At 59.4% G+C, this 49,706-nt stretch carries 46 protein-coding genes; 15 read left to right on the top strand and 31 right to left on the bottom strand.

Annotation, left to right across the window (positions count from 1 at the left end; genetic code table 11):
- Positions 1-82: 82 nt before the first annotated feature.
- The 7 genes from NW814_RS08360 to csx2 all read right to left on the bottom strand — a co-directional run bounded on the left by NW814_RS08360 (position 83) and on the right by csx2 (position 9,440).
- Complete coding sequence (locus NW814_RS08360; RefSeq protein ID WP_414405932.1) at positions 83-1,897, bottom strand: RAMP superfamily CRISPR-associated protein; 1,815 nt, start codon at positions 1,895-1,897, stop codon at positions 83-85.
- A 30-nt stretch (positions 1,898-1,927) separates the two neighbouring features.
- Positions 1,928-2,569, bottom strand: coding sequence for a Uma2 family endonuclease (locus NW814_RS08355; RefSeq protein WP_414405931.1), 642 nt, complete (start codon positions 2,567-2,569; stop codon positions 1,928-1,930).
- A complete protein-coding gene (locus NW814_RS08350; protein WP_099812778.1) occupies positions 2,569-2,961 on the bottom strand; it encodes a hypothetical protein in 393 nt (130 codons plus the stop codon). Before NW814_RS08350 ends, NW814_RS08355 begins: the two co-directional genes overlap by 1 nt.
- 13 nt (positions 2,962-2,974) lie before the next feature.
- A complete protein-coding gene (gene cmr4 / locus NW814_RS08345) occupies positions 2,975-3,745 on the bottom strand; it encodes a type III-B CRISPR module RAMP protein Cmr4 (protein ID WP_414405930.1) in 771 nt (256 codons plus the stop codon).
- Between the two features lie 45 nt (positions 3,746-3,790).
- Positions 3,791-4,924, bottom strand: coding sequence for a type III-B CRISPR module-associated protein Cmr3 (locus NW814_RS08340; protein ID WP_414405929.1), 1,134 nt, complete (start codon positions 4,922-4,924; stop codon positions 3,791-3,793).
- Entirely contained in the window at positions 4,921-7,908 is a 2,988-nt protein-coding gene (gene cas10, locus NW814_RS08335; protein WP_414405928.1) for a type III-B CRISPR-associated protein Cas10/Cmr2, read from the bottom strand. Before cas10 ends, NW814_RS08340 begins: the two co-directional genes overlap by 4 nt.
- A gap of 224 nt (positions 7,909-8,132) precedes the next feature.
- On the bottom strand, positions 8,133-9,440 hold the full coding sequence (gene csx2 / locus NW814_RS08330; RefSeq protein ID WP_414405927.1) for a TIGR02221 family CRISPR-associated protein: 1,308 nt from the start codon (positions 9,438-9,440) through the stop codon (positions 8,133-8,135).
- 171 nt (positions 9,441-9,611) lie between these two features.
- Here csx2 and NW814_RS08325 point away from each other — a divergent pair, with 171 nt between their 5' ends.
- From NW814_RS08325 to NW814_RS08295, 7 genes are all read left to right on the top strand, one after another.
- Complete coding sequence (locus NW814_RS08325) at positions 9,612-10,181, top strand: Uma2 family endonuclease (RefSeq protein ID WP_414405926.1); 570 nt, start codon at positions 9,612-9,614, stop codon at positions 10,179-10,181.
- A gap of 43 nt (positions 10,182-10,224) precedes the next feature.
- Entirely contained in the window at positions 10,225-10,809 is a 585-nt protein-coding gene (locus NW814_RS08320; protein ID WP_414395677.1) for a Uma2 family endonuclease, read from the top strand.
- Between the two features lie 27 nt (positions 10,810-10,836).
- A complete protein-coding gene (locus tag NW814_RS08315; protein ID WP_414405925.1) occupies positions 10,837-11,445 on the top strand; it encodes a Uma2 family endonuclease in 609 nt (202 codons plus the stop codon).
- A gap of 48 nt (positions 11,446-11,493) precedes the next feature.
- Positions 11,494-12,069, top strand: coding sequence for a hypothetical protein (locus NW814_RS08310; RefSeq protein ID WP_414405924.1), 576 nt, complete (start codon positions 11,494-11,496; stop codon positions 12,067-12,069).
- A 105-nt stretch (positions 12,070-12,174) separates the two neighbouring features.
- A complete protein-coding gene (locus NW814_RS08305) occupies positions 12,175-15,897 on the top strand; it encodes a PAS domain S-box protein (RefSeq protein ID WP_414405923.1) in 3,723 nt (1,240 codons plus the stop codon).
- Between the two features lie 216 nt (positions 15,898-16,113).
- Positions 16,114-17,160 carry a Fe(3+) ABC transporter substrate-binding protein gene (locus tag NW814_RS08300; protein ID WP_414405922.1) on the top strand — a complete coding sequence of 349 codons (1,047 nt, stop codon included), beginning with the start codon at positions 16,114-16,116 and terminating at the stop codon, positions 17,158-17,160.
- Between the two features lie 169 nt (positions 17,161-17,329).
- On the top strand, positions 17,330-18,955 hold the full coding sequence (locus NW814_RS08295; protein WP_414405921.1) for an ABC transporter permease: 1,626 nt from the start codon (positions 17,330-17,332) through the stop codon (positions 18,953-18,955).
- On the opposite strand, the gene NW814_RS08290 is transcribed toward NW814_RS08295, so the two are convergent.
- The 8 genes from NW814_RS08290 to NW814_RS08255 form a co-directional block, all read right to left on the bottom strand.
- Positions 18,952-19,896, bottom strand: a complete 945-nt coding sequence (locus NW814_RS08290) for a F0F1 ATP synthase subunit gamma (RefSeq protein WP_414395691.1) — start codon at positions 19,894-19,896, stop codon at positions 18,952-18,954. The two genes, NW814_RS08295 and NW814_RS08290, sit on opposite strands and share 4 nt — an antisense overlap.
- Positions 19,897-19,922: 26 nt before the next feature.
- Positions 19,923-21,443 (bottom strand): F0F1 ATP synthase subunit alpha, encoded by a 1,521-nt coding sequence (gene atpA, locus NW814_RS08285; RefSeq protein ID WP_414405920.1) that lies wholly within the window; start codon positions 21,441-21,443, stop codon positions 19,923-19,925.
- 33 nt (positions 21,444-21,476) lie between these two features.
- The gene (atpH, locus tag NW814_RS08280) at positions 21,477-22,025 is read right to left on the bottom strand and encodes an ATP synthase F1 subunit delta (protein WP_414395695.1); all 549 of its coding nucleotides are present in this window, start codon (positions 22,023-22,025) and stop codon (positions 21,477-21,479) included.
- Between the two features lie 25 nt (positions 22,026-22,050).
- Complete coding sequence (locus NW814_RS08275; protein WP_414405919.1) at positions 22,051-22,578, bottom strand: F0F1 ATP synthase subunit B; 528 nt, start codon at positions 22,576-22,578, stop codon at positions 22,051-22,053.
- 36 nt (positions 22,579-22,614) lie between these two features.
- A complete protein-coding gene (locus tag NW814_RS08270) occupies positions 22,615-23,088 on the bottom strand; it encodes a F0F1 ATP synthase subunit B' (RefSeq protein WP_414405918.1) in 474 nt (157 codons plus the stop codon).
- 93 nt (positions 23,089-23,181) lie between these two features.
- On the bottom strand, positions 23,182-23,430 hold the full coding sequence (gene atpE, locus NW814_RS08265) for an ATP synthase F0 subunit C (RefSeq protein WP_414405917.1): 249 nt from the start codon (positions 23,428-23,430) through the stop codon (positions 23,182-23,184).
- Positions 23,431-23,657: 227 nt separating this feature from the next.
- The gene (gene atpB, locus NW814_RS08260; RefSeq protein WP_414395700.1) at positions 23,658-24,404 is read right to left on the bottom strand and encodes a F0F1 ATP synthase subunit A; all 747 of its coding nucleotides are present in this window, start codon (positions 24,402-24,404) and stop codon (positions 23,658-23,660) included.
- Positions 24,405-24,409: 5 nt separating this feature from the next.
- Positions 24,410-24,940: a hypothetical protein gene (locus NW814_RS08255; RefSeq protein WP_414405916.1), complete on the bottom strand. Its 531-nt coding sequence runs from the start codon at positions 24,938-24,940 to the stop codon at positions 24,410-24,412.
- A gap of 319 nt (positions 24,941-25,259) precedes the next feature.
- Between NW814_RS08255 and NW814_RS08250 the strand changes: the two genes are divergently transcribed.
- Positions 25,260-25,847 carry a DUF3177 family protein gene (locus NW814_RS08250; RefSeq protein ID WP_414405915.1) on the top strand — a complete coding sequence of 196 codons (588 nt, stop codon included), beginning with the start codon at positions 25,260-25,262 and terminating at the stop codon, positions 25,845-25,847.
- Positions 25,844-26,158 carry a hypothetical protein gene (locus tag NW814_RS08245; protein ID WP_414395706.1) on the top strand — a complete coding sequence of 105 codons (315 nt, stop codon included), beginning with the start codon at positions 25,844-25,846 and terminating at the stop codon, positions 26,156-26,158. The genes NW814_RS08250 and NW814_RS08245 overlap by 4 nt, the downstream gene beginning before the upstream one ends.
- Before the next feature lie 13 nt (positions 26,159-26,171).
- Here the strand turns inward: NW814_RS08245 and gpmI are convergent, their stop codons facing one another.
- From gpmI to mnmE, 4 genes are all read right to left on the bottom strand, one after another.
- Complete coding sequence (gpmI, locus tag NW814_RS08240; RefSeq protein WP_414405914.1) at positions 26,172-27,764, bottom strand: 2,3-bisphosphoglycerate-independent phosphoglycerate mutase; 1,593 nt, start codon at positions 27,762-27,764, stop codon at positions 26,172-26,174.
- A gap of 94 nt (positions 27,765-27,858) precedes the next feature.
- Positions 27,859-28,383 carry a tetratricopeptide repeat protein gene (locus tag NW814_RS08235; RefSeq protein ID WP_414395710.1) on the bottom strand — a complete coding sequence of 175 codons (525 nt, stop codon included), beginning with the start codon at positions 28,381-28,383 and terminating at the stop codon, positions 27,859-27,861.
- 23 nt (positions 28,384-28,406) lie between these two features.
- Positions 28,407-28,907 carry a DNA starvation/stationary phase protection protein Dps gene (gene dps, locus NW814_RS08230; RefSeq protein WP_414395712.1) on the bottom strand — a complete coding sequence of 167 codons (501 nt, stop codon included), beginning with the start codon at positions 28,905-28,907 and terminating at the stop codon, positions 28,407-28,409.
- Between the two features lie 106 nt (positions 28,908-29,013).
- Positions 29,014-30,393 (bottom strand): tRNA uridine-5-carboxymethylaminomethyl(34) synthesis GTPase MnmE, encoded by a 1,380-nt coding sequence (gene mnmE, locus NW814_RS08225; protein WP_414405913.1) that lies wholly within the window; start codon positions 30,391-30,393, stop codon positions 29,014-29,016.
- 135 nt (positions 30,394-30,528) lie between these two features.
- Between mnmE and glgP the strand changes: the two genes are divergently transcribed.
- Positions 30,529-33,135, top strand: coding sequence for an alpha-glucan family phosphorylase (gene glgP, locus NW814_RS08220; protein ID WP_414405912.1), 2,607 nt, complete (start codon positions 30,529-30,531; stop codon positions 33,133-33,135).
- A gap of 38 nt (positions 33,136-33,173) precedes the next feature.
- Here the strand turns inward: glgP and NW814_RS08215 are convergent, their stop codons facing one another.
- The 7 genes from NW814_RS08215 to NW814_RS08185 form a co-directional block, all read right to left on the bottom strand.
- Positions 33,174-34,214: an anthranilate phosphoribosyltransferase family protein gene (locus tag NW814_RS08215; RefSeq protein WP_414405911.1), complete on the bottom strand. Its 1,041-nt coding sequence runs from the start codon at positions 34,212-34,214 to the stop codon at positions 33,174-33,176.
- On the bottom strand, positions 34,211-35,182 hold the full coding sequence (locus NW814_RS08210) for a LysR family transcriptional regulator (protein ID WP_414405910.1): 972 nt from the start codon (positions 35,180-35,182) through the stop codon (positions 34,211-34,213). The genes NW814_RS08215 and NW814_RS08210 overlap by 4 nt, the downstream gene beginning before the upstream one ends.
- Positions 35,183-35,280: 98 nt before the next feature.
- Complete coding sequence (locus tag NW814_RS08205) at positions 35,281-36,480, bottom strand: class I SAM-dependent methyltransferase (RefSeq protein ID WP_414405909.1); 1,200 nt, start codon at positions 36,478-36,480, stop codon at positions 35,281-35,283.
- Positions 36,481-36,724: 244 nt separating this feature from the next.
- Complete coding sequence (locus NW814_RS08200; RefSeq protein ID WP_414395724.1) at positions 36,725-37,270, bottom strand: NAD(P)H-quinone oxidoreductase subunit J; 546 nt, start codon at positions 37,268-37,270, stop codon at positions 36,725-36,727.
- A 1-nt stretch (position 37,271) separates the two neighbouring features.
- On the bottom strand, positions 37,272-38,012 hold the full coding sequence (locus tag NW814_RS08195) for an NADH dehydrogenase subunit K (RefSeq protein WP_414395725.1): 741 nt from the start codon (positions 38,010-38,012) through the stop codon (positions 37,272-37,274).
- The gene (ndhC, locus tag NW814_RS08190) at positions 38,003-38,365 is read right to left on the bottom strand and encodes a photosynthetic/respiratory NAD(P)H-quinone oxidoreductase subunit C (protein WP_414405908.1); all 363 of its coding nucleotides are present in this window, start codon (positions 38,363-38,365) and stop codon (positions 38,003-38,005) included. Before ndhC ends, NW814_RS08195 begins: the two co-directional genes overlap by 10 nt.
- 85 nt (positions 38,366-38,450) lie before the next feature.
- Positions 38,451-38,726, bottom strand: coding sequence for a hypothetical protein (locus NW814_RS08185; protein ID WP_414405907.1), 276 nt, complete (start codon positions 38,724-38,726; stop codon positions 38,451-38,453).
- Between the two features lie 148 nt (positions 38,727-38,874).
- Here NW814_RS08185 and NW814_RS08180 point away from each other — a divergent pair, with 148 nt between their 5' ends.
- Positions 38,875-39,402: an ATP-binding protein gene (locus NW814_RS08180; protein ID WP_414405906.1), complete on the top strand. Its 528-nt coding sequence runs from the start codon at positions 38,875-38,877 to the stop codon at positions 39,400-39,402.
- On the opposite strand, the gene NW814_RS08175 is transcribed toward NW814_RS08180, so the two are convergent.
- Together NW814_RS08175 and murA are read right to left on the bottom strand one after the other, a co-directional pair.
- On the bottom strand, positions 39,399-40,529 hold the full coding sequence (locus tag NW814_RS08175) for a geranylgeranyl reductase family protein (protein ID WP_414405905.1): 1,131 nt from the start codon (positions 40,527-40,529) through the stop codon (positions 39,399-39,401). The two genes, NW814_RS08180 and NW814_RS08175, sit on opposite strands and share 4 nt — an antisense overlap.
- A gap of 59 nt (positions 40,530-40,588) precedes the next feature.
- On the bottom strand, positions 40,589-41,908 hold the full coding sequence (gene murA, locus NW814_RS08170; RefSeq protein ID WP_414395920.1) for a UDP-N-acetylglucosamine 1-carboxyvinyltransferase: 1,320 nt from the start codon (positions 41,906-41,908) through the stop codon (positions 40,589-40,591).
- A gap of 359 nt (positions 41,909-42,267) precedes the next feature.
- On the opposite strand from murA, the gene NW814_RS08165 reads away from it, so the two are divergent.
- From NW814_RS08165 to NW814_RS08150, 4 genes are all read left to right on the top strand, one after another.
- On the top strand, positions 42,268-42,921 hold the full coding sequence (locus NW814_RS08165) for a DUF3386 domain-containing protein (protein WP_414395733.1): 654 nt from the start codon (positions 42,268-42,270) through the stop codon (positions 42,919-42,921).
- Positions 42,922-43,023: 102 nt separating this feature from the next.
- Complete coding sequence (locus tag NW814_RS08160; RefSeq protein ID WP_414405904.1) at positions 43,024-44,241, top strand: GNAT family N-acetyltransferase; 1,218 nt, start codon at positions 43,024-43,026, stop codon at positions 44,239-44,241.
- Between the two features lie 49 nt (positions 44,242-44,290).
- Positions 44,291-44,908: an Npun_F5749 family FMN-dependent PPOX-type flavoprotein gene (locus tag NW814_RS08155; protein ID WP_414405903.1), complete on the top strand. Its 618-nt coding sequence runs from the start codon at positions 44,291-44,293 to the stop codon at positions 44,906-44,908.
- 143 nt (positions 44,909-45,051) lie between these two features.
- Positions 45,052-45,567, top strand: a complete 516-nt coding sequence (locus NW814_RS08150) for a hypothetical protein (protein WP_414405902.1) — start codon at positions 45,052-45,054, stop codon at positions 45,565-45,567.
- A 6-nt stretch (positions 45,568-45,573) separates the two neighbouring features.
- On the opposite strand, the gene mraY is transcribed toward NW814_RS08150, so the two are convergent.
- The 3 genes from mraY to NW814_RS08135 form a co-directional block, all read right to left on the bottom strand.
- Complete coding sequence (mraY, locus tag NW814_RS08145; RefSeq protein ID WP_414405934.1) at positions 45,574-46,650, bottom strand: phospho-N-acetylmuramoyl-pentapeptide-transferase; 1,077 nt, start codon at positions 46,648-46,650, stop codon at positions 45,574-45,576.
- Between the two features lie 102 nt (positions 46,651-46,752).
- A complete protein-coding gene (locus NW814_RS08140; RefSeq protein WP_414405901.1) occupies positions 46,753-49,128 on the bottom strand; it encodes a phosphoketolase in 2,376 nt (791 codons plus the stop codon).
- Positions 49,129-49,227: 99 nt separating this feature from the next.
- Entirely contained in the window at positions 49,228-49,611 is a 384-nt protein-coding gene (locus tag NW814_RS08135) for a pentapeptide repeat-containing protein (RefSeq protein ID WP_414405933.1), read from the bottom strand.
- Between the last annotated feature and the right edge of the window lie 95 nt (positions 49,612-49,706).

Raw genomic sequence — 49,706 nt, 5'->3', positions numbered from 1 at the left:
TTGATTAAAGCTGTGATTAGACTTGTTAGAGCTTTGACGTTGATTTTCCTTCTGGACATGTTGAGCCTCTTCTAACGTTCTACTACCGGAATGGCCAGATTTGAGCAAAGCCAACTGCTCCTCTCTCAAGGTTTTCAAGATATCTTTTCCTAGGATTCACAGTTGCCCCAAAAACGGTAACTACCTGATAGTCATCCAAATCTGCATCTGCAATCCAAACAGGGGACGGCGTGCCTGTGTCGCCGCAGAGAAACTTGTCGTATTTTCCTGGCGCTATCTTGCCTACCTTGTGCAAAACAGCCAAAGCATAGGGCTTATTAAACTCTTCTGGGCCGCTGCAGACTACAATCCTGCAATGGGCATCCACAGCTTCAGGCCACTTTTCTTTGCTGACCTGACCAAAGCTCCTGGGGTTGCTGGGATCAATGGCCTGCCCAGTCAAAACCTGGAGTGCTTCAAAAAAGCCCCGCAGCCGCTTCTGAAAGAGTTTCTGGAATTCCTCTACCGACTCTGGCAGATTCCAAAATGAATCTTCGGAGTTGGGAATGAGGGTGGATCCCCGCCACCAAGGAGCTCTACCGCGGTCTTGGCGAGAGTAGCAGGGCCTTCTTGCCCCCTGGCCAATACCTCCCAGGTGAAACAGCATCCAGGTTAGATTCCGAAAGAGCTTTTGCACTGCTTCCTGCTTCTCCTTTGAAGCATGGTTGTGGCACTCCTCAGAAAGGCTGAGAATGAGGATCCCTTCTTGCCGTCCAGCAGGCTTCCCCTTTCCCGCTTGGTTGGGTTCCGGCTCTGGTTGAGTTACTTGCCCATTTAAAAGATCCACATGGATCCAGCCGTGTTTTTGCTCAGGGGTGATGGAGCCAAAAAGTTGGCCCTCCCATTCCTGCACCTGCTTCACGGGCAAAACACCCAGGGCAAAGGTTCGAAACCAGTAGCGCAGCATGTTCTTAAAGGCTACCGGTCGGACTTCGGCAATTGATTTGTTGTCATACCGGTTCTTATCAGGTCTCCAGTTGACCACTTGCCGCCCGTGGATCAACTGACCCTTCAGCTTAAAAGGCAGCCGCAAGAATTCTCCCTTGTATTGAGATAGAGTTTTGCCAGTTTGAATCAGCCGACCGTAGCCGGTATTGACTTGGGATCCCACTCCTTGCTCCAGCCCGCGGATGAGCCATTCTTTCACTTGGGCCAACATCTCGTCGGTGCAGCCTGGGCCTTTGCGGATCCCGATTAAAAACGTGGCCTGTTTGAGAGAGAAAAAGACATTGGGATTTGCTTTATATTCCAAGCTGTTGCCATTCCATCTCCAAACGTTATTGGCAATATCAACAGCCAAGCCTCCCGACCTGGAGTTATCAGGATCCCCTTGTCTTTGGGGACGGGTTGGCACGGGGTAGGCATCTAAAAAGATCACCTTGCCAGCACTAGCTTTGTCCTCAGCTTCTAGATGCCCAAGCCAGGGTGCCACTGCTTTATCTGCCTCCTCCCAAGACAGATTGTGCTTCTGCATCAACTCTCGAATAGCCTGGGCGCGGGCTACCCCCCGCAAGGTGGAGCTGGGAAGGTAAGGGATCCCCAAGTGATCAAAAGCGGGCAGCAGCATGCTCTCCGGGCCTTTGGCTCCGCCTACCCGAATTCGCCAGGGACAGGTGACCCGAAAAGTGTTTTTTTCTCCGGCAATGCGTTTGATGCGAGCATTCAGAACTTGAAGACGCGCTCCGTAGTTTGCCTTTGCTTCTGCCTGGTGCACCAGATCGACTTTGGCTCCGTCTTTGAAAGGAGTTGCTGGAGCCCTCATCCAACGCAGATATTCAATAAAGCTCGCTGTGGGATCTGGGCTGGGGTTGGGATCCAAGGGATGTCCTAACCAGGGAGCAGGACGATTGCTAGGCATTTGATCTTCTCCTAAAGCTGGAAAGCAGTATTAGGAATTGCGAAGCGTTTCCCGAAATTTGCGCAACATAGCGCTGGTGCCAATTTCTAGGGCGCGTCGAATGAGTTGAGGTACAAGATTGGGGATGTCGAAGTCTGGAAAAAGCCAGCTGCAGCTTGATTCTACGTAGTCTTCTCCCTGCAGAATAAAGATCCGCAAACTTCGCTCACCCAAGATCCAAACTTCCGGCACGCCGATGGCTCTATAGGCCTCGATAAAAGTTCGGGAAGTAACGTCGGACTCGATGGCCAGATCAGGTGGGGGCAACTGATCGACATCGATCCTGCCCTCGCAACCTCGCACCAACTCCAGGTGATTGACATAGAAGCAGGTGTCGGGCTCCACGCCAGCTCTGCCTGGCTTTTTGAGGGTTGTTGAGCCAAAGTCTTCCCAATCTCTCCCCTGAGCATCTAAGAGAGCCTTTACAATGTCACTGGCAATGCGATGAAGGCGCTCGTGTTTGGATAAAGGAGACATGATCTCAAAAGTGCCATCGTAGTAGGCAATGCGAGTGTGGCGATCTTCGCCCAGCTCCTCCAGAATGCTCTCGCAGTCTTGCCAGGTAAGAGAATGAATAACCACTCGGCTGCCTTCTTGCAGGGAAATCGCTTGCAGGGGGATCGCGACGCCCATTACTCTCCTCCTTTAATGTCGTGGTAGATGGCCATAGCCCAAAAGCCGAATTCCTGAGCCAAAGCCAGACCTAGCCCTGTTAAACCTAGATACTCTTCAACTCCCAATTGCATAAGACGATCCAGGCCGTTGGAGTTAGCAATTCCCTTTTGGCCAGAGATCTCTTCTAGGCAATCAAAAAACTCCTTGACTACTTGTTTTTTCCCTTCCTGGTTGAGGGCATCTTCTTCTGCCTTAAGGCGCAGCAGGCCCCAGGTGGAAAGGTAGGTGTAGAGCTCCACAGCCTGGTTTTTCTGCTCCTTAAGCTTTTCTTGGTCTCTGGTTTGAGCCCTTAACTGGCGAAGGGATTCGTAAACGGGCTTGGCCAACGTGCGGGGATCAAAAGTTTCCATAAAGCCTCCTCAACTAGTTCCAAGACAACTCGACAAAGCCACGGCCTAGGCTCTCCTGGCCGCCAATTTGCAGGAGCTGGTTACCCTGCAGGAGCTTCCGAAATTGCTCCACTGCTTTCTGGGAATTGCCGTTGGATTGGGCTGTTACCCCCCAGGTAAAGTACATCAAGCTATCGGGGGGAATGGCCTCTTCGTAGCGAAAGCCGCCTTCTACAACTTTGTGCTCGCTGAGCTTAACTTTCACCTGCCGCCACAGGCTCATTTGAATAAGGGTGGCACAGTGCTGATCCGGCAAGACAATGACGCGGGTGATGCTGGAAGATTTGACAAAGTTTTGCCAGTTTTCCCACTTCTTTAGACCGTTCTTTAGGATGGCATCCTTGAGATAGATGGGTCGGTTGGCCTCCAAGTTGGTGCTATAGGGCTCCGGCACCTGCAACTTCTGGCCACTTAGCCGCAGCCAGCGCTTGAGCAAGAGCGGGCAGCTTATCCAGATCACGCCGTGGCTGAGGGAAGCCACCGGCACCCACAAGAGGGATCCATCTCCAATCCAAATGGAGCCTTGGGTAAGCTGATCCCCCTCCCCAATTTCGTTGCCAAAAAGCTCAAACTTTAACTCTTTCTCGGCCACGCTGGCCCGCAATTTGCCGCGGATGGTGCTGGAAGGGATGTAGGGCAAGTTGGTGTGGGCCTCGCGGGCAATGCCCAAGAGGTTGCCTTCTTGGGTGGTGCCGCCGGTGTGCAGGGGAGTCAGCAAGGTGAGATAGACCAGGTGAAAGGCCATAGAAAAACACTCCTTATCCGTTAAAACAGGACTTCAAAAGCAAGCTCAATGGGCCCAAGGCAGCCAGAGCAACTCGCTGTAGCCTAGAAGCCGCCAGCGGTGGAAGACGTTGAGCCGGCCATCTTCCAGCTCCGGCTCGTCCTGGGCAAGGGGAGCTGGATGCTCCAGGTAGTAGATGCTGCCAGGCGGGGCGGCAAACACTTGCGGAGCTGGCAGGCTGGTCTTGCGCGGCTCTGTCAGGGACTCCACCCGCAGGCGGCCACTAATGGGAACCGGTTTGCCGGTGGCCACGCTCACCAGAGGGCCAGTGAGGGAGTGGGCAGGATGAGGGGTGGCCAAGCGCCACTCCCAGGGCCAGGCGCGGCAGAGGGAGCGCCCATCCACCTTTTTGATGAACACCCCAGGCGTGACGAGGTAGGCCAGGGATCGCTGGCCTTGCCGGAAGGTCTGCCGGGAGAGCTCCTGCAGCGCTTGCCATTGCTCGCCCAGCTTTGGACAAGGGCTTAAGAGGGCGCCGTGGCCTTCTCCTCCCAGCCGCACCACTACTTCTTGCGCTAGGGGCAAGGGATCCCAGCTTTCGCGCTCTGGATCCCAGCACTCGATGGAAAGAGCCAGGCTCCAGCCGGGCTGCAGGCGGATGCAGGTTTCCACAAAGTAGCCATCGGTCTCCCGCACCTGGCGTTTGCCTGCCTGCAGGGTGTTGTGGGGCCGCACTTCCTCTACCCAGGGGGACTTTACTGCCTGCTCCAGATCCCAGCCCTTGCCTTGCAGGGCTTTTTGCACCGCCTGCCAGGGTAGGTAGCCAGCAGCCTTTTGCTTGGGGCTTTGCGGGCTTTTTTCTTCCTCGAGCTGAGCCGCTGTCACCAGAGGGGCTGGCCGGGTGGGATCCCAGCGGTAGCTGCCGTAGGCATGGCCCTCTTCCAGCCAGGGGATGGGCACCAGGGGGGATCCCTGGTAAAGGTGCAAGGGGCTGGGGAAGTAAAGCTGCTCCTCGCAGCAGAGAAAGGGGCCGCAGAGGCGCAGGGTTGCCGGCTGGCCCAGGTGAGCTAGGATAGCGCCGGCAAGGGTGTGCCCGCTGGGCGGAAAGCCGCTGGTGGCCCAGGCCCGCTCCCCCGGCGCAAAGGGCTTGGCATCGCGAAACATCCACACATCCAAAGGCGAGAGCACAAACCAACTCATCGCGCATTTCTCCCCAATTCCACGGTGCGGTTGCGCAGCACAAAGGCCGCCAGCTTGAACCAGTTTTTGATGGCCAGATCCCACGCCGCCGGCTGGGCGGGCAGGCTGTGCTGCCAGAAGTGCTGAATAAACTCGACCAGCTTGGCCTGGAAGCGATCCTTCTGCTCACTTTCGCCGCGAAAGAGATCCCGGCGGCTGCAGAACAAGCGGGCCCAATCGGGCACTGCTTCCAAGGTGGGGGCTGGGTGCTGCTCCCAAAGCTGGGCGGCCTGCTCAAACAGAGAGCTCTGATCCTGCTTCTGGCCCAACAGCTTCCAGTCGAAGTCCAGCAGATCCTTCCACTTGTCGAAGGTGTCGAACTTGCAGGTGCTCACCAGTTGGTTGCCGTTGGCAAACAGCACCCGCACCTGGACGCTGTCCTTGGGGCTGCTAGAGGCATAGGCCTGCCCCTTGGCCCCTTGTTCGGCCTCCCAGAGGTTTTCCAGGGCAATGGCCAGGGGCACCGAGTGGTGGGCAATCACCACCCCAAAGCTAATGCTGGCCAGGGATCCCAGGGTAAAAAGAGGGCGACGGCTTAGGCCAGCCGGCAACTGCGCCTTTTGCCACTGCCAGTAGTCCCCTTCGTTGGCAAACTCGCGCCAGTCGTCTTCGCCGCCGCGGAAACACTGGCGGATGTCCCAGAGCCAACTATCCCACTCCCAGAGGTTGGTGTAGGCCAGAACGTCGTCCCCCCCGGCGTAGATGAGCCTGCCGGCATAGCGCTGTTCAGTAAGGTAGGGCACCAACTGGCCAGAAAAATCCAACAGAGCCCGGCTGAGGGCGCTGTGGGTGGCTGGGCCCATGCGCTTGCGGCTGGCTTTAACAAACTCGCTGAAGGCGTCCTTGACTTGCTTGAGCTCTTCAGAGTCGAGGACGCGGCCAATAGCGTCCCTCTGGCCATCCGCTAGGCGCTGCAGCGGCTGGGGCAGGTAGTCGTAGTAGGGCTTCATCTTCCCCCCGCTCAGCCACTGGCCCATGTCGTCGCCATCGCCCGCGGCCAGCACGTACCAACTGGCGGGGTTGATGCTGGGGTAGTAGCGGCTGAGGGTGGCTTCTATCTCCTGGCGGCAGCGCTTCTGGGTTGCCTCGTCCGCTTCCAGGTCTTCCACCAGCCAGCCGGCGTTGAGCAGCCGCGGGTGGTAGCGCAGGTTTTGCTGGTCAGCCCACGGGATCCCCCACTTGCCGCGCATTTCTCGGATGACCTCCCGAATGGCGGGGTGGATGGCCTCAACGGCGCGGCAGGCCTGCTCGAAGTGCTCCAGCTCGCGTCGCCCGTGGGTTTTCAGGTAACCGGCCACGCCAGCAGTGAGATCTGGGTAGGAAGCGGCGACCTCGTCTTCGTCGAGGGTGGGGAAGAGCTCCGGCAACACCTTGTCTAGGGCCCGCTTAACCGTTTCGGTGGCGTTGAGCTGCTCGCGGCCATCGAAAAGCCCTGCCTGGCGCTGCCAAAGCCGCCGGCTCTCCCCTTCGCTAATCCAGCGATTCCTGGGGGAAGGGTGAACCACCGGCCCTAGGCCAGAGACGGTGCTGCGCGGCCCAAAGGCCACCGGCAACTGCCAATCGCGGGCCTGTTTGCAGGCAGCCTGCAGCCGGCGCGTCGCCTCCACTGCCGCTGCCCACCAGGAGCCTACGTTTAGCCCTGGCTTGTGCTGGCGGTGCTGCTGCCTTTCGGGATCCCAGAAGCTGATCCGCAGGAACTTCAGCTCCGGGTCGGCAAAAAGCTGCCGCTTTCCTTTGAGATGGTAGGTGCGGTTTTGGGCGCTGACCCAGGGATCCCGCTCGATGGACTCCTGGGACTTGAGGATGGCGGTGTCTTTAAGCCTTTGGTGGGGGGATCCCAGGGGCGCCGCCGCCCAGTAGATCTGCCACTGGTGCTCCAGCCATCCCTTCCAGGTGGGATCCTCCGGGCGCAACTGCACCAGCCAGCGGCGCTCCAGTTGCAGGTGCTCCAGCGCCTTTTGCGCTAGCTGCCGCCATTCGTCTTTGAGGGTCTGCTGGGCAAACTGCATGGCCGCCTGCAGCCGCTCTTCGGGCAACAGCAAGAGGATCACGTTGGGGAAGCCGGCGGTGAGCAGAGTGTTGGCAGAAGGCTGCGGGATCCACTCGGCAAAGGGGGGGTACTTCTCCAGCAGCCAGGCGTCGATCAAGGGCTGGCCGTAGAGGCTGGGGTAGAGCAGACAGTCAGGGCCGTATTTCTCCGCCAGCTCCCAGCAAAGCCGTGCCGAGAGGTAGTGCAACAGCCAGGATCCAGCCCAGAAGTCCCGCATCTTGCGGCTGGCTTTGATCAGCTCTTGGATGGGGTTGAAGGTGAAGCTGGCCAAAAAAGGCCGCGTGAACTTGGGTTCGTCGTAGCCGGCCAAACAGCCTGCCAGGGCCGCCACAACGCTGGTGTGGCTCCACAGGGATCCATCGGGCAGCCGCGTTTCTGCTGGCAAAAGCAGAAGGTTTTCATCGCCAAATTCCCGAACCAACGCCTGGGGGAAACAGCGCCAGAACCACCAGAACACCTTCTGGATGTCCTCCTCTTGCCAGATCCAGTCGGGAACTACCCTTGCTTCCCGCCGCAGCAGGTACTCGGCGCGGGAGCTGGCCTGCCGCAGGGCCCGGTGTTCTTCTTCGGGCAGTTGCCAAAAGCGCTTGCGCCCCGAAAGGAGATGGCTCATCTCTAGGCCCGGCCCCAGGCTCTGGCTGCAATCAGCTACCTGGTAGTCGATGGCAACCGGCAGGTGGCCAATAGCAGCCCGATCGCTGGCGGAGGCGACCAGATCCGCATCGCCAACGCTTTCTAGAGGAGATCCCTCTGCCTTGGGGGAGATCCACCCCCGCATCGCCGCTAAGTTTGGCCACAGTCCTTCCTTGGCGCGGCCAGAGGCGTCGTGGAGGGCCTTGAGGGCGGGGTCGTGCAGCAGACCCCAAAGCTTCGCTTGCCAGTAGTGATAAGCCATGGTGTTCTCGCAGCAGGAAGGGGACGTTTAGAACAACAAAGACAAGAACCCGACAGCCTTCTGGTGTCGAGGTTACAGAGGCTACAAAACACCATCCGTCGATCCCCCTTGCTTCGTAGATTTCTTCAGCTTTTTTTCTGGTCGTCTGGGAGGATCAAGCTTGAGCTTGGCCAACTTTTTAACTAGGCTTGAAAAGCGGGAACGAAGCTGCCGATGTCTTGGGTTTACCAAGAAGCGGAGGGATCCTTTTCTAGCCGAGCCAATTCGGGAAACAGCGCCTCCAAGCTGGGCAGCAGCTTCTGCAGCACAAAGCTCTCCAAGGCCTCGCCGCTTAGGGGATCGGGATTCATCTGCACATGGGCTACGTCGTTGCGGTATTCGCTTAGGCAAGACCAAAGATCAGCAAGCTGCTTCACATCCGAAACGTGGGCGGCAATGGGAGGAAGGAACTGAAGCTGCTCCTCTTGCTGGACTGATTCGCCAGTTGCAGGGGGATCTCCCAAGGGCTGCTTTTTCCGCTGGATAAGGGATCCCAACTGGTGTTCAACTACTTGCCGCGCTTCTCGTTGGCGGTAGTTTTGGAGCCCCTCACAGAGGCAAAGGGCGGAGACCACCCACTCGCGGGCCAAGAGAATGGCTTGGGTGGTGAGGCGCTTTTCAACATACCAGCGCAGCAGTTGAAAGTGCTTTTGAACTTGCGCTTGGGGATCCGCCGCCTTTTCTGCCGGCAGCGCCAGTTGGCTGTAGCTATCTTGAATACTTTGCAGCAGTAGGCCAAGGGGCTTGGCAAATTGGCCCGCTTCCTTGGCCAACTCCTCGGTGGAGTGTCGTTGTAACTTGCGCAAGTCCTCCTGCAGGCTGACGGGCCTCACCAGCTCCAGGGAACGGGAGATGTCGCGGATGGCCTGTCCAAAGCTCTGCAGCCGGGTGGGCCTGGGATCCCCTTTGCCGGGCTTTTGCTGCCGGTAAAAGTCCCGTTGAACTCTGTCCAAAAGCTGGCCCAGTTCCACCGCCGAGCCGGTGCTGATGAACTTGTCACTAGCCGTCAGCCAGTCCAAAAGCCGAATGGCCGGCGTGAGATCGATGATGGGGGTTTCTGCCTGGCCATGGCGGTAGAGGCCGTAGTAGAGCCCCTGGATCTCGACGTTTTTAGCCTTGCGCAAAAGGGCGGCTCCCAAGAGCATCAGCACCGGGATGGAGCGAAAGGCGTGGGTGATATCAAAAAGCAGCTGGGTGTTAGGCTCGATGCTATCCACCAGCACGTCGAAGATCTCCCAAGTCTCTGCCTCAGTTTTCCCTTCAGGGATAGCCCTGGCAATTTTCTCCACGTGGGAGGGAAGACAGTCCTGCAGACAGTTCCAGTGCGTAGCGCGGGCTTCTTCGGTAAGCAGGAGAACAACCCTGTCAATCTCAAAAAGCTGGCAGAGGGCTTTGGCAACGTAGCAGGTTTTATCTGCCCTTTGCTCTCCAAAGAAATACACTGTCTCCGTGTATTTGGTGGTGCCCAGGGTAGTCAAAAGGGTTTTGGCCATAGGGATCCTCCAGGTGAGCCTGCAACAATCAAAGCATAGGCGCTGGCAAGCTCCTGCAACCTGAAAGCCCCCCTTCACGAAAACAAGACGCCTTTTCCCAAACAGAGAAGGTGAAAGAGCCTGAAGTTAACCTAGAAAGCAGTTGGCCTCTGGAGCGATGGGGATTCCAGCATGATCTCGACCGAAAAGCTATCGCTCACTCCCGAACAACTTCTCGCCTTGCCAGAGGAAGATGCTACCTGTGAGCTGGTCGATGGGCAAGCTGTTCCCAAACATGAACCCATGTCGCCGAAGCGCTTCCGCGCTCGTCTTCAGCCTATCTTGTGGCGAATCCTTGAGGACTGGTGCTCCGCTGCTGAGTGTCCCAAGCCGGGATCCGCTCACGCTGAATGGGCAATTGTCCTAACTCGACAAGGGGAGCCCTGGATCCCGGTTCCGGATATCACCTACATCTCCAATGAGCGATTGCCAATTGAAGCCATGGCCGATGAGCCCTGTTCTGCCATTCCTGAACTGGTGGTTGAGATCCTTTCTCCAGAGCAGAGTTTTGGGGCTGTACTTCAAAAAGCAGCGGGGATCCCCCGCGTTTGGATTGTGGATCCGCAGGCCAAGAGCATCACAGTCTTCTACCCCGATGCCCCGCCAAAGACCTTTACGGGATCCCAAGCTATTCAAGAGGATTTCTTGCCGGGCTTGAAGGTTGTTCCTCAGGATGTATTTGCCCAAGCGCGGATCCCTTAGCGAGCAGCAACCTCAAACAGCAAAAGATAAGGAGGATCTCCTGATGCTATCAACTACAGAGCCGCTGGTTTCAGGTCAAAAACTGACTCCCGAGCAGTTTCTAGCCTTGCCAGAGGGAGATGTTACCTATGAGCTGGTCGATGGACAAGCCGTCCCCAAGGATGCGCCCATGTCGCCCCAAAGGTTTCATGCCTCCCTGCAGAAACGACTGCTTTGGATCCTGGATGCGTGGTGTCAGGGCAAGGGGGATGTATACACAGAGTTGGCGATTGTTTTGCAGCGGCAAGGGAAAGAATGGTTTCCGGTTCCCGACCTACTCTATGTTTCCTTTGAGCGCTGGCCAGCACAGCATACCCAAGATGGACCTTGTCCGGTAGCTCCTGAGTGGGTGATTGAGATCCTTTCTCCTGGCCAAAGCTTTGGGGCGATGCTTCAGAAAGTAGCCGATTACTTGGATGCGGGCGTCCCCCGAGTTTGGGTGGTGGATCCCCAAGCTAAGAGCATCACAGTCTTTTATCCCGATGCCCCACCGCGGACATTTACTGGATCCCAAGTGATTCAGGATGAGTTCCTCCCAGGTCTAGCGGTCGTCCCGCAGGATGTGTTTGCCCAAGCGAGGATCCCTTAGTTGTTTTAGCGATTTGAGAGGGTTACCATGATTGAAGCTCTAGAAGGGCTAGCGCAAGAGCTTGCTGAAAACTCTGCAGCAGTTCCTCGGAAGATTTGGACGGATGAAGAGTTTATGGCCCTGCCTGATGATGGCAATCGCTATGAAGTTGTGAACGGGGAACTGGTTGCCGTGGGCTCGGCAGGTGCAAAGCATGGGTACTATGTAAGTTTGATTCACATCCTCCTGGGCGCCTATGTCCGCAGCCAAAAGCTTGGCTTTACCTTTGACTCTGATACCTCGTTTAAGATGAAGTCTGGCAATCGCCGCTCCCCAGATTGTTCTTTCTTCTCCAAAGAGCGGCTGCGATCCCTTGGCGGGATCCCCAAGGGCTATATCGAGGGAGCTCCGGACCTGGCTATAGAGGTTCTCTCTGAGGCCAACACTGTAGGAGAGATCCACGACAAAATTGTCGAGTACTTTGAGAACGGATCCCGGCTTGTTTGGGTCATTCATCCCGAAGAAAAGTATGTTTTAGTCTACCGCCAGCCTGAGCCCGCAGCATTGAAGCGGCCAGGGGACATTCTGGAAGGCGAAGAGGTGATCCCTGGTTTTGCCTTGGATTTGTCAGAGTTTTTTGCCGAGCCTGAGTTCTAGGGTTCTAAGGCACCTGGTAAACTGGCCCCAAAAACGGGATCCGCTTTCATGGCACCACTTCACCTGCAAGTCCTGGAGCGCAACCCCAGACGGCTGCGGATTGCCCTGCAAAGGTTTACCCCTGAGCAACTGGCCTGGCGAGTGGTTGTGGGCCTAGGGCTGTTGGCGCTGGGATCCCAGCTGTGGGCTCGTTCGCTGCTCTTGGGGTTGGTGCTTGTGGGGGTGGGCCTATGGACTGGGATCCCTTGGGGGTTGGGGCAAATCTTGAGCTTGGATCGCGAAAACCAACGGGTCACCTTAACCCGTCTGCGTGGCCCTTGGGGAATTTGGCGGCAGCAGGCGTTCTCCTATCCCTTGGCTCAATTGCAAGGGGTGCGGATACATCGGGTAGGCTGGGAGCTCTTAGACAACCAAGCCCAAGAGAGTTTCCAAGTCCAAAGTCAGGTGCGGCTCCAGTTTCGCGAAGACCCTTCCCAACCTGATCTGAAAGAGGAGGTCATCGCTTGCTTCAATAGCCAAGTAGGCGTCAAAGGGAGCGAGCCAGAGGCTTTCGTGCTCTCTCAGCGGCTGGTGGGCTGGATTCAGGCATATCTAGGAAATCCAAAAAAGAACCCCTTGTCCTAAAGCTCCCTTGTCAGGGGATACTGTCCTCCCCAGGGAGATAGCGGAAATGCTGGCACAATGCCTGAGTCTAGGTATGCTACCGATTAATCGGCCAGCCTAACTTCTATGAGCGTCCCTAGGGATTTGGTTAACCTGATTACCTTACTCAGCCAGAACACTTTGCCCACTTGGCTTGGGCTAGTCCTTTGGGGATCTTCTCTAGCAGTGCTGATCTACTGGCAAAGGCGGCGGCTGCAGCAAGCTCAGCTGGGCTTTGCAGACATCGTCATGCTGGCGCGGGCGGATACAACGGTTGTGGAGTGTAACGAGACTTGTCGGAAGGTTTTAGGCGATTGGCGGGGCAGGCGCTGGCTTGAGGCCCTGCCAGTAGAGGAACAAGAAGAGGTGCGGCAGAAAATAGCCCAGCTCACTCCTCAGCACCCCTTCTTTAGCCAAGTCAGTAGGTTAATAGATGGGCGGGGAGAGGTGCGCTGGTTTGAGTGGGTCAACCAGGGCATCTTTGACTGGCGGGGCCGGTTGCAGTTTATTCGTGGGCTAGGCCGAGACATTACCGAGAAGAAACAGTTGGAAGAAAACCTGCGGCTGCGGGAGGCCCAACTGCGCACCTTGTTGGATGCCCTGCCGTTGGCGGTGTGGGCCAGGGATCCCCAGGGAGTGCTAATTTTGCAAAATGCCACTGACCGCGCCTGGTTTGGCGATCTGCTGGGCACTTCTTTGGAGGCAGTGGCTCAAGAACACGGGGACTGGCAAGAGTATGTCGCCCGCGCCCTTCGAGGGGAAGTTGTCAAGTACGAGAGGAAAGAGCTCGTTCAGGGAGAAGAGCGCTATACCTATTCCGTAGTCGTGCCCCTGAGAGAGCAATCGGAAGGGCGGGGGGTTCTCGGCGTTAGCCTAGACATCACCGAGCTAAAGCGCCTGCAACAAGAGCTAGCAGAGCAGCAGGAGCGCTTTCGCGCCTTTATTAACAACAGCCATGACGTCTTGTGCCGGATCGATGCCCAAGGTTTGCTATACATCCTAAATCCCCCAGTTGTTGAGAAAATTTTGGGTCGTGTCCCCAATTCGGGAGAAGCCCTGCTTTTGGACTGGGTTCACCCTGAGGATCGGCAGAACGTTGCTAATGCTCTTGAGCAACTCAAGGCTCGACCTGGCGAGACACTCAGCTTTATTTACCGGGCCCAACACGCCGACGGCCATTGGGTGTGGCTGGAGAGCCGCTGCACCAACCTTTTGCAGGATCCTTTAGTGCAGGGGATTGTGTGCAGCAGCCGCGATATCACCCAACAAAAGCAGGTGGAACTGGCTTTGCGAGAGAGCGAGGCCCGCTTCCGAGAAATTGCAGAGGCTGTACCGGTGGTTTTCTTTGTGTATTCTGCAGACTTGAGCCAGTCTCTCTACAAAAGCCCCCAAAGCGAGAAGATCTGGGGTTACACAGCAGAAGAGTTTCGCCGCAAGCCAGATCTCTGGAAAGACAGGATCCATCCCGAAGATCTGCCAAGGGTACTGCAGGCGGCCGCCCGAGCCACTCAAGAAACCCAGCAGATCACCTACCGCATTTTCCATCGGGATGGCAGGCTGCGCTGGTTGCGTACCTCTTGTTACCCTGTCTTGAACGAGCAGCAGGAAGTCGTTCACATCGCAGGCATTACCGAAGATATTACGGAGCAGAAAGAAGCAGAGCTGGCTCTACAAGAAAGCGAAGCTCGGCTTAGGGCTATTCTGGATGGGATCCCTTTTTCCATCTTCCTCAAAGACCTGGAGGGGCGCTATCTTCACGCCAACAGGTTTTATCTACAACAGAGAGGTTCTGAGCTAGGAGAACTTATTGGCAAGCTGGATGATGAGCTTTTCACTCCCGAAGAGGCCCGCGAGTTCCGAGAGCAGGATCAGAGAGCCCTCCAATCTCCGGATCCTGTCAGCTACGAGCGGACTTTTTCCCGCAATGGCAAGCAATTGAGCCAGTGGGTTACCAAATTTGCCCTGCGAGATCGCCAGGGGGATCCCTATGCCGTCTGTGGCGTTGTTGTGGACATAACTCCTCTTAAGCAGGCTCAGGATCTGTTGATGCAAGAAGCAGAGCGGGAGCGACTACTAGGGGCTTTGCTGCGGCGGATCCGACAAGCTCTAGACCTGCCAGTTATTTTGCAAACAACCACTGCCGAGGTGCGGGAGTTTCTCCAGGTGGATCGGGTAATGATCTACCAGTTGCAAGAGGGGGCAGGGGGGTTTGTGGCCGCTGAGTCAGTGGTGGATCCCTGGCCCAGCCACTTGGGCCGCTCCGTGTGGGATGCTTGCTTTCGCCAGGATCCCTGCTATCGCAAGTACCAACAGGGCTTTGTGCAGGCCATCGACAATGTGGCGACCGCCAGTTTGGATCCTTGCTATCGGCAGCTCTTGGAATCTTTCCAGGCCCAGGCCAACTTAGTGATCCCAATCCGACGGGGTGAAGACCTTTGGGGCCTCTTGGTGGCGCAGCACTGCCAATCCAGCCGCCCGTGGCAGGAGTGGGAAATTGAGCTTTTGCAGAAGCTGACCGACCAGTTGGCCATCGCGTTGCAGCAGGCTCAGTTGTACGAGCAGGTAAAAGCTCTAAACCAAACGCTAGAAGAAAAAGTGCGGCAGCGCACTGCAGAGCTAGAGCGGGCTTTGCAATTTGAGGCTCTCCTAAGAAGCATTACCAACCGCGTGCGCGATTCTCTCGACGAAGCTGAGATCCTCAGCGCTGCCGTGCGCGAGCTGGGAGAAAGTCTAGATGCCGATGGCTGCAACATCAGCCTTTACAACGCCGATTTCACCCTTGCCACCATCCGCTACGAGTATTGCCCCCGCTCGAAGTCTTACCTAAATCTCTCTGTACCTTTGCAGGGAGGCCCTTACGGAGACGTTCATCGACAACTGCTCAGGGGGCAGTCTTGTCTATTTTGCTTTTCAGGGAAAGCCCTGGAAAACCGCCAAGTAGTGATGGCTTGTCCCTTGCTAGATAAAGGCCAAGTCCTGGGGGATCTGTGGATCTTTCGATCGGCTCGGCGTCCTTTCGACGACCCGGAGATCCGACTTATCCAGCAGGTGGCCAACCAATGTGCCATTGGGCTGCGCCAGGCGCGCTTGTTCCAAGCTGCCCAAGAGCAGGTGCAAGCTCTAGAGCGCCTCAACCAATTGAAAGACGACTTCATCAGCACCGTCAGCCACGAGCTGCGCACTCCCCTCACTAGCCTAAGGATGGCTCTCAAAATGCTGCAGATAGCTCCCTCTGAGGAGAAGCGAGCCCAATACCTGGCTATTGCCGAGCGGGAATGCCAGCGGGAAATCGATCTCATCAACGACCTGCTGGATCTGCAGCGGCTACAAGCCGGGGCCTATGCCCTGAACATCCAAGCTCTCACCTGGCGGGAGCTGCTGGGGGATCTGCTGACGGTTACCCAAGAGCGGACCCGCGCCAAGGGGCAAACTTTCCAAGCCAGCGTTCCCCTGGAGAGCTCCCTCACGACCGATCCCTTGCTCTTAGGGCGAATCCTGCGCGAGTTGCTGCACAATGCGGTGAAATACACCCCACCCCAGGGATCCATCCGCTTGCAGATCGAAACGGAAAATTGTCGAAGCCGCATCCAGGTCAGCAATAGTCAAGAGATCCCTGCCGAGGAGCTCACGCGCATCTTTGAGCGCTTTTACCGCATTCCCAGCAATGATCCCTGGAAGGAAGGGGGCACGGGTCTAGGCCTGGCCTTGGTGAAACAGATGGTGGATCAGTTGCGCGGATCCATCGAGGTCAGCAGCGCCGCCGGCTGGACAACCTTTACGCTCCACCTGCCCCATCTGCCGCAACTTTAATCTGCTTGGTGAGAATAGCTCCTAAGAGCTTGACTCAGTACTTGAGATCCCCTATCATTGCCTAGGGCGAAGCTACTGATACAGACTCTCAATAAGCTTGGTCTAGAAAAGCAGGATTTGGAAGGGTTGGTCCGCTTCTAGGGCCAGATCCGTTGCTGCTGACGAAATCAGTGCAGCAGCTTTCCCTGAGATTTTTTTTGAGTTTAGGAGTTGGGTATGCGCTTATCGCGACGGCAGTTGGTTAACGCAGCTGTTTTGGGATCGGTAGCCTTGACAGTAGGCTCGCTGGGGCGTTCGGCTCGCGGCGCCAACCGGGAGGTCAACCTCTACACCTCTCGGCACTACAGCACAGATGAAAAACTATACGAACTGTTCAGACAGAAAACGGGCATTAGGGTAAACTGGGTGCAGGGCAACGCCGACGAGATTCTCCAGCGCCTCCGCAGCGAGGGATCCAACAGCCCCGCTGACATTTTCATGACAGTGGATGCGGCCCGGCTGTGGCGGGCTCAAAACGAAGGCTTGTTTCAACCTATCCAGTCGGAGACGCTCGCTAAAAACATCCCAGAATCCCTGCGGGATCCGGAAGGCTACTGGTTCGGCCTGACCAAGCGGGCGCGAGTAATCATGTACAACAAGGACAAGGTGGATCCCAAGGAGCTGTCCACCTATGAGGATCTCGCTAACCCCAAGTGGCGGGGCAAGGTGCTCACTCGCTCCTCCAGCAATGTGTACAGCCAGTCTCTGACGGCTTCGATCATCTTGGCGCACGGGATCCCGGAGACGGAAAAGTGGGCGCGGGGCTTGGTGGCCAACTTTGCGCGCCCGCCGGAGGGGGGAGATATTGATCAAATCAAAGCCGTAGCCGCTGGCGTAGGAGACGTGGCCCTGGTCAACACCTACTATCTGGCGCGTTTGATCAAATCCGACAATCCAGAAGATCGCGCCGTAGCCGAGAAAATCGGCGTCTTCTTCCCCAACCAAGAGGATCGCGGCACCCACGTCAACATCAGCGGCGCCGGCATTCTGAAAACCGCTCCCAATAAAGAGGCTGCCATCCAGTTTCTGGAGTTTCTCTCCGGCCCAGAGGCGCAGGCCATCTTTGCCCAGAGCAACAACGAGTACCCGGTGCTGCGGGGGGCGGAGATCGACTCGGTGGTGGCCAGCTTTGGCACCTTCAAGGAAGACACGATCAACGCCGCCAGCATTGGCCGCGTTACCCCCGAGGCCCTGAAAGTCATGGATCGGGCTGGTTGGCGGTAAGGGCTAGGTTCACCCCAAATGCCGGGGTTGCCGAGAGCCTTCTTCTTGGCTCCCCGGTATGGCTAGATCAGATTTTTGCCAGCTCTCAGGAATTGCCGTTGCAGTTGATGGGAAAGCTAGCTTGGCTAAATTCAAGAGCGCTTGGAGGCGATGGTTCAGCGGCTGGACGTTGCTGACCGTAGCCTTGACGGGCTTAATTTTGATTCCCACGCTAACAGTGCTGCTCAGCCTCCTTGCCGACGAGCGGCAGGTTTGGGGGCACCTGGTTGACACGGTCTTGGGGCTATATGTGCGCAACAGCCTGCTGATAATGGCGGGGGTGGCGCTGGGAGTCATCCTGGTGGGCAGCGGCACCGCCTGGCTGGTGACGATGTGCGAGTTTTGGGGGCGGGCCTGGCTGGAGTGGATGCTGGTGTTGCCCCTGGCGGCCCCTACCTATGTGTTGGCCTATGCCTACACCGATTTTTTGCAAGTAACTGGGGGCTTCCAGATCTGGCTACGGCGGGTCACCGGCTGGGGGATCGGCGACTACTGGTTCCCCAACATTCGCTCGCTGGGGGGGGCAATCCTGCTGATGACGCTGACTCTTTACCCCTATGTGTATCTCTCGGCGCGGCTAGCTTTCCAGGAACAGTCGGTGGCCTGTTTGGAGGTGAGCCGTTCCCTAGGCTACGGGCCCTGGGCTAGCTTTTTCCGGGTGGCTTTGCCTTTGGCGCGGCCAGGGATCGTGGCTGGCTGCCTCCTAGCGTTGATGGAGACCCTGAACGATTTCGGCACCGTCAGCTACTTCGGGGTCGATACCTTTACCACCGGCATCTACCGCACTTGGACGGCCCTCGGCAATCCGGTGGCAGCAGCTCAGCTCTCGGCGCTGCTGTTGCTGTGGGTGTTGCTGCTGACGGGCTTGGAGCAATTCTTGCGCCGGCGGGCGCGCTACTATCGCCAAGGGCTTAGGCCAGCTCTAGCCCGCTACCGTCTGCAGGGGATCCGAGCGGTGGGAGCGTGGCTAGCCTGTGGGATCCCGGTTGGGCTAGGCTTTGTCGTCCCCGCCCTTATCCTGCTCCAGATGACGCTGCGCCAGGGAGCGGTGGGCCGCCACTTTTGGAGCTACGCCCGGAATAGCCTTCTACTAGCCACCATCACAGCGGTGATTGCCGTTTCGGTGTCGGTGGTGGTGCTGTATGGGCTGCGGCTGCAGCGGGGATCCACCTGGAGCCTGCGGCTGGCAGTGCGCTTGTCTTCTTTAGGCTACGCGCTGCCAGGTATGGTGATTGCCGTGGGAGTTCTGATTCCCCTGGGGCGACTGGATCAACTGCTGAGCTACTTGCGGCAGGTGCTCTTTCAGCAGCCACCCGGTTTGGTTCTTAGCGGCACCATCGCCGCCCTGGTATTTGGCTATTTGGTGCGCTTTTTGGCAGTGGCTCTAGCCACCGTCGAGGCAACCCTGCTGCGCATCCCCCCCAGCCTGGACGAGGCAGCCCGCAGCCTGGGGCAGGGATCCCTGGGCACCCTGTGGCGAGTGCACCTGCCGCTGATGGGAGGCGGGATCTTGGGGGCAATGCTGCTGGTGTTTGTGGATGTCATGAAGGAGCTGCCAGCCACGATGGTGCTGCGGCCTTTTAACTTTGATACCCTGGCCGTTTACACCTACCGCATGGCTGCCGACGAACGCCTGGCCGAGGCCGGTGCCCCTGCTTTGGCAATGGTCTTGGTGGGGCTCTTGCCTGTCATCCTGCTCAACTCCCAAATGGCCCGGCGACGTAACTTGTACTCTTCCGGACGGGAAGAGACCTAGAGGGCCTCGGCACCTGCCACCACCTCGAGGATCTCCTGGGTAATGGCCGCTTGCCGAGCTTTGTTGTAGGCAAGGGTGAGGGTACGGATAAGCTCAGTGGCGTTGTCGCTGGCATTGCTCATAGCTGTCATCCGGGCTGCCAGCTCGCTGGCTGCTGCCTCCTGCAGAGCCCGCAGCAATTGATTGTTCAGGTACAGAGGCAGGAGCGCATCCAGGATTTGCACGGGATCCTGCTCGAAGATCATGTCCGGCGGCGGGGCTGAGACCGGAGCAACGATCTTGCTGCGCTCGACGGTAAACTCTCCCCCCCGCACCAGCAGGTTAAAGATCTCGTCGTCGCGAGCAGCCAGGCGCGTAGGGTCTAGAGGCAGCAGGGATTGCACCACTGGCCGCGAGCTAATCAGCGAGACAAAGCGGGTGTAGATGAGCTCCACCTTATCCACCTTCTCGGAGAGGAAAGCGGAGAGCAGCTCATCCCCAATTGGAGCGGCTTCAGCGGCAGTGGGGATCTGCGGCAGATTCACGTAGGTCTTGGCGATAGGGGCAGAGCGCCGCTGAAAATACTGCACCGCCTTGCGGCCTACCAGGTAAAGCTGCACCTGCTGCCCTGTTTCCTGCAGCTCGCCCACTCGCTCCTCAGTACGCTTGATAACGTTGGCGTTGTAGGGGCCGCACAGACCCCGATCCCCAGCCACCACTAGCAGGCCCACTGTTGCCACAGGGCGCTGCTTTAGCAAGGGCAGCTCGACATTTTCCAGCCGCAGCCGCGTCTGCAGCCGATAGAAAACCTGGGCCAGGCGATTGGCAAAGGGACGGGTAGCCATCACCTGCTCCTGAGCCCGCCGCACCCGCGCTGCCGCCACCAGGCGCATGGCCTCCGTGATTTTACGGGTGTTCTTCACTGCCTTGATGCGATCCCGAATTGGCTTTAGCTTGGCCATAACCCTCTCTCTTGTTGGATCTGCCCCTAGGCTGCCTGAGCTACAAAGCTTTGCTTGAACTCTGCAATGGCGGCTTTTAGGATCTCTTCCGCCTCCTCGGTAAGCTGCTTGGTGGAGAGGACGATTTCGCCATATTTGGGATGGGCGGTGCTCAAGTAGGACAGCAGTCCCTGCTTGAAGCTGGAGACCTTCTCTAGCGGGATGTCGTCCAGGTAGCCCTGCGTTCCCGCATAGATAATGGCTACTTGCTGGTCCAAAGACAGGGGCGAATATTGGGGCTGCTTGAGGATCTCCTGCAGCCGTTGGCCGCGGGCCAGTTGCTTTTGGGTGGCCTCATCCAAGTCGGAGGCAAACTGGGCAAAGGCTTCCAGATCCCGATACTGCGCCAGTTCCACCTTCAGGGAGCCAGCGACCTTCTTCATAGCCTTGGTTTGCGCCGCCGAGCCAACGCGGCTAACGGAAATGCCAATGTTGATGGCTGGGCGAATGCCAGCGTTGAACAGATCCGACTCCAGGAAGATCTGGCCGTCGGTAATGGAGATAACGTTGGTGGGAATGTAGGCCGACACGTCATTGGCCTGGGTTTCCACAATTGGCAGGGCGGTCATGGATCCCTCGCCCAATTGGCTGTTGAGCTTGGCTGCCCGTTCCAGTAGCCGCGAGTGCAGATAGAACACATCGCCCGGATAGGCTTCCCGACCGGGGGGACGGCGCAACAGCAGCGACATCTGGCGGTAGGCTACTGCCTGCTTGGACAGGTCGTCGTAGACTACCAGGGTGTGCTTGCCTTGGTACATGAAGTATTCGGCAATGGTGGCCCCGCAGTAAGGAGCCAGCCACTGTAGGGGGGCCGGGCTGTCGGCGCCAGCAGCCACCACGATGCTATAGTCCATTGCCCCCCGCTCGGTTAGGATGTTCACCACCTGGGCGATGTTGCTTTGCTTCTGGCCGATGGCCACATAGATGCAAATGACGTCCTGTCCTTTTTGGTTGAGGATGGTGTCGACCGCAAGGGTGGTCTTACCCGTTTGGCGGTCGCCGATAATGAGCTCCCGCTGTCCCCGCCCAATGGGGATCAAGGCGTCGATGGCGGTGATGCCGGTCTGGAGCGGCTCATACACCGAGCGGCGGTCAATGATGCTGGGAGCTGGGGACTCAATGAGGCGAGTCTCGGTGCAGTGAATCGGCCCTTTGCCGTCGAGGGGATTGCACAAGGGATCGACCACGCGGCCCAGCAGGGCTTCCCCTACGGGAATGCTGGCAATTCTGCCTGTGGCCTTGACAGTAGATCCTTCTTGGATGTTACGGCCGTCGCCAATCAGCACGGCGCCAACGTTGTCTTCCTCGAGGTTGAGAGCAATGCCCAGCGTGCCATCCTCAAACTCCAGCAGCTCACTGGCCATCACCTTCTCCAAGCCATAGATGCGGGCAATGCCGTCTCCTACTTGCAGAACCGTGCCGACATTGGAGACCTGCATCTCCCGGTTGTACTGCTCGATCTGCTGCTTGATGATGGTGCTAATCTCATCTGGGCGAATGGTAGGCATGGCAGTCCTCTCAGGAAAGGGGATCTCAAAACCTTAAGCTAGCTGCAGCGCCAGCCGGCGCAACTGGCCGCGCAAGCTGAGGTCAATGACCTGGGAGCCAATCTTGAGGATCACTCCGCCTAGCACCGTGGGATCTTGGCTAATCTGCAGCTCCACGCTGCTGGCTTGCGTGAAGTCCTTTACCCGCTCCCGGATGGATTGCTGCTGGGCTTCGGTCAAGGGCACTGCAGCGGTTACCTCCGCAAGAACAATGTTTTGCAGTTTCCGCTGCAGCTCCAAGAAACGCTGACAGAGAGCCCCAAGGAACATGATGCGGCGGCGGTCGGTCAACAGCTGAAGGGCGTTGAGCAGCAGCGGGTGGATCTGATCGGCAAACACCTGCTGCAGAAGGTTTTTCTTGGCTTCCGTCTTCACCAGGGGGCTAGCCAGAAACTGGCCCAGCTCCGGCGTGGCCTGCAAAACAGCGGCAATAAAGCGCACATCGGCGGTAAAGGTGTCCAGCAACCCCTGTCCAGAAGCCAGAGAAACCAAGGCCTCGGCGTAGGGATCCACTACCCTAAGAGCCATTTTCCGGTTCAGCATGGGTTTCCGTTTCTCCTTAACTCACCTAGCGGGCAAGCATCTGGATCCCTTGCTCAATGAGGCGATGGTGAATCTGCTCATTGAGGTGTTGCGGAAGCTCCTGTTCCACCTTGCGCAGCGCTTGGCGAACAATTTGGCGGCGCAGCTCTTGGAGAATTTGCTCCTGCTCGGCGGCGAGATCCCTTGCCGCTTTGGCGCGCAGCCGTTCGATCTCCTGCTCCACCTGCCGCAACAGCTCCTGACGGCGGGCCTCTGCGCTAGCTTCCGCCTGACGGCGAATGCGCTCTGCTTCCTGCTGGGCCTGCGCCAGCTTTTGCTGTTCCTTCGCCAGCCTCTCGAGGGCTTCCTGCTTGCGCTGCTCCGCCTGCCGCAGCTCCTCGAGGATGCCTTCCCGCCGTTTAGCCAGCGCTTCCCCCACCACTCGGCGACCCAAGAGGTACAGCAAAGTTAGGATAATGGCGATGTTGATGAGGTTGCTTTCTAGAACCGCCTCGAGGATCCCTGGCTCAGCCACGGCCAAAAGCCAAGCGGGCATCCAGCTAAACCCCAGCATCACAAGCTACTCCCCAAGGAACGTTTAACCAGCCACTCAACGGACGCTGCCTAGCAACTTCTCGGTAATCTGGGCGGCGATGGCCTCCACTTGCTGCTGCAGCTGTTCAAGGGCTGCTTGCTTTTCCTGCTCAACCTGCCGCCGCGCCGCTTCCAGCTTGGCTTGGATCTCTGCCTGAGCTGCCGCCAGCTTCTCTAAACGGATGCGAGCAGCAGCCGCTTCCGCCTCGGCAATCACGGCCTGCGCCTGTAGGCGAGCTCGGCTAATCTCAGCCTCGTACTCTTGGGCCAGGGCCGTTGCCTTCTCCAACCGCTCCTGGGCTTCCGCCTGGGTGGAGCGGATGTAGTCGTTGCGGCTGTCAATAACCCGAGTAACCGGCTCGTAGAAGAGAGAGTTAAGCACGGCTACCAACAACAGAAATTGAATGGCGATGATGGGCAGGGTGGCATCCAAGTCGAAGAGACCATTTTTCTCGGCGGCCTCGACGGCCAAAAGGGCTGAGGAGAGCATGGGGCCTCAGGGACAAAAACGGGATTCTGAGCTGAAGCAAGACTAGGGGGCAAGCCGGCAGGGACTGTCCAGACTGCCCCCAAGACGACAGCACTAGGAGGCGAAGGGGTTAGCAAACAAAAGCACCAGCGCCACCACCAAGCCGTAGATGGTCAGAGCTTCCATGAAGGCCAGGCTGATCAACAGGCTGCCGCGGATCTTATCTTCCGCCTCTGGCTGGCGGGCCAGCCCCTCCATGGCCGCAGCAGCAGCATTCCCTTGGCCCAGCCCTGGACCCAGGGATCCCAAACCAATAGCCAGAGCAGCAGACACAACAGAGGCAGCAGAGGTTAACGAATCCATAGCCATCGTGAGATTCTCCTTGTCGCTACAGAACAGAAGTAGGCACGGCTGCAACAGCACCTTTGGTTTGAGGTGATCTGGCTGGAGTCTCCGAGCCGATCGCCCCCTTGTCGGCAACCTCTGGGCACAGGCCCTCGGCCCCAACAAACCTTACCCAGCCCCGGCAACAACCCCTGGAAGAGGTGGGGAGAGCTGAGCGCCCCAACCCTCGCCGACTCCTCGGCAGCTCAATCGTGGTGATCCCCACCCCCATGGCCTTCTAGCGCCTCTCCAATGTAAGCCGCCGAGAGGGTTGCGAAGATTAAAGCCTGAATGGCTCCGGTAAACAGGAACAGGATCATCACCGGCACCGGGATCAACAAGGGCACCAGCAACACCAACACCGCAATCACCAGCTCCTCGGCCAAGATGTTGCCAAACAGACGGAAACTTAGGGAGAGGGGCTTGGTGAAGTCCTCCAGAACGTTGATGGGCAAGAGAACCGGCGTGGGCTCGATGTACTTTTTAAAGTAGGACAGCCCCCGCTTGCTGATGCCGGCCACGAAGTACATGATACTGGTAAGCAGCGCCAAGCCGGCAGTGGTGTTGATGTCGTTGGTGGGAGAAGCCAGCTCCCCTTCCGGCAAGGGGATCAACTTCCAGGGGAAAAGATTCCCCATCCAGTTGGAGACAAAAATAAACAGAAACAAGGTGCCAACATAGGGCACCCAGGGCCGGAAGTTTTTCTCGCCAATCTGGGCACGGGCAATGCTTTGCACAAATTCCAAAACATACTCAACAAAGTTCTGCAAGCCAGCGGGCTCCCGCTGCAGTTGACGAGTGCCCAGCAGCACCACCGTCAAAATTAGGGCAATGGCAATCCAACTGGTAATCAGAACCTGGCCGTGGACCGTAAACTTGCCCAGGTGCCAGTAGAGGTGATGGCCAACCTCAAGCTCTGCTAAGAGAAAAGGCGAGGAGAAGGACGGGCTCATAAGCATCAGGAAGAGGAAGATAAACGGCTCAACGTCTGGACGAGGTAGATGAGCAGGGTGACCTTATACGTCATAAACCCAAAGAAGATGGGCAAAATCTGTAGGGACTTCACCTTCGCAGCCAAAACCATCAGCCCAACAAACAGAGCTAGGCGCGTCACCCCTAAACGGCTGCGAGTTTTGCCCAGCTCTGCCACGCTGCGGCCCAGCATGCGCAGATAGACTACGCCGACCATTGCCCCTAGCAAGTAGTTGCCTGCAACCCCTGGCGAGTAAACCAAAGCCAACCCCAGGGCAATGGGCAGGCTCACGCTAAGGGTAACTAGCGCTAGCCATAACTGCAGTGCCGCATAGCTTCTGCCCACTGTCCCCTCGCGAGAGGTTGGCTCTGGCTGCAGCGAAGCTTGGCAGCCCCTCTCTTCCTCATCGTTTTGGGAAAGGGGCACGTCCTCTAGGGGAGGCAAGGGCCTGGGCTTCCACTGGGCTGCCTTCCAGCGGCTAGGACTGTGAGAGAGAAGTCTGAAAGAAGGGGACATGGAAGCGGGATTCCTACCTCTTAGGGGTCGGCCTTAACCCAAAATACCATGGCTGAGTAACAATACTTAACACACTAGGCCAAACCAAGGCCCTAGGAAACTCCCATCTGCCTTCCAGAAAGACGGCTGGCCCACGAGGTGTTCCTTTAAGAATCTACCACCTTCCTGGATGGGCAATGGCGAGAATTGGAAAACTTTCCAAAGGCCTGCGGCGTAAAGTCTTGGGGAGGGGTAGTTAGGAACTTGTAATATCCTGTAACCCTGGGGAATCTCGCTGCGGATCCCAGCATACTAGGGTCAGGAAGGAGAGAAGGAGAGGATGATCCCACAGGAGTGGCTGCTGAAAGCCATTTGGGCGGACTACAGCCTAGCTGTGGCGCTGACCGTGGTGGTGCCGCTAGCTCTCTTGGTTTGGGCTTTTGCGGTGGGGCTGGGGCCCCTGATCCAGCTTCTGATTGTCTACTGGCGGGTGTCTAGCCTGTTGGCGGTAACCGTATATCTCATGATTGGCGGCCTGCCCATCAGTTTCCTGAGCGGGGCAATGGCACGGCTTTTGATCCCGCTCAGCCTTTGGTTCTGGCGGGATTGGAGCACCGCCCTCGAGCAGTCGAGAAGCTGGGCAGCGCGGGCTTTCTTGCTCTGGCGGTGGATCCTGACTGGCTATATGGGGGTCGGGTTCTTCTTTTCAGGAGCCTTTGTGCCCTGCGCCTTCCAGGCTTCTTTGTCGCTGGAGTGTCGAGCCTGGTTTGAGCCGCCGCTGGGCTTTCGAGAGATCTTCCATCCCAATGTATCCCCCGAGCTGCTCGGGAGCCTAGGGGCCTGGGGCTTGGTAGCTTACCTACTCTACAGCGTCTATTTCGTTTGGCGGCTGCGGCCCCCTGAGGAGAAAAGGGAGTTGGCAGCATGAGCGCCCTGCCCTGGCCGCTGGCTCTAGAGCGCTACAGCCAAGCCCACCCCCAGGAGGTGCTGCGGGTAGAGGTGGAAAGCGAGGGGGAAACGGACTTGGTGCTCATCTACCGCGGCTACAGCAGCTCCCTGCGCCGGCCCACCCCCCCCGATCCAGAGGTGCCGGTGATCCCTCCTCAGGCTCGCTTCTTACAGTTAGAGCGCCTCAGGGCCCCTTACCACCCTGAGCACTCCCAGGTTTTAGCTCTCTACCGCAGCTGGGAGGAGTTGAGGGCTTGGCTAATCCAAGAAGGGATCCCAGTAGCCGAGTAGGGGAGGGCGGGTTTTAGCGCCCCACAGGCGCCGGCTGCCGCTGCAGGAGGGTGTATTCTGCCGGCTGCAGGAGGGACTGCCCCGTCATCTCTGGGGGCTGCGGCAAGCCCAAGATCTCGAGCAGGGTGGGTCCGACATCAGCCAAGGTGCCGCCGGAACGCAGCCTGGCGTCGCCACCGCGGCCCGGGATCTTGCGCTTTTCGCCCTCCACCAGAATGCAGGGCACGGGGTTGGTGGTGTGAGCGGTCCAGGGGTTGCCCTGGTCGTCCCACATCTGCTCGGCGTTGCCGTGATCCGCAACGATGAGGGTGGTGCCTCCTACGTCTACCACTGCCGCCAGCAGGCGACCCAGGCAGTGGTCTACCGTTTCCAGAGCCCGCACCGTGGCCTCAAAGTTGCCGGTGTGGCCCACCATGTCAGGGTTGGCGTAGTTCAGCACCACCAGGCTGTACTCGCCGCGGGCAATGGCTTCGATAGCCTTGTCGGTGACTTTCCTCGCCGACATCTCCGGCACTTGGTCGTAGGTGGCCACCAGCGGGCTTTGAACCAAGATGCGATCTTCCCCAGGGAAGGGCTGCTCGAGGCCGCCGTTGAAGAAGTAGGTGACGTGGGCGTATTTTTCCGTTTCGGCAATGCGCAATTGCTTAAGGCCAGCCTCGCTGACCACCTGCCCTACCAGGTGATCCAGGTTCTGCGGCTTAAAGAGCACCTGCACCGGCAAGGTGGGATCGTACTGGGTCATGGTGATGAAGGTGAGGTCCGGAATAAGGCAGCGCTGGAAACCGGAAAAGTCGGGGCAGACGAAAGCTTGGGTAAGCTGGCGGGCCCGATCCGGGCGGAAGTTGAAGAAGATGACTGCATCTCCCGGCCTTACTGCTCCCGGGGCCAAACGAGTGGGGGGAATGAACTCGTCGGTAATACCCTGGGCGTAAAAGTCTGCCATCACCTCGGCAGCGTTGCGGCCACAGCCAGGGCCATCTTCCGTCATAACCTCGTAGGCCTTCTGGGTGCGCTCCCAACGGCGATCCCGATCCATGGCGTAGTAGCGGCCGCTCAGGGTGGCGATGACGCCGTTGCCCAGCCATTGCAGCTCTTTTTGGAGGGCGGCCAGAACTGTTGCCCCTTCGCAAGGGGGAGTATCGCGGCCATCGGTAATGGCATGAACGTAGGCAGGGATCCCCACCTGCGCTGCCAGTTTCAGCAGGCCGTAGAGGTGGTCAATGTGGGAGTGAACCCCTCCTGCAGAGCAGAGCCCGATGAAATGAAACCGGCCTCCCCGCCCCTTGAGTTGACGACAAACTTCCACCAAAAGAGGCTCTTGAAAAAGGGATCCCGTCTCAATGGCATCGCTAATGCGCACCAACTCCTGCGGCACTACCCGCCCTGCTCCCAGAGTTAGGTGGCCCACCTCGGAGTTGCCCATCTGCCCTTCTGGCAAACCCACGGCCCGCCCCGAAGCTTGCAGCAGGGTATGGGGATAGGTAGCCCATAGGCTATCCATGACGGGGGTTCGGGCAGCCAGCACGGCGTTGCCCTCCGCGGCCTCGCGATAACCCCAGCCATCTAGAATGACCAAAACTACCGGTGCCACCGACTGTGCATTCATGAAGCGGTCTCTCGCGTTTTCCAAAACATGATACCAGCCCCGGCAATACGGTACCGGATCCCTAACCTCCACTTTTAAGGCTCGCAATTGTCAATTAGCCGCGGGAGCTGGGCTGCAGACGCTTGCGCAGGGACTCGGCGCGGCGCTTGGCAATGGCATTTTGGGGATCCAGCTTCAACACGGTCTCGTAGGCTTCCAGGCCAGGGCCGTAGAGATTTTTTTTCTCGTAGGCATGGCCCAGGTTATTCCAGGCGGTTACATAGGCCGGATCTGCCGCCACCGCATCTTTGTAGTAGCGAATGGCCAGATCGTATTGCCCCTGGCTAAAGTAGGCAAAGCCAAGAGCGTTGCAAACCGGGGGGATGTTTTCCCCAGCCACTTCCAGGGCTTTTTTGAGCTGGACGATGGCCTGCTCGTAGAGACCCTTTTGCAGGTAGACGCTGCCCAACTCGTAGTGCTCCTGGGGGGATCCCTTGCCCTTGCTTAGGCGGGGCTGGAGCTCGCGAATGACTTTTTCCTGCGCCCATAGGCGTAGCACCCCACGCAAGACAAAGAAACCCACCACCCCCAGGATGCCTGCCAAAGCTGCCAAGTAAAGGAGAGAAGCACTGGCAACCATTTTGTTACCCCACAATTAGCTCTTTAAGCCTGCAGGTGGGCCTCGATAAACCAGAGATCTTTATCGATTTGCCGCGAGATCTCGGTAAACAGGTCGGCAGTGTCGGCGTCCCCCAGCTCGGTGGCGCGGTCAATGTTGCGCCGAACGGCAGCGGCATACTGACCGTAGCGGGCCGCCAAAGCCTGCAGGTGAGCCCGACCGTCTTCAGCCGTCAGGTCGTATTCAGGCAAGCTCGAGGTTTGGGCGACGATGCGGGCCGTGCCGCGGGCAATGCCCCCCAGGGCCGTAACCCGTTCGGCCAGCATGTCCACGTAGTTTTCCAGGGTGCTGGCAAAGGTGTCAAACATCTCGTGCAGGGCGATGAAGTTCATGCCTTTGACGTTCCAGTGGGCCTGCTTCACCTGAGTCTTCAAATCCAGGGTGTCCGCTAAAGACTGGTTGAGCAGCTCCACCAGTTGCGCGCGGGCCTCGGCCGGCAGGTCGAGCTGAGTGGGGTAGAGACGGGTTTTTTCGGCGCTAACCATAGCCAACCTCCCAATTGTTGTGGAATCCGCTGGGGCCATCAGTCTGTCAGCTCCCAACTGGGCCTATACTAACACAAACTCAGAATGAGTATGAGTTAGCAAGCGGTTACTTGCCAATGCAAAAGCGGCTAAAGATCTGATCCAAGACTGCCTCGGAGATCTCCTCGCCGGTGATCTGGCCAAGGGCGTGCAGCGCCCCCCGCAGGTCGATGGTCCAGAAATCGAGGGGGAGCTGTTCCCGCATGGCCTGGGCCACTTGTTCTAGGCTGGCTTGGGCCTGGCGGAGGGCGGCGGCCTGGCGCTGGTTGAGGCTGACCTCCAAGTTGGGCTGGGGTCGCCCCTGGGTAACAAGCTGCTCCAGGGCTTCTTCCAGCTCTGGGATCCCCTTGCCCTGGGCGGCAACAGCAGGGACACGGTAGGTGATTTCGGGGGGGAGAGAAATGCCGTTGGGGGAGGCGAGGTCAGTTTTGTTGATCACTAGAATCAGGGGGCGGTGGCGGATGGAGGCATAGATAGCCGCATCAGCCTCCGTCCAGCCCGCCTGAGCATCGATGACCAGCACCAGCACATCGGCGGTCTGGGCCAGCCGTTGGGAGCGCTCCACCCCCAGCCGCTCCACCGGATCGTCAGTGGCGCGAATGCCGGCGGTATCCAGGAGCTGGACGGGGATCCCTCTCACCACCAACTGGGATTCCACCACATCCCGAGTGGTGCCAGGTAGATCCGTGACAATAGCGCGATCCTGCCCTGACCAGGCGTTGAGCAGGCTGGACTTGCCCACATTGGGCCGCCCGACAATGGCCACTTTCACCCCAGTGCGCAGCAGTTGCCCCCGTTCGGCAGTGGCCAGCAGGGCCTGCATCTGAGCCTGAATGTCTTGCAGCCGGGCCTGCCAAGCCGGGACATCCAGAGGGGGCAGATCCTCTTCAAAGTCAATTCGCGCCTCGATCTCGGCCAATAAGCCCAGGAGCGCCTGGCGCAGGGCGCGGATAGACTGTCCCAGTTTGCCCTGCAGACCCGCCAGCGCCATTTGAGCTGCCTGCGGAGAGCGGGCTGCCACCAGATCAGCCACACTTTCGGCCTGGGTTAGATCGATGCGACCGTTTAGGAAAGCGCGCAGGCTAAACTCCCCTGGCTGCGCTAGCCGGGCTCCCTGGCGCAGGCACTGCTGCAGGGTAGCCTGAACCACCATAATGCCGCCGTGGCAATGGAACTCCACCACATCCTCGCGGGTGTAGGAGCGGGGGGCCTGCATCCACACAGCCAGAGCTTCGTCCAGTGGGTGGCCCTTCTCGTCATGGATCCAGCCATAGAGAAGGCGATGGCTCTCCCAGGTGGCATTGCGGCGGGCGGGAGTAAAGATCGCCTGGGCAATGGACAGAGCCCGCGAGCCGGAAAGGCGCACAATGCCAATGCTGCCCTGCTCGGGCACCACGGCGGTGGCAATGGCAGCAATGGTGTCGGCCAGGGGTGTAGTGGGATCCATAGGTGAATGGGCTATGCCTGAGTTCCCTGTAGGCAGGAGCCCGGCCTTAACTCGAAAGAAGCTGTAAAAAGCTAAGCTCTCCCGCCAGGGTCAGGGTAGCTTGGCAGTGGCGACCTGCACTTGTCCTAACAAAATATGAAGCCGTTACGCACGTTTAGGGTAATCCCTTACCTGCCGCCTGCCTTGGAGAGCCTGCGCTTTTTGGCCTACAACCTGCATTTTAGTTGGAACGTAGAAACCCGCACCCTGTTCCGGCGCATGGATCCAGATCTGTGGGATGCCTGCGGGCACAACCCTGTGGCTCTTTTGGGCCAGATCCGGCAGGAACGCCTGGATGAATTGGCAGAGGATCCGGGGTTCTTAGCCCAACTGGAGCGAGCTAGCCAGCAACTAAATAGCTATCTCCAACGAGACACGTGGTACCGTCGGTACCGCTTATCCCATGCGGTGGAAGGGGAATGCTACGCCTATTTTTCCGCGGAGTTTGGCTTGGCCGACTGTCTGCCTCTTTACTCAGGGGGTTTGGGGGTGTTGGCCGGGGATCACCTCAAGGCAGCCAGCGACTTGGGCCTGCCGCTCGTGGGTGTGGGCCTACTCTACCAAAAGGGGTATTTCCGCCAGTACCTCAGCCCCGATGGCTGGCAGCAGGAGCGCTACCCCACCAACGATTTCTTTAACATGCCCCTGGAGCTGCAAAGAGACGCGGAGGGCCGCGAGATTCGCATTGAGGTGGACTACCCCAACCGCAAGGTATTTGCCCGCATCTGGAAAGCCATGGTGGGGCGGGTGCCCCTATACCTTCTCGACACCAACATCGAGCCCAACAGCCAGTACGACCAGGACATCACCGACGAGCTCTACGGGGGCGACCAGGATGTGCGCATCCACCAGGAGATGATGCTGGGGATCGGTGGTGTACGGGCTCTGCGCGCCCTTGGGATCCACCCCACTGTCTACCACATGAACGAGGGGCACTCTGCCTTTTTGGCAGTGGAGCGGATCCGCCTGTTGATGGTGGAGCAAGGGCTGAGCTTTGAGGAGGCCTGGCAGGTGGCTAAGTCGAGCCAGCTGTTTACCACCCACACGCCAGTGCCTGCGGGGATCGACCTGTTCCCGCCAGACAAAATCGACTACTACCTGGGCTCCTACTACCGCCAGATGGGCCTAAGTCGGGAGCACTTTTTGGCCCTGGGTCGAGAAAATCCAGGCGACTTCCAGTCCCCTTTCAGCATGGCGGTGCTGGCCATCAACATGGCCTCGTTTGTTAACGGCGTCAGCAAGCTCCATGGGGCGGTCGCCCGCAAGATGTTTGGCCCCCTCTGGCCTGGGATCCCGCAAGAGGAGGTGCCGATTACCTCCATCACCAATGGCGTGCATGTCCGCACCTGGGTGGGGGAGGAAAACCAAGCTCTCTACGACCGCTACCTGGGGCCGGAGTGGGCGGAGGCTCCTCCCTCGGATCCTCTCTGGCAGAAGGTGGATCGGATCCCGGATGCGGAACTGTGGCGGGCGCACGAGCACAGCCGCGCTCGCCTCATTGACTTCACCCGCCAGCGCCTGGTGGAGCAGCTGCAAAAGCGGGCAGCCTCGACGGCTGAGATCCAACGGGCCTCAGAAGCCCTCAACCCAGAGGTGCTTACCATTGGGTTTGCCCGCCGCTTTGCCACCTACAAGCGGGCCACTCTCTTGCTCCACAACCTGGAGCGGCTCAAAGCCCTGATCAACCATCCCCAGTACCCGATGCAGTTTATCTTTGCCGGCAAGGCCCACCCTCGCGATACAGCCGGCAAGGAGTTGATCCGCCAGATTGTCCAGGTGTCGCGCCAGCCAGAGTTCCGCCAGCGGCTGGTGTTTATCGAAGACTATGACATGTACATCGCTAGCTTAATGGTGGCCGGGGTGGACGTGTGGCTGAACACCCCCCTGCGCCCCCGCGAGGCCAGCGGTACTAGCGGCATGAAGGCAGCGGCTAACGGCGGACTGCACCTGAGCATCTTGGACGGCTGGTGGGATGAGGCAGATTACTACCAGACTGGCTGGCCCATTGGCCGCGGCGAGGAGTTTGAGGATCGCGCCTACCAGGACGAGGTGGAGGCCAACGCCCTCTACGATCTCCTGGAAAAGGAAGTAGCTCCTCTTTTCTACCAACGCGGCAGCGACGGCCTGCCCCATGCCTGGATTCAGCGCATGAAGCAGGCAATCCGCCTCAACTGCCCTCGCTTCAGCACCCAGCGCATGGTTCGGGAGTATGCCGAGCGAGCCTACATTCCGTTGAGCAACTCCTTTGACCGCATGCGGCGCAACAACTTCCAGGCGGCCCGCCAGTTTACCCGTTGGCGAAACCATCTGCAGGAGAACTGGTACAACCTCCGGGTTCTCGAGGTCCGGATTGAAAACCCAAGACAGCCCACTGGCAAGCCTTCTGCCGGCCGGGATAGCCAGGTCCAGGAAGTGGTGATGGCCGGGGAACCCCTCACCGTAACGGTGGAGGTGCAGCTGGGATCCCTGCAGCCGCAGGATGTGATTGTTCAAGCCTACCAGGGGTCGGTGGACGACAAGGGCCAGATCCAAAACGGCCGGGCAACCCCCTTGCGCTACGTGGAGACAGTGGGGGATCGCGCCATCTTTTGTGGCCAAGTTCGCTACGAGAGCAGCGGCTTGCAGGGGTTGGCCATCCGCCTATTGCCCTTTCACCCCGATATGCCCGATCCCTATGAGCTGCGGCTGATGCTCTGGGCCTAGCCGGTCAGGCCCTCCTCAAGAGCTGGGCCAGTTGGTTTTTAGGAAAGCTGGGCCAGGCAAGCTAGGTGTTGGAGCTGTTGCAGCTTTTCCCTCACTCGGCCAGAGCGGAGCAATTCCTCTGCTTGCTGGATCCCCTCGCTGAGAGATTGAGCATAGCCCAGCAGCCAGAGGTAGCTGCCGCCATTCCAGAGTACCGCTGGGGCAAGGGGGGAGGGATCCCCGTTGAGGAGCTGGTGCATCTGCCGCAGCAACTCTTTCTCCTCCGCCAGCGGGATCTCCGGGCCAGCCAGGTGATGGTCGCGGGCTTTGAGCAGCAGCCGTTCCCCGCGGTGGTTGAGGATAGCTGTCCGCTCCCGCGGCAGGTCGCTGCTGCCTTCTAGTCCCTTGACCGTGGTAAAGTTTTGGATCCCTTGCAGGGCAAACAACTCCAGCATTGTGGCCTCGGTGGGCGGATGCACATAGCCGGCCACCAGGTGGAAGGGGCCCTCATAGGGTGCCCAGACCAGCTCCAGCGTAGCCAGGGGAGGGCGCTTGCCGATTTGATCCCGGTACTCCATCAGAGCTTGCGCTTGGGGGAAGCAGTCTGGCAAGTACAAAAATCCCAAGCCAGTTTGCTCCAGGCATCGGCCCACCTGCTCCAGCGACCATCCTCGCCAGTCCACCCCCAAGCCTCGCCAAACCACCTCCAAGGGTAGACCATACTTGGGAGGGCAACAGCCGGAACCATGAAGCAAAACAGCTGCTCCTGCTGCCGCCAATACCAAAGCCACTAACACCCCCAGCGGCGCTGTTCGCGAGCGGCCGTCGTAGGGGTGGCCAAAGATAACCAAGGGATGGGGCAGGTCTCGTTGGGGAAGGCGAGGGCCGTACTCGGCATAGGCATCCAACATACCAGCCAGCTCTTCGGCGGTGGGGCGCTTGATGCGGTGGGCAATCAAAAAGGCCCCAATCTGGGCCGGGGTGGCTTTGCCCGCAAGGAGCAGCCGAGTGGCCTGGGCGGCTTCGCCGCGGGTGAGATCCTCGTGAGTGTGGGTGCCGCTGCTGATTTTCTTCAAAAGCTCGCGAAACTCGTGGCTCATAGCTTTGGCAGTCTAGGGCGAGCGAACTTGGCAGAAACCCAGGAGGCATCCCTATCTGCCTTGGCGTCGGAAGCAGGCTGGCGGAGCAACTGGGCTGCTAACTGCAAAAACCGGCGAATGGGCGGGATCCGATAGCGATCACGGGTGGTTACTGCCACTACCTGTCGCTGCAACAAGGGGGGGTCGGTGGGCCGCACCTGCAACCCTGGGTCGGCGTGACAGTCCACTAGAGCCGATTCTGGCAGGAGAGCAATCAACTGCCCCTGGCGAACGACACCGCGAAAGGCCTCCAGCGTGTTCAGCTCCAGCGCTGCCTTGAGAGTTAACCCCTGGCGGGCCAGGTGGGACTCCACGCAAGTGCGCATGGCATAGCCATCTTTAAACACGACCTGGGGGTACTCGGCCAACACCGGCCAAGGGATCCGCTCGTAGCGGCTGAGGGGATGGCTGGTGGCCATCAACACCTGGATGGGCTCGGAATACAGGGGCTCCACTACCAGTTCGTCCCCCCGCCTTAGCCAGGGATTTTCCATCACCAAAGCCACATCCACCAACCCATCCTTGAGCACCTTCAAGGCGCGGTCGCTGCCTAGAGCTGTAACCCGCAACTGCACCTGCGGGTACTCTCGGCAGAACTCCTGCAGCACCGGCGGCAGTCGATAGGCAGTCAGGGAGTGGATCCCGGCAACGCAGAGCTCGCTTTGCCCGCCCTGCAGCCATTCCCGAATGCTGGCTTGGGCTTGCTGCCACTCCTGACAGATGCGCCGGGCATGGGGTAGGAGCCGTTCCCCCGCCACCGTCAGGGCCACTGGGCTCTTGCGGTGCAGTAGCGGGGCGCCCACCTCTTCCTCCAAGGCCTGAATTTGGCGGCTGATGGTAGACTGGCTTAGGCCACTGCGGCGGGCTGCAGCCAAAAAGCTGCCACTTTCGACGACGTTTAGAAAAGCCTGTAACAGCTCCAAGCGCACCGAGAACCTCTCAGGAGTTACGGCCTAGCTGCCGCGGGATTTTAGCCAGGGATCTCTCGAACTGCTGTACGTGCCGCTACCAAACCGTGCCGTAGGGTTCACTGTCTCGCCTTGACCAAGCTCGCCTTGCCCCTGGGCATTAGCTCCGGCTCGGCAAAGCCCCGCAGCCGCTGGGTAGATTCCAACTCGCTCAAGCCCTTGGCCTGCAGCAGCACCCCGAAGCTGCCTAGCCCCAGCGGATCGATCAGCGCTTGGAGCGCAAAGCGCCGCTGCAGCACCTGGCCCACGCCCCCTGACCCATCGCTTGTTTGGCTGAGGGCGGCCAGCCGTTCCGCCAACCCCAGGTTTACCAGAAAATAGCTTTGCTGCGTGAAGCCCAGTCGCTTGAGTCCCAGGGATTCCCCCACCTGTTCCAGGGTTGTAAAGTCCACATGGGCCGTGAGATCTTGGCACCCCACCCGACTATAGGGATCCGTAGAGGTGGCGTGTCGGCGGTAAGCTAGGAGCGTGCCCTGGGAGCGCTGGGGGCTGTAGTAGCGCTGGGCAGGATAGCCGTAGTCGATGGTCAGCACGTAGCCCCGCCGCAGCTTGCGGGCCAGAAGCTGCAGCCACTCGAGGGCCTTGAGGTTGACCTCGGTTTGGTAGCCAGAGGGGTAGGTGGTAATTGGGATCCCCAGCCGGGCAAAGTACGCTTCTAGCGCGGGGGTCGAGGGATCCCCCAGCACCTCTTGAAACCCTCCCTCTGTCCAATCCACGTAGATTTCCCGCAGAGACCCCCCCTGCACCTGCACCCGATGGACCGGAAAGGCATCCACCAGCTCATTGGAGAAAAAACAGCCAGTTACTGACCCCTCCGGGATTTCGTCCCACGCCAGCCAGCGCACCTTCTCCCCAAAGCCCGCCAAGCGCTCCTGCTGCAGCCGCCGCAAAGAGGCAGAGCGCTCCAGGATCCCGTACTCTAGAGCCTGCCAAAACGCAGGGTAAGCCGAGCGCACGTAGGTTAGCCAATCTTCAGCCAGGCGACCGCTGCCTGCCCCCATCTCAACGACCGCAAAAGCAGAAGGGGAGCCTAGAACTTGCCAGAATTGGTGGATCTGCTCCGCCAACAGGTGAGCAAAGTCGGGCGCCAGGTGGGGAGCCGTTAAGTAGTCAGGGCCAATGGGGTAGCCCCGCTCGTAGTAGCCCAGCTCCGGCTCGTAGAGGGCCCACTCCATGAACTGGGCAAAAGTCACTGGCCCCTGGGCGCGGATGCGGCTAGCGATGAGATCCCGAAGTTGTTGGTCCGTCTGGGGGTGCAACAAGGTGCCTATAGGCTAGGAGACTCATCTCTGCAAGGGGCGGCGCCAATTTTGGCGAAACCGACGGTTTGTGAAAAGCAGGACTGGCCAGAGAGCTGAGACCAGCCATTTTCCCGATCCCGAGTAGAGGCGATCTGCCTTGCGGAGCGAGTACCAAACCCCTCCTGCGTAGATTGCCAAGAGCAAAAACGGCCACATTTTCGCTTATCCTGCAAACGCCAGCCAGATGGTTGAGGGAGCCCTCTTAGTAGGCATCCTGCAACTCATAAAAGTCAGGCGTAATGTAGTCCTTGCGCAGCGGCCAGCCGATCCAGTCTTCTGGCATCAGGATCCGCTTTAGGTTAGGGTGACCTTCAAAGATAATGCCGTACATGTCGTAGGTCTCCCGCTCCTGCCAGTCAGCCGACTTCCAGATCCAGTACACCGAGGGCACCCGCGGATCGTCGCGGGGCAGTTTCACCTGGACGCGCACCTCCGGCGGGCGATCCGCTCCGTCCGTCAGCTTAATCAAGTGGTAGAGGCTAACCAACGGCTGGCCTGCCCCTAGGTCATAGCCGCACTGGCAGGCAAGATAGTTAAAGCCATAGGCGTAGAGAGCGGTGCATACGGGCAGGAGAAAGTCCCGCTCCACCTCCAGTAGCTCTACTCCAGCCGCATCCCTGCCCAGATACTGGTGGTCAAAGCCGTTGTCAGCAAGAAACTGAGAAACTGGACCTCGCTCCCGCGTTGCCAGCGACTCGGCTGGCTCAGAGGCAGGAGGCGGACTTTCCGGCGTTTTGGGATCCGTCATCTCAGGCCCCTCCTTGCAAGGCTTTGAGCTGTTGCTCTACCCGCTTGAAGTCGGCAGTCTGCAGGGCCGGCGGCACGGGCAGGCCAATGGCGGCAGCTAGCTCCGGCGGCGGAGCCTGGCGGGTTTCGCTCTCCAAGTACTTGCCAGTGATGACTTCGGGCACCGGTCTGAGGTTGTGCTTGACGGTGTAGTAGCGGTGGGTTTGCTGCAGACGGCCCCGCTCCCGCATGTCCTCAGCGGCAATCTTCTTGCGCAGCTTGACAATGGCGTCCATGATGGCCTCAGGGCGGGGTGGGCAGCCGGGAATGTACACGTCCACGGGGATGAGCTTATCCACCCCTCGCACAGCGGTGTAGGAATCAGAGCTGAACATGCCGCCGCTGATGGTGCAAGCTCCCATGGCAATGACGTACTTGGGCTCGGGCATCTGTTGGTAGAGCTTAACCAGCGCCGGCGCCATCTTCATGGTTACCGTTCCCGCTGTGATGAGCAAATCAGCGGTGCGCGGCGAAGTCCGAGGCAACAGGCCAAAGCGGTCGAAGTCAAAGCGGGATCCCAGCATCGCCGCAAACTCGATAAAGCAGCAGGCGGTGCCATAGAGCAGCGGCCAGAGGCTGGACATCTTGGCCCAGTTGTAGAGGTCGTTTACCGTTGTGAGAATAACATTGTTGGAAAGATCCGTAGTAACTTGCGGAGGAGAGGCCGGAAACAAAACTTCCGGCTCCTTAGAGGTCATGACCATTCCAGCGCTCCTTTTCTCCAAGCGTAGACAAGACCCACCACGAGGATGGCAATGAAAATCAAAGCCTCCACAAAAGCCAGCAGCCCCAGGCGGTGAAAAGCTACTGCCCAAGGGTAGAGGAACACAGTCTCCACATCGAAAATGACGAAGGCAAGCGCGAACATGTAGTAGCGGATGTTGAACTGAATCCAGGCCTGCCCAAACGGCTCCATCCCCGACTCATAGGTGCTGACTCGCAGGGCTCCCTGCCGTTTGGGAGACAAACGGGCTGAGGCCCCTAGGGCCAAAACTGGCAGCAGGGCGCAGACAATGAGGAAAGCCAGCAGGTACTCGTAACCAGATAGGACAAACACGACGCCAGACTGCCTCAGGTGCTCAACACTTAGATACGCTTCTCAGTATAGAGCCAGTCCGTGGCCTCTTGGCGCCGGCGGATCTTTAGGACTGCTGATGGTCTCGATTGTGGGAGAGCCAACTCCACACGCCGCTTAGCAAAGCGCCGGCTGTCAGGATCCCCAGCAACGGCTGAAACCAGGGCAGCCACAGCCGCAGCCAGAGCTTGTAGCCTAGGGTAATCCCGAAGAAGGCTGCTGTTACCGAGAAAACAAACCAGACAAAGCCGGCAAACATCAGAAGGGCCAGGGCAATGAGAAAAGAGTCCAACCAGCGCTTCCAGGTAGAGAGACTCATAGCCAGAACAGGCCAAATCTTCACAGATCCTAACCCCTACTGCCCAGACCCTTCCCCTTAGCTTCTTCCTGGGCAGCTTCTCATTCCCTTGGGAAGTTGAAGGCGCGGCTACAGCAAGCCTCAGTGCCCCCTAAAAGGGGGGGTAAGCGGCTGAAGCAGGTTGGTTTAGAATTTGACCGGGTCATTCCTGCTGAGGGAGAACTTCGGAGTAGGGCGCAATTTGAGTGAGGCAGAGATTCCGGCAGAGGAAAAACGAGCCTTTGCGCTGAGGGTTGACACGACTTTGGATGCCCTAGGTGAAGTTTTGACTTGGTTTGAGTCCTTTCGCAACGCGGGTATTCCAGATCCCATCTGGTTGGAGTGCCAGTTGGTTCTGGCGGAAGGGCTTACCAATGCCGTCCGCCATGCCCATCGCGCCCTGCCTGCCAGCACGCCTATCGATATCGAGCTGGCGCTGACGCCGCAGGGACTAGAGCTACGCATCTGGGATCAGGGTCAGGAGTTTGACTTGGAGGGCTTTGCCCAAAACCTAGCAGCCAAGCCCCTCCCCGACGCCGAATCCGAGGGAGGGCGGGGCATTTTGCTGATGAAAGCCCTCTCCACCCACCTGAGCTACACTCGCCAGGCCGATGGCCGCAACTGTCTGTTGATTAGCCGCCGCTTTGACGATCCTGGCTGCAGTTCCCAGCAAGCTGTCTAGGCCAAGAGACCAGCACTCAACTGGCGAATAGCGGCGCTAGCCACATCGCTATAGCGCAGCTCGCCAGCCAAGATTTGGCCCATACGCCGGGTGGCTCCCGGTCGCTTGACGCCAACTCGGTAGCCCACGCCGGGAAAGCGGTAGAACAGAGCCGCAATCCGCTTGGCCCAGCGCATCTCTGTGCCCCACTCCTGTTGGACGCGGGCGGAGTAGTTGGCCAGGGCTTCGGGATCCCCTGCCAGGGCTTGGTCGATGGCCTGCGCCGCCAGCATGCCAGTGAGGAGGGAGGGACGGATCCCTTCGGCGGTAAACGGGTCGACAACACAGGCGGCATCTCCCACCAGGAGCGCATTTTGGCTGTGCAGGGGTTGATCCCCGTCCCAAAGGCAGAGGGGATGGCCAAAGGACTTAACCGACTTGAGGTCGATGCCAAAGTTGTGGGCATACTGGCTGGCTATTTCCCGCAGGTTTTGTTTCTGGCCACCCCGAAAGGTGCCAGCTCCAATCGAGTAGCCGTCCGCCTTGGGGAAGTTCCAAATGTAGCCATTGCTAACACTGCCGAAGTCAAAGTGAGCAGCGGCAGTTTGCGGTTCCAAGCCAGCTACTTCCGCCTCTAGGGCAGCGGCCAGGCGGCACTGGCGACTGCGAAAGCCCAGCCACTTCGCCATCGACCCCCTGGCCCCATCAGCTCCAATCACGTACCGGCCCCAGACCGGGCCAGCAGGAGTCATTACCTGCCAGCGGTCACTTTGCCACTCAAGGCCGGCGGCAGCACATCCAGCCCAGAGGGTGGCCCCCTGCTTCTGGGCCTGCTGGATTAGGTAGGCGTCGAAAACCTCCCGTCGCACCATCCACACTGGCTCTTTCAGATCCAACTCGACCACCACTGGATCCCCACCCCGCCAGGTGTAGCGAATTTGCCGAATCTTCAGCGAGATGGCGGGGCTGAAGTCAAAGTCAAACCAGGCCGCCACCATGGGGGAGACGCCGCCCCCGCAGGGCTTGTAGCGGGGCAAGGGATCCTTTTCCAGGACCAGCACCGAGCGCCCGCGCTTGGCTAGGTGGTAGGCGGCAGCTCCGCCGGCAGGGCCAGCGCCGACGATGACACAGTCATACACGTAGGACATGGCTTGACACCTACATTCAGGGAACGCTGAAGCCGGGAAGGGGTTATCCCTGGCTGACTCTAGGCCGTAGTCGGGTCTTCCGCCGGGTTGTTACAGCGATACACCTTGGCCCCGACATTGCGCAACTTTTCGTCGATGGCTTCGTAGCCGCGGTCGATGTAGTGGAGCCCGTAGATGGTGGAGCAGCCCTCGGCCGCCAGGCCAGCCAACACCAAGGCCGCCCCCGCCCGCAAGTCCGTAGCCACCACCGGCGCCCCTGACAGAGACGGCACCCCCCGGACGATGGCCACCCGGTTCTTGAGACGAATGTCCGCGCCCATGCGGTTAAGCTCCGGGATGTGGTGCATTCGGTTTTCAAACACTGTCTCCTCGATGGTGCAACTGCCCTCGCTGAGAGCAGCCAAAGCCATGATTGGCGCCTGCACATCGGTGGGAAAACCCGGGTAGGGCAGGGTTTGGATATCGGTGGCCTGACAGATCCAGCCTGAGCTGAGTTGAGCCGGGGCAATGCGCAGACGGTTGGGGCCTTCTTCCTCCACCCGCAGCCCCATGTCCCGCAGCTTGGCAATCACCGCCCGCAGGTGATCCGGAATCACCGGCCCCACGGTGAGCTCAGAGCGGGTAATCGCTCCAGCGATGAGATAGGTACTGGCCTCGATGCGATCGGGAATGACGGTGTACTCTGTGCCATGCAGACGCGGCACCCCCACCACCACAACGGTATTGGTGCCTACGCCCCGGATGCGGGCTCCCATCGCCTGACAAAAACGGGCCAGGTCCGCTACCTCTGGCTCTTGGGCGGCATTTTCAATCACCGTTTCCCCTTCGGCCAGCGTAGCAGCCATCATCAGAGTTTCCGTAGCACCAACGCTGGGATAGTCGAGGTAGATGCGGGTTCCCACCAGCTTACGGGCATAGGCGTGGACCACCCCGTGCTCAATCTGAACCGTTGCCCCCAACGCCTGCAAACCCCGCACATGCAGATCCACGGGACGCGAGCCAATGGCGCAGCCGCCCGGTAGGGGCACCCTGGCCACTCCCAGCCGCGCCACCAACGGTCCGATGATAAGGAAACTGGCCCGTAACTGGCTGACCAATTCATAGGGAGCCTGGCAAGTCCTCAGGGAGCTGGCGTCTAGGTCAAGGGTATTGCCGACATGGGACACCTTAACCCCCAGGGTGGCCAGGATCTGCCCCATGCGTTCGATGTCCAGCAGGCGCGGCACGTTGTGAATTCGACAAGCGGCAGGGGCCAAGAGGGATCCGGCCATGAGAGCCAAAGCTGAGTTTTTCGATCCCCCGATGGGAACGTGGCCGCTTAGGGTCTGCTTGCCAACAATTTTTAGCACCGGCCCTGCTATCTCTGACGAGGCTGCCATCCCTGTGGAGGTCGGCCACAGCTCAGGCTCCAAGAGCCCCGCCGGGTCAATGCGAGAGGACGCTCTGTTGCCGCGATTGTCAAAATCTTTCAATCTTCCTCCTCACACAAAAGAAAAGGTAGGCACTTCAGAGAATACTCTGGGGATCACAGCAGCGGCTAAACTAGCAGGCCCAAACCGGGAGTGAGGAAGGAAGAGAAGTTCCTACAGCCCTGCTTCTACCCTATAGTGGCAGAGGAGGATTCGCTCAGCCCCTTCCCTGAATGCAGGCTCCCAGCGCGGGCGGCTGGGTTTAGCCCAACAGGGGAGAGCAGTACAATGGAGAGTGATGAGAATCTCTTGCAAGAAGGAGATCCCTGATGACCGCAACTCGCGTTTCTGCAGAAGAACTGTTTCGGGCTGCCTACGAAAATCGCTACACCTGGGATCCCGACTTTCCGGGCTATAGCGCAGAGGTCACCTACTGGGATGGAGAGCGCATGTTTGTGGGTCAGGTGCGCCTGGGGGCAGACCTGAAAGCCACGGTAACCGGTGTGGAAGATGAGGAAGCTCGGAAAGCCATCCAAGAGCAGATGTGGGAGATTTCTGTCCACCGGGTGCGCCGCAGCTTTGCCGAAGCCCACGGCCAAAACACGTTTCGCTACGGCCAAATCCTGCCCGATGGCTCGGTGGAGATCCTCGTGGGAGGCAAAGCCGAGGGGGATCGCTACCACGTGCGCGACAACCAAATTACCATGGTGCATCGGCACATTCACGGCGTGGTGGTTACCATTCACACCTTCAGCAGCCACGACACCGGCGAAGGCTACCTCTCCCACCGCTACGACTCTGTCTACCACGACGCCAAGACCGGTGAGCAAAAGGGTGGGCGCAGCCAATTTGAAGACCTCTACACCAAAGTGGGCAAGTACTACATCCTCTCCGAGCGGCGCATTCAAACCGAGACGGAAGCTGGTGTTGTTGAGAAGCGCTTTAGCTTTAGCAACTTTGCGTTGCTCGATGCCAGCGCCTAACTGGCCAAGCGACCACAAAAAATTTTTTCGGGGCCGCAACAACCTCCCTAGAAGAAGGAGGATTCTGGGCTATGCTTTGAATGTTCCCCCCGGAACTTTAACATGGACAGGACAACGGTAAAACCTACTCCAGATTCCGAAGCCCCCAGCGAGGCTCCCAAGCTGATTCTCCGCCCGGCCCAACTGGGGGATCTGGAGGCGGTGGAGGAGATTTTGGCGCAAGCTTTTGAAGAAGAGTATGGCAGTCGCTCGGTAGACATTCGTCGCCAACTGCGGAGGCTGCGCCAGTGGTACGGGCTTCTAAGAGCCCTAAGCCTGTTTCCCAACCGCTTCCAGCACATGTTTACCGTGCATGTGGCGGAGCTGGAGGGCAAAATCCAGGGGGTTATTCAGGTTTCTCCCTTTAACCATTCCCGCAGCACCTGGCGGGTGGATCACATGGCGGTGGCGCCTTCGGCCCAGCGTCAGGGAATTGGGTCTAAGTTGCTCAAACACTGCATGGAGCACTTTCGCGAGGCCCGCACCTGGATTCTGGAGGTGAACATCCACAACAAGGGGGCGATAGCCCTCTACCGGCACAATGGCTTCCAGCCCCTAGCCCAGATTACCTACTGGTCGATCCCGCCCGAGATCCTGGCCGCCCTCAGCCAACACGAGCCCAAGCTGCCCAACCTGGTGCCGGTGACTAACCGAGATGCCTACGCCATCTATCAACTGGATACGGGATCCATGCCGGCCACGGTGCGCCAGGTGTACGACCGCAACGTGGGCGACTTCCGCACTAGCCCCCTGGAGTGGCTTCTGGAGCAGGCCAGGTGTGCCGTCAGCCAAACCGAACGGCTGGAGATGTGTGTCTATGAGCCCGAGCGGAGAACCGCCATCGGCTATTTCAACCTCAAGCTGGATCGGACGGGGCAGCAGCCGCACGTGGCCAAGCTTACGGTTCACCCCGCCTACACCTGGCTCTACCCAGAGCTCATGGCCAAGATGGCCCAGCTCACCCAAGCCTATCCGCCGCAGGCTTTGGCGTTGGCCTCCACCGATTACCAGCCGGAACGGGAAGAGTTCTTGCTTAAGCTGGGAGCCCAGGAGGTGGAGCGGACGCTGTTGATGTCACGCTCGGTGTGGTACAAGGTGCGGGAAGTCCGCTCGCCGTGGTACAGCGAGTATCTCAGTCTAGTGTTCCAAAAACTGCCAATGAAACAGCCGGTGCCAGAGCGGTTTGAGGGGGCAGCGGAGAGCTGGCTGGAGCACCGCTTTCATCCCCCTGCGCTGGATCCCAACGCCGGGCCAGGGCAGTCCAGGGATCCGCAAGGGTAGGCTCCCCCCTGGCGGTTAAGTCTTGCTTGGCGGGCATCTGCGAACCTCTATGGACAAGTTGAAGGATAGCCCGGCCGAGGCTTCTTCCTGGCGGGCAAAGCTCCAAGCGGCCTTGCACCGCAACCGCAGCGACCCGGCTGCACGCTATTTGCAGTTGGCCACGGTGGATCCCTGCGGGCGGCCGCGCAACCGCACAGTGGTCTTCCGGGGGTTTCTGGGCGAGACCGACCGCATCCAGTTGGCGGTGGACAGCCGCAGCGAGAAGATCCACCAGATTGCCCACTGTCCCCTGGCCCAGATCTGCTGGTACTTTGCCAAAACGCGCGAGCAATTCCGCATCGCCGGCACCCTGGAAGCCATCACCGCTGGCCATCCGGATCCGCAAGCGCAGCAGCAGCGGCAACAGTTGTGGCAACAAATCCCAGAAGAAGGACGGCTGCTCTGGTTTTGGCCAGAACCCAAAGGTCCTCTTGCTCCACCAGAGGCCTTTGTTGCCGAGCTAACCCCCGAAAAGGCCTCTTCGCCGCCGCCCACTTTTGTCCTCCTGCTGTTGGATCCAACGGAGGTGGATCACCTGCAGCTCAGGGGGGATGCAATCTACCCCCAACGGCGAACCCTCTATGAGCGCAGCCCGCAGGGATGGCAATGTCGAGCGGTCAATCCCTAGCAGGGGAGCTGTTTTTCCTCTCGCTTTCCGAGAGAATAGGAAGAGAATAGACGTGCTACCCCCTAGGGCAACGCCGCCCGAGAGCAGTTGGGGAGGTAGCGCTCTCCATCCGACACCTAGCCTTCCTGCTGGCAGGAATTCTGATGGCCATTTCCGCCCTCTCAAAGCGCTTTGCCCAAGTGGCCGGCAGGTCATTGCCGGCTAGCGTACGGCGGGGATCCTTGGGCTTGGCTGCTGCCCTGGCTTGGAGTCTGGCTGTTCCTAGGGGGATTGCAGCTCCCCTAATTGCCACATCCCCGCCCAGTTCGTCTAGGCAGGGGGGGACCTCTGTCCTAACCTCGAAATCGGTTCGCACCGGCTCCTTTCGGGTTGGCAACCGCACTCCCCACCCCATTCGCTTAGTGATCTTGTTGCGCAGCAGCAGTCGGCTGACCAACCCCGAAACGGCTCACTGGGATTTTGCCCCCGGCGAAGGAGGCAGCCAGGGTTTGCTGCTGAGCTTAGGGGAGGAGCCGCTGCAGATTGGCCCCGGCGATGTTGTGGTGGCTTTTACCCTAGATGGAACCCGCCGCTACTGGGGGCCAAATGTGGTGGGAGAGTCGCTGGCGCCTTTTTGGGATGAGGCAAGCGGCTCCTGGTCGATGATCTTGCAGCCCTAGAGAGGCTCACCCTCCAGACCCCTGCCAGCAGAGCCAGCCCACCCCCACCAATAGCGCTGTTAGCCCGTAGAAGCACCCCACCACCTGCACCTCCGACCAGCCCCCCAACTCCAGGTGGTGGTGGAGAGGAGACATGCGCAGCAGCCGTTGGCCTTGGCCGGTCTTGCGTTTGGTGTATTGGAAGTAGCCTACCTGTAGGATTACCGACAGCGCCTCCGCCACCAATATCCCGCCCATCCAGCCCAGAGCCCAGAGCTGATCTCCCAGCAGCGCCAGCCCCGCCAGAGCGCCCCCCAGGCCTAGGGAGCCGGTATCTCCCATAAACAGGCGGGCCCGATGGTGGTTGTGCACCAGAAAGCCCAGACAGGCGCCGCTCAAGGCAAAGGCCACGAGCGCCAAAACGGGATCCGTTGCCGTCAGCCCCAGCCCTGCCAGGACAAGGGCCACCACCCCTGCGGCCAGGCCGTCCATGCCGTCGGCAAGGTTGACGGCGTTGTTGGTGCCCACCAGCACAAACAAAGCCAGCGGCCAAAACAGCCCGCCTAGGGGGAGGGAGCCTATTCCCGGAAGCGTGAGAACCGTTGGGATCCCTTGCCAGGCCAAGTAGCCGCAAAAAACCAGGCCAATCCCCACCTGGAGCAAAAGCTTCGATTGGGGGGGCAACCCCTTGTTGGAGCGCTGCCGGATGACCAGCCAATCGTCCAGCCAGCCAACCAAGGTGTAGGCCAGGGTCAGGAGGGCCACCGCCAGCCACTGGGGATCCCAGCCGCTCCAGCTCCCGGCTACCAGCAGCCCCACCGGCAAAAAGCTAAGGCCGCCCATGGTTGGCGTGCCCGCTTTTTTGTAGTGGGACTGGGGTCCCTCCTCGCGGATGACCTGCCCTGCCTTCCAGCGCCGCAAGAGCGGAAGAAGCAGGGATCCCAGCACCGCCGATCCCAGCACGCTCAGCCCAAAGGGAAGAAGCACCTGGGGCTGGCTTCCCATCACCAAGGCCGAGAGCGCTAGGCCCAGAACTAGGGTAAGCGCCGCCCCGCCCCAGTCCGCCTCCTCCACCTCCAGCCGGGAAAGGGTATCCCCCTCCATCTTTTCTAAACCCCTCACACCCTCAATCTCCAAGCTTGGGAAAACTCTAGCAGGCAGAGCCCAAGAAAACTCTAGCTTGCCCGCGGCTCAGAGGGGGATCCCCTAGTAGGGCCACTTCCAGTTGCGCACCTCCGGCAGATCCTCGCCGTACTTGCAGATGTACTGCTTGTGCTCCACCAGCTTGTCCCGAATCAACTGCTGGACGTGATCCCGTCGGTATTTGAAGCGCTCCACCCGCTCCAATACATCGTTGGCTAGGTTAAAGCGATCCACCTGGTTGAGGACGCACATGTCGAAGGGAGTGGTGGTGGTGCCTTCCTCCTTGTAGCCGCGCACGTGGAGGTTGTGGTGGTTGGGGCGGCGGTAGGTGAGGCGGTGAATCAGCCAAGGGTAGCCGTGGAAGGCAAACACGATGGGCTTGTCGGGGGTAAAGATGCTGACAAACTCCTTGTCGCTGATGCCGTGGGGATGTTCGCTGGGCGGCTGCAGCTTCATCAGGTTGACCACGTTCACCACCCGGATCTTGATCTCCGGCAGGTGCTGCCGCAAGAAGTCCACCGCCGCCAGGGTTTCCATGGTGGGCACATCGCCACAGCAGGCCATGACCACATCCGGCTCCGAGCCCTGGTCGTTGCTGGCCCACTCCCAGATCCCCAAGCCCTGGGTGCAGTGCTTGATGGCGGCGTCCATGTCCAGGTACTGCAGAGCCGGCTGTTTCCCCGCCACGATGACATTGACGTAGTGGCGGCTGCGTAGGCAGTGATCCGCCACCGAGAGCAGGGTGTTGGCATCGGGGGGCAGGTAGACGCGGATAACATCGGCTTTCTTGTTGACCACGTGATCCAGAAAGCCGGGATCCTGGTGGCTGAAGCCGTTGTGATCCTGCCGCCACACGTGGGAAGTCAGCAGGTAGTTGAGGGAAGGGATGGGCCGCCGCCAGGGGATGTGCCGGGAGGTTTTCAGCCACTTGGCATGTTGGTTAAACATCGAGTCCACCAGGTGAATGAAGGCCTCGTAGCAGGAGAAGAAGCCGTGGCGACCGGTCAACAGGTAGCCCTCCAGCCAGCCCTGACAGACGTGCTCGCTCAGGATCTCCATAACCCGCCCGTCAGGGGAGAGGTGCTCGTCGTAGTCGTAGATAGGGGCCACCCAGGTGCGGTCGCTGGCCTCAAACACAGCATCCAAGCGGTTGGAAGCCGTCTCGTCGGGGCCAAAGAGGCGGAAGTTGTGGGGGTTGAGCTTCATCACATCCCGCAAGAATTGCCCCAGCACCTTGGTGGCCTCGGCTTCCGTGGTGCCAGGGCGCGGGACGTCTACGGCGTAGCGGCGGAAATCTGGCATCCTCAGCTCCCGCGTCAGCAAGCCGCCGTTGGCATAGGGAGTGGCGCCCATGCGCTTTTCCCCCTTGGGAGCTAGCTCCTGCAGCTCGGGGAGCAGGCGGCCGTTTTCGTCGAAGAGCTCTTCTGGCCTGTAGCTGCGCAGCCACTCTTCCAGGATCTTGAGGTGCTCCGGCTTTTGGGCCAGATCCGCCAGCGGTACCTGGTGGGAGCGCCAGAAGTCCTCGACCTTTTTGCCGTCCACCTCTTTGGGGCCAGTCCAACCTTTGGGGGTGCGCAGGATGATCATCGGCCATTGGGGACGAGTGGGATCCCCCTTGCTGCGGGCATAGTGCTGGATTTCTCGGATTTCATGGATAACGGTGTCGAGGGTGGCGGCCATCAACTGGTGCGTTTCTGCCGGCTCGGAGCCCTCCACGAAGTAAGGCTTGTAGCCGTAGCCCACAAACAGGCTTTGCAGCTCTTCGCGGCTGAGGCGGCCCAGGATGGTGGGGTTGGCAATCTTGTAGCCGTTGAGGTGGAGAATGGGCAGCACCGCCCCGTCGCGGATGGGGTTGAGAAACTTGTTGGAGTGCCAGGAGGCAGCTAGAGGGCCGGTTTCCGCTTCTCCATCCCCCACCACACAGGCCACCAGCAGATCGGGGTTGTCAAAGGCAGCCCCAAAGGCATGGGCCAGGGCATAGCCCAGTTCTCCCCCCTCGTGGATGGAGCCGGGGGTTTCCGGAGCCGCATGGCTGGGCACGCCGCCGGGGAAGGAGAACTGCTTAAAGAGCTTGCGCAGACCTTCGACATCTTGGGTGATGTTGGGGTACACCTCGCTGTAGGTGCCTTCCAAGTAGGTGTTGGCCACTAGGGCAGGGCCGCCGTGGCCGGGGCCGGTGATGTAGAGGACGTTGAGGTTTTCCCGCTTGATGATGCGGTTGAGGTGCACGTAAATAAAGTTCAGCCCTGGAGTAGTGCCCCAGTGCCCCAATAGGCGCGGCTTCACGTGTTCTGGCTTCAAGGGCTCCCGCAGCAGCGGATTGTCCATCAAGTAGATCTGCCCCACTGACAAGTAGTTGGCAGCCCGCCAGTAGGCGTCGATCTTGCGCAGTTCCTCGTCGGTGAGCGGTTTTCTCGAGAGCTGTTCTGCCAAAACCATAGCTCCACCCCCTAGGTATCTCTACTCCCATGGTGAGCTAGGTTTGGAGAAGGGCGTGGGGATCTTGGGATTCCTTTGGATTTGGGAGGGAGGGTCGGCCTACCACCACCAAGGCTTGAGGGGGGTGCCGTCGGGGAAGATCAGGCCGGCAATCCGGGCGCCGCTATGCTTGAGGCCCTCGATCTGGGCGCCTTCTAGGTTGGCTTGCTCCAAATTAGCCCCGCTGAGGTCGGCGCGGCGCAAGTTAGCTCCCTGCAACTGGGCCTGGCGCAGCTCGGCGCCGCGGAGATCGGCCCCCTCCAGGTCGGCATTCTGCAAGTTGGCCCCCCGGAGATCTGTCCGCTGCAAATTGGCCCCCCGCAGATCCGCTTCCTCCAGGTTGGATCCGCGCAGATCCGCCCGCTTGAGGTTGGCTCCCCTTAGACAAATTTGCCGCAGCACCAGCCCCCGCAGGTCAGCTTTGCTGAGGTCTTGGCCGGCCAGATCCTGCCCCGGGGGGGCGGGGGTGGGGGGGGGGGGGGGGGGGGGGGGGGGGGGGGGGGGGGGGGGGGGGGGGGGGGGGGGGGGGGGGGGGGGGG

The organism is Synechococcus sp. R65.1 (genome assembly GCF_047461755.1).
Lineage (GTDB): Bacteria > Cyanobacteriota > Cyanobacteriia > Thermostichales > Thermostichaceae > Thermostichus.
The sequence above is the reverse complement of the archived record's forward strand: the minus strand, read 5'-3'. Positions and strand labels throughout refer to the sequence as shown.

Excerpts from the sequence above, each read along its gene's own strand:
- NW814_RS08320 (WP_414395677.1), top strand. The coding sequence starts at position 10,225 with ATGCTATCAACTACAGAGCCGCTGGTTTCAGGTCAAAAACTGACTCCC.
- murA (WP_414395920.1), bottom strand. The coding sequence starts at position 41,908 with ATGGCAGCCTCGTCAGAGATAGCAGGGCCGGTGCTAAAAATTGTTGGC.
- NW814_RS08270 (WP_414405918.1), bottom strand. The coding sequence starts at position 23,088 with ATGCTCTCCTCAGCCCTTTTGGCCGTCGAGGCCGCCGAGAAAAATGGT.
- atpA (WP_414405920.1), bottom strand. The coding sequence starts at position 21,443 with ATGCCTACCATTCGCCCAGATGAGATTAGCACCATCATCAAGCAGCAG.
- mraY (WP_414405934.1), bottom strand. The coding sequence starts at position 46,650 with ATGGAGGGGGATACCCTTTCCCGGCTGGAGGTGGAGGAGGCGGACTGG.
- NW814_RS08305 (WP_414405923.1), top strand. The coding sequence starts at position 12,175 with ATGAGCGTCCCTAGGGATTTGGTTAACCTGATTACCTTACTCAGCCAG.
- NW814_RS08340 (WP_414405929.1), bottom strand. The coding sequence starts at position 4,924 with ATGAGTTGGTTTGTGCTCTCGCCTTTGGATGTGTGGATGTTTCGCGAT.
- NW814_RS08150 (WP_414405902.1), top strand. The coding sequence starts at position 45,052 with ATGGCCATTTCCGCCCTCTCAAAGCGCTTTGCCCAAGTGGCCGGCAGG.
- NW814_RS08350 (WP_099812778.1), bottom strand. The coding sequence starts at position 2,961 with ATGGAAACTTTTGATCCCCGCACGTTGGCCAAGCCCGTTTACGAATCC.
- NW814_RS08315 (WP_414405925.1), top strand. The coding sequence starts at position 10,837 with ATGATTGAAGCTCTAGAAGGGCTAGCGCAAGAGCTTGCTGAAAACTCT.
- atpH (WP_414395695.1), bottom strand. The coding sequence starts at position 22,025 with ATGCTGAACCGGAAAATGGCTCTTAGGGTAGTGGATCCCTACGCCGAG.
- gpmI (WP_414405914.1), bottom strand. The coding sequence starts at position 27,764 with ATGAATGCACAGTCGGTGGCACCGGTAGTTTTGGTCATTCTAGATGGC.
- NW814_RS08255 (WP_414405916.1), bottom strand. The coding sequence starts at position 24,940 with ATGTCCCCTTCTTTCAGACTTCTCTCTCACAGTCCTAGCCGCTGGAAG.
- NW814_RS08310 (WP_414405924.1), top strand. The coding sequence starts at position 11,494 with ATGGCACCACTTCACCTGCAAGTCCTGGAGCGCAACCCCAGACGGCTG.
- NW814_RS08195 (WP_414395725.1), bottom strand. The coding sequence starts at position 38,012 with ATGGTCATGACCTCTAAGGAGCCGGAAGTTTTGTTTCCGGCCTCTCCT.
- NW814_RS08235 (WP_414395710.1), bottom strand. The coding sequence starts at position 28,383 with ATGGTTGCCAGTGCTTCTCTCCTTTACTTGGCAGCTTTGGCAGGCATC.
- NW814_RS08275 (WP_414405919.1), bottom strand. The coding sequence starts at position 22,578 with ATGCTGGGGTTTAGCTGGATGCCCGCTTGGCTTTTGGCCGTGGCTGAG.
- mnmE (WP_414405913.1), bottom strand. The coding sequence starts at position 30,393 with ATGGATCCCACTACACCCCTGGCCGACACCATTGCTGCCATTGCCACC.
- NW814_RS08165 (WP_414395733.1), top strand. The coding sequence starts at position 42,268 with ATGACCGCAACTCGCGTTTCTGCAGAAGAACTGTTTCGGGCTGCCTAC.
- NW814_RS08200 (WP_414395724.1), bottom strand. The coding sequence starts at position 37,270 with ATGACGGATCCCAAAACGCCGGAAAGTCCGCCTCCTGCCTCTGAGCCA.
- glgP (WP_414405912.1), top strand. The coding sequence starts at position 30,529 with ATGAAGCCGTTACGCACGTTTAGGGTAATCCCTTACCTGCCGCCTGCC.
- NW814_RS08360 (WP_414405932.1), bottom strand. The coding sequence starts at position 1,897 with ATGCCTAGCAATCGTCCTGCTCCCTGGTTAGGACATCCCTTGGATCCC.
- cmr4 (WP_414405930.1), bottom strand. The coding sequence starts at position 3,745 with ATGGCCTTTCACCTGGTCTATCTCACCTTGCTGACTCCCCTGCACACC.
- NW814_RS08215 (WP_414405911.1), bottom strand. The coding sequence starts at position 34,214 with ATGAGCCACGAGTTTCGCGAGCTTTTGAAGAAAATCAGCAGCGGCACC.
- dps (WP_414395712.1), bottom strand. The coding sequence starts at position 28,907 with ATGGTTAGCGCCGAAAAAACCCGTCTCTACCCCACTCAGCTCGACCTG.
- cas10 (WP_414405928.1), bottom strand. The coding sequence starts at position 7,908 with ATGGCTTATCACTACTGGCAAGCGAAGCTTTGGGGTCTGCTGCACGAC.
- NW814_RS08175 (WP_414405905.1), bottom strand. The coding sequence starts at position 40,529 with ATGTCCTACGTGTATGACTGTGTCATCGTCGGCGCTGGCCCTGCCGGC.
- NW814_RS08160 (WP_414405904.1), top strand. The coding sequence starts at position 43,024 with ATGGACAGGACAACGGTAAAACCTACTCCAGATTCCGAAGCCCCCAGC.
- atpE (WP_414405917.1), bottom strand. The coding sequence starts at position 23,430 with ATGGATTCGTTAACCTCTGCTGCCTCTGTTGTGTCTGCTGCTCTGGCT.
- atpB (WP_414395700.1), bottom strand. The coding sequence starts at position 24,404 with ATGAGCCCGTCCTTCTCCTCGCCTTTTCTCTTAGCAGAGCTTGAGGTT.
- NW814_RS08250 (WP_414405915.1), top strand. The coding sequence starts at position 25,260 with ATGATCCCACAGGAGTGGCTGCTGAAAGCCATTTGGGCGGACTACAGC.
- csx2 (WP_414405927.1), bottom strand. The coding sequence starts at position 9,440 with ATGGCCAAAACCCTTTTGACTACCCTGGGCACCACCAAATACACGGAG.
- NW814_RS08300 (WP_414405922.1), top strand. The coding sequence starts at position 16,114 with ATGCGCTTATCGCGACGGCAGTTGGTTAACGCAGCTGTTTTGGGATCG.
- NW814_RS08155 (WP_414405903.1), top strand. The coding sequence starts at position 44,291 with ATGGACAAGTTGAAGGATAGCCCGGCCGAGGCTTCTTCCTGGCGGGCA.
- NW814_RS08140 (WP_414405901.1), bottom strand. The coding sequence starts at position 49,128 with ATGGTTTTGGCAGAACAGCTCTCGAGAAAACCGCTCACCGACGAGGAA.
- NW814_RS08290 (WP_414395691.1), bottom strand. The coding sequence starts at position 19,896 with ATGGCCAAGCTAAAGCCAATTCGGGATCGCATCAAGGCAGTGAAGAAC.
- NW814_RS08325 (WP_414405926.1), top strand. The coding sequence starts at position 9,612 with ATGATCTCGACCGAAAAGCTATCGCTCACTCCCGAACAACTTCTCGCC.
- NW814_RS08355 (WP_414405931.1), bottom strand. The coding sequence starts at position 2,569 with ATGGGCGTCGCGATCCCCCTGCAAGCGATTTCCCTGCAAGAAGGCAGC.
- NW814_RS08245 (WP_414395706.1), top strand. The coding sequence starts at position 25,844 with ATGAGCGCCCTGCCCTGGCCGCTGGCTCTAGAGCGCTACAGCCAAGCC.